At 60.0% G+C, this 46,362-nt stretch carries 44 protein-coding genes and 2 pseudogenes; 28 read left to right on the plus strand and 18 right to left on the minus strand.

Translation table 11 applies throughout. From position 1 onward, the window contains the following. Positions 1-133: 133 nt before the first annotated feature. A complete protein-coding gene (locus VFN25_RS12510) occupies positions 134-1,015 on the minus strand; it encodes a PhzF family phenazine biosynthesis protein (RefSeq protein WP_325142385.1) in 882 nt (293 codons plus the stop codon). 143 nt (positions 1,016-1,158) lie between these two features. On the opposite strand from VFN25_RS12510, the gene VFN25_RS12515 reads away from it, so the two are divergent. Both VFN25_RS12515 and VFN25_RS12520 read left to right on the plus strand, forming a co-directional pair. After that, positions 1,159-1,881, plus strand: a complete 723-nt coding sequence (locus VFN25_RS12515) for a YebC/PmpR family DNA-binding transcriptional regulator (RefSeq protein WP_325142387.1) — start codon at positions 1,159-1,161, stop codon at positions 1,879-1,881. A gap of 50 nt (positions 1,882-1,931) precedes the next feature. After that, the gene (locus VFN25_RS12520) at positions 1,932-2,825 is read left to right on the plus strand and encodes an endonuclease/exonuclease/phosphatase family protein (protein ID WP_325142389.1); all 894 of its coding nucleotides are present in this window, start codon (positions 1,932-1,934) and stop codon (positions 2,823-2,825) included. A gap of 115 nt (positions 2,826-2,940) precedes the next feature. On the opposite strand, the gene VFN25_RS12525 is transcribed toward VFN25_RS12520, so the two are convergent. After that, positions 2,941-3,294 (minus strand): YajD family HNH nuclease, encoded by a 354-nt coding sequence (locus VFN25_RS12525; RefSeq protein WP_325142391.1) that lies wholly within the window; start codon positions 3,292-3,294, stop codon positions 2,941-2,943. Between the two features lie 267 nt (positions 3,295-3,561). Between VFN25_RS12525 and VFN25_RS12530 the strand changes: the two genes are divergently transcribed. Both VFN25_RS12530 and VFN25_RS12535 read left to right on the plus strand, forming a co-directional pair. Continuing rightward, positions 3,562-6,957, plus strand: a complete 3,396-nt coding sequence (locus VFN25_RS12530; RefSeq protein ID WP_325142393.1) for a mechanosensitive ion channel domain-containing protein — start codon at positions 3,562-3,564, stop codon at positions 6,955-6,957. Between the two features lie 42 nt (positions 6,958-6,999). Beyond that, entirely contained in the window at positions 7,000-7,455 is a 456-nt protein-coding gene (locus VFN25_RS12535) for a Rid family detoxifying hydrolase (RefSeq protein ID WP_325142394.1), read from the plus strand. Positions 7,456-7,542: 87 nt separating this feature from the next. On the opposite strand, the gene VFN25_RS12540 is transcribed toward VFN25_RS12535, so the two are convergent. Beyond that, the gene (locus VFN25_RS12540; RefSeq protein WP_325142396.1) at positions 7,543-9,057 is read right to left on the minus strand and encodes a phospholipase; all 1,515 of its coding nucleotides are present in this window, start codon (positions 9,055-9,057) and stop codon (positions 7,543-7,545) included. Between the two features lie 11 nt (positions 9,058-9,068). On the opposite strand from VFN25_RS12540, the gene VFN25_RS12545 reads away from it, so the two are divergent. After that, positions 9,069-9,281, plus strand: coding sequence for a hypothetical protein (locus VFN25_RS12545; protein ID WP_325142398.1), 213 nt, complete (start codon positions 9,069-9,071; stop codon positions 9,279-9,281). Beyond that, positions 9,278-9,760, plus strand: coding sequence for a ribonuclease E activity regulator RraA (rraA, locus tag VFN25_RS12550; protein WP_325142400.1), 483 nt, complete (start codon positions 9,278-9,280; stop codon positions 9,758-9,760). Before VFN25_RS12545 ends, rraA begins: the two co-directional genes overlap by 4 nt. Positions 9,761-9,763: 3 nt before the next feature. Here rraA and VFN25_RS12555 read toward each other — a convergent pair whose 3' ends face one another. From VFN25_RS12555 to asnS, 4 genes are all read right to left on the minus strand, one after another. After that, positions 9,764-10,552, minus strand: coding sequence for an SDR family oxidoreductase (locus VFN25_RS12555; protein ID WP_325142403.1), 789 nt, complete (start codon positions 10,550-10,552; stop codon positions 9,764-9,766). 108 nt (positions 10,553-10,660) lie between these two features. Beyond that, complete coding sequence (locus VFN25_RS12560) at positions 10,661-10,993, minus strand: hypothetical protein (protein ID WP_325142406.1); 333 nt, start codon at positions 10,991-10,993, stop codon at positions 10,661-10,663. Next, entirely contained in the window at positions 10,990-11,301 is a 312-nt protein-coding gene (locus VFN25_RS12565) for a hypothetical protein (RefSeq protein ID WP_325142407.1), read from the minus strand. The genes VFN25_RS12560 and VFN25_RS12565 overlap by 4 nt, the downstream gene beginning before the upstream one ends. Further along, positions 11,301-12,701 (minus strand): asparagine--tRNA ligase, encoded by a 1,401-nt coding sequence (gene asnS, locus VFN25_RS12570; RefSeq protein ID WP_325142409.1) that lies wholly within the window; start codon positions 12,699-12,701, stop codon positions 11,301-11,303. The genes VFN25_RS12565 and asnS overlap by 1 nt, the downstream gene beginning before the upstream one ends. A 412-nt stretch (positions 12,702-13,113) precedes the next feature. On the opposite strand from asnS, the gene VFN25_RS12575 reads away from it, so the two are divergent. The 8 genes from VFN25_RS12575 (at position 13,114) to VFN25_RS12610 (ending at position 20,245) form a co-directional block, all read left to right on the plus strand. Further along, entirely contained in the window at positions 13,114-13,449 is a 336-nt protein-coding gene (locus tag VFN25_RS12575) for an iron-sulfur cluster assembly accessory protein (protein ID WP_325142470.1), read from the plus strand. A 140-nt stretch (positions 13,450-13,589) separates the two neighbouring features. Next, positions 13,590-13,853, plus strand: a complete 264-nt coding sequence (locus VFN25_RS12580) for an RNA-binding protein (protein WP_325142411.1) — start codon at positions 13,590-13,592, stop codon at positions 13,851-13,853. Between the two features lie 29 nt (positions 13,854-13,882). Then, positions 13,883-14,575, plus strand: a complete 693-nt coding sequence (locus VFN25_RS12585) for a hypothetical protein (RefSeq protein WP_325142413.1) — start codon at positions 13,883-13,885, stop codon at positions 14,573-14,575. Between the two features lie 16 nt (positions 14,576-14,591). Then, complete coding sequence (locus VFN25_RS12590; RefSeq protein WP_325142415.1) at positions 14,592-15,515, plus strand: alpha/beta fold hydrolase; 924 nt, start codon at positions 14,592-14,594, stop codon at positions 15,513-15,515. Between the two features lie 14 nt (positions 15,516-15,529). Continuing rightward, complete coding sequence (locus VFN25_RS12595; protein ID WP_325142418.1) at positions 15,530-16,588, plus strand: NADH:flavin oxidoreductase/NADH oxidase; 1,059 nt, start codon at positions 15,530-15,532, stop codon at positions 16,586-16,588. Positions 16,589-16,739: 151 nt separating this feature from the next. Then, entirely contained in the window at positions 16,740-17,072 is a 333-nt protein-coding gene (locus VFN25_RS12600; protein ID WP_325142420.1) for a DUF962 domain-containing protein, read from the plus strand. Between the two features lie 21 nt (positions 17,073-17,093). Further along, on the plus strand, positions 17,094-17,486 hold the full coding sequence (locus VFN25_RS12605) for an RNA-binding S4 domain-containing protein (RefSeq protein ID WP_325142422.1): 393 nt from the start codon (positions 17,094-17,096) through the stop codon (positions 17,484-17,486). Between the two features lie 209 nt (positions 17,487-17,695). Continuing rightward, positions 17,696-20,245 carry a cation-translocating P-type ATPase gene (locus VFN25_RS12610; RefSeq protein WP_325142424.1) on the plus strand — a complete coding sequence of 850 codons (2,550 nt, stop codon included), beginning with the start codon at positions 17,696-17,698 and terminating at the stop codon, positions 20,243-20,245. 4 nt (positions 20,246-20,249) lie between these two features. Here the strand turns inward: VFN25_RS12610 and VFN25_RS12615 are convergent, their stop codons facing one another. Both VFN25_RS12615 and VFN25_RS12620 read right to left on the minus strand, forming a co-directional pair. Continuing rightward, on the minus strand, positions 20,250-20,666 hold the full coding sequence (locus VFN25_RS12615; RefSeq protein WP_325142426.1) for a hypothetical protein: 417 nt from the start codon (positions 20,664-20,666) through the stop codon (positions 20,250-20,252). A gap of 10 nt (positions 20,667-20,676) precedes the next feature. Beyond that, entirely contained in the window at positions 20,677-20,964 is a 288-nt protein-coding gene (locus VFN25_RS12620) for a ferritin-like domain-containing protein (protein WP_325142428.1), read from the minus strand. 300 nt (positions 20,965-21,264) lie between these two features. Between VFN25_RS12620 and VFN25_RS12625 the strand changes: the two genes are divergently transcribed. The 4 genes from VFN25_RS12625 to yjjJ all read left to right on the plus strand — a co-directional run bounded on the left by VFN25_RS12625 (position 21,265) and on the right by yjjJ (position 27,766). Beyond that, positions 21,265-21,525 (plus strand): sterol desaturase family protein, encoded by a 261-nt coding sequence (locus VFN25_RS12625; RefSeq protein WP_325142430.1) that lies wholly within the window; start codon positions 21,265-21,267, stop codon positions 21,523-21,525. 155 nt (positions 21,526-21,680) lie between these two features. Further along, a complete protein-coding gene (locus VFN25_RS12630; protein ID WP_325142432.1) occupies positions 21,681-22,328 on the plus strand; it encodes a putative 2OG-Fe(II) oxygenase in 648 nt (215 codons plus the stop codon). A 248-nt stretch (positions 22,329-22,576) separates the two neighbouring features. Beyond that, the gene (locus VFN25_RS12635; protein WP_325142434.1) at positions 22,577-26,170 is read left to right on the plus strand and encodes an indolepyruvate ferredoxin oxidoreductase family protein; all 3,594 of its coding nucleotides are present in this window, start codon (positions 22,577-22,579) and stop codon (positions 26,168-26,170) included. 216 nt (positions 26,171-26,386) lie between these two features. Next, a complete protein-coding gene (gene yjjJ, locus VFN25_RS12640; RefSeq protein ID WP_325142472.1) occupies positions 26,387-27,766 on the plus strand; it encodes a type II toxin-antitoxin system HipA family toxin YjjJ in 1,380 nt (459 codons plus the stop codon). 102 nt (positions 27,767-27,868) lie between these two features. Here the strand turns inward: yjjJ and VFN25_RS12645 are convergent, their stop codons facing one another. The 4 genes and pseudogenes from VFN25_RS12645 to VFN25_RS16850 form a co-directional block, all read right to left on the minus strand. Then, positions 27,869-28,213 carry a hypothetical protein gene (locus VFN25_RS12645; protein WP_325142436.1) on the minus strand — a complete coding sequence of 115 codons (345 nt, stop codon included), beginning with the start codon at positions 28,211-28,213 and terminating at the stop codon, positions 27,869-27,871. Between the two features lie 31 nt (positions 28,214-28,244). Beyond that, positions 28,245-29,447 carry a putative Ig domain-containing protein gene (locus VFN25_RS16840; RefSeq protein WP_414648951.1) on the minus strand — a complete coding sequence of 401 codons (1,203 nt, stop codon included), beginning with the start codon at positions 29,445-29,447 and terminating at the stop codon, positions 28,245-28,247. Between the two features lie 6 nt (positions 29,448-29,453). Further along, a pseudogene (locus VFN25_RS16845) lies at positions 29,454-31,838 on the minus strand (beta strand repeat-containing protein); the annotation flags it as partial. A gap of 36 nt (positions 31,839-31,874) precedes the next feature. Next, positions 31,875-32,513 (minus strand): annotated as a pseudogene (locus VFN25_RS16850) (Ig domain-containing protein); the annotation flags it as partial. A gap of 268 nt (positions 32,514-32,781) precedes the next feature. On the opposite strand from VFN25_RS16850, the gene VFN25_RS12655 reads away from it, so the two are divergent. The 4 genes from VFN25_RS12655 (at position 32,782) to VFN25_RS12670 (ending at position 35,166) form a co-directional block, all read left to right on the plus strand. After that, entirely contained in the window at positions 32,782-33,327 is a 546-nt protein-coding gene (locus VFN25_RS12655; protein ID WP_325142440.1) for a phage tail protein, read from the plus strand. 90 nt (positions 33,328-33,417) lie between these two features. Continuing rightward, positions 33,418-33,948 carry a phage tail protein gene (locus tag VFN25_RS12660; RefSeq protein WP_325142442.1) on the plus strand — a complete coding sequence of 177 codons (531 nt, stop codon included), beginning with the start codon at positions 33,418-33,420 and terminating at the stop codon, positions 33,946-33,948. 63 nt (positions 33,949-34,011) lie between these two features. Beyond that, positions 34,012-34,551 (plus strand): phage tail protein, encoded by a 540-nt coding sequence (locus tag VFN25_RS12665; protein WP_325142444.1) that lies wholly within the window; start codon positions 34,012-34,014, stop codon positions 34,549-34,551. Between the two features lie 3 nt (positions 34,552-34,554). Then, positions 34,555-35,166 carry an N-acetyltransferase gene (locus VFN25_RS12670; RefSeq protein ID WP_325142447.1) on the plus strand — a complete coding sequence of 204 codons (612 nt, stop codon included), beginning with the start codon at positions 34,555-34,557 and terminating at the stop codon, positions 35,164-35,166. Between the two features lie 137 nt (positions 35,167-35,303). On the opposite strand, the gene VFN25_RS12675 is transcribed toward VFN25_RS12670, so the two are convergent. Next, positions 35,304-35,594, minus strand: a complete 291-nt coding sequence (locus tag VFN25_RS12675) for a DUF6916 family protein (protein ID WP_325142449.1) — start codon at positions 35,592-35,594, stop codon at positions 35,304-35,306. A 224-nt stretch (positions 35,595-35,818) separates the two neighbouring features. Further along, positions 35,819-36,430: a M15 family metallopeptidase gene (locus VFN25_RS12680; protein WP_325142451.1), complete on the minus strand. Its 612-nt coding sequence runs from the start codon at positions 36,428-36,430 to the stop codon at positions 35,819-35,821. A gap of 144 nt (positions 36,431-36,574) precedes the next feature. Here VFN25_RS12680 and VFN25_RS12685 point away from each other — a divergent pair, with 144 nt between their 5' ends. From VFN25_RS12685 to VFN25_RS12705, 5 genes are all read left to right on the plus strand, one after another. Then, complete coding sequence (locus VFN25_RS12685) at positions 36,575-37,585, plus strand: GlxA family transcriptional regulator (protein WP_325142453.1); 1,011 nt, start codon at positions 36,575-36,577, stop codon at positions 37,583-37,585. 35 nt (positions 37,586-37,620) lie between these two features. Beyond that, a complete protein-coding gene (locus VFN25_RS12690; RefSeq protein ID WP_325142456.1) occupies positions 37,621-37,764 on the plus strand; it encodes a hypothetical protein in 144 nt (47 codons plus the stop codon). Positions 37,765-37,963: 199 nt separating this feature from the next. After that, positions 37,964-38,215: a hypothetical protein gene (locus tag VFN25_RS12695; protein WP_325142458.1), complete on the plus strand. Its 252-nt coding sequence runs from the start codon at positions 37,964-37,966 to the stop codon at positions 38,213-38,215. A gap of 102 nt (positions 38,216-38,317) precedes the next feature. After that, entirely contained in the window at positions 38,318-41,380 is a 3,063-nt protein-coding gene (locus tag VFN25_RS12700) for a WD40/YVTN/BNR-like repeat-containing protein (protein WP_325142460.1), read from the plus strand. Positions 41,381-41,614: 234 nt separating this feature from the next. Then, entirely contained in the window at positions 41,615-43,396 is a 1,782-nt protein-coding gene (locus VFN25_RS12705; RefSeq protein ID WP_325142462.1) for a DUF885 domain-containing protein, read from the plus strand. Positions 43,397-43,550: 154 nt separating this feature from the next. Here the strand turns inward: VFN25_RS12705 and VFN25_RS12710 are convergent, their stop codons facing one another. Both VFN25_RS12710 and phhA read right to left on the minus strand, forming a co-directional pair. Next, positions 43,551-44,252, minus strand: a complete 702-nt coding sequence (locus tag VFN25_RS12710) for a hypothetical protein (RefSeq protein ID WP_325142464.1) — start codon at positions 44,250-44,252, stop codon at positions 43,551-43,553. 176 nt (positions 44,253-44,428) lie between these two features. After that, the gene (gene phhA / locus VFN25_RS12715) at positions 44,429-45,319 is read right to left on the minus strand and encodes a phenylalanine 4-monooxygenase (protein ID WP_325142474.1); all 891 of its coding nucleotides are present in this window, start codon (positions 45,317-45,319) and stop codon (positions 44,429-44,431) included. Positions 45,320-45,456: 137 nt separating this feature from the next. Between phhA and VFN25_RS12720 the strand changes: the two genes are divergently transcribed. Then, positions 45,457-45,930 carry an Lrp/AsnC family transcriptional regulator gene (locus tag VFN25_RS12720; RefSeq protein ID WP_325142466.1) on the plus strand — a complete coding sequence of 158 codons (474 nt, stop codon included), beginning with the start codon at positions 45,457-45,459 and terminating at the stop codon, positions 45,928-45,930. Between the two features lie 21 nt (positions 45,931-45,951). On the opposite strand, the gene VFN25_RS12725 is transcribed toward VFN25_RS12720, so the two are convergent. Beyond that, a partial coding sequence (locus VFN25_RS12725) for a rhomboid family intramembrane serine protease (protein ID WP_325142468.1) occupies positions 45,952-46,362 on the minus strand: 411 nt, incomplete at its 5' end.

Raw genomic sequence — 46,362 nt, forward strand, 5'->3', positions numbered from 1 at the left:
GTCAAGGTGATGATCGACGTGGTACCGATTCCCGCGGAACTCATCGAAGGCGACTATGAGAACGATCCGGGCTTCCGGATAAAATTCCAGGCCTGGCTCAATGAACGCTGGGCGCTCAAGGATGCCGCGATGATCAAGGCCAGTTGACCGAGCCTTCGACGACGAGCGTCGTGTCGCCGCCAATCCAGACCCGCGATGACGGGTCGACTTCGATCTCGATCACACCATCCCGGCCAATCTCGCGGCCCTGACTGACGCGGAAAGTCGAACCGATTTCGCCAAGTCTTTGCTGCGAATTCAGCAGGGCGGCGATGGCGGCATTGGCACTGCCGGTAACCGGATCCTCGGGGATTCCATCGGCCGGGCAGAACGCGCGCACGACCAGTCGATAATCTGCTGACTCGCTGCAGGCAAAGATCGCAAGGCCGACCGCCGAACCGGCCATGCAAAGATCCGCGATCAATGAAAGTGGCGGCTGAAAGCGACGTACCGATTCCTCGTCGGGCAGTTCCGCGACCAACCATTCCGGCCCGTTGTTGACGTGTCGACAGGAACCGCTGTCGAAGCGTTCGGTTTGCGCAAAAATCGCCGGAATCCTCGGACGCAGCTTTGCCGCCAGCTCGCGGATCGAGGCTTGCGGCGTGCAGATGCGGGTTTGCATGCGTGCCTGATCCTGGGTGACGACGACATCGAGCAGGCCGGCGGCGCACTCCTGGATCAATCGACCCTGCTTTGCTCGGACGATACCGGCTTCAACCGCGACCCAGGCAGCGCCGACGCTGGGATGCCCGGCAAACGGCAATTCCTGGCGTGGCGTGAAAATGCGTACCCGGTAGTCTGCCTGTGCTTGTGTGGATGGCAGCAGAAAGCTTGTTTCGGAGAGATTGGTCCAGTTTGCGAAGCGCTGCATGGCGGCGCCATCGAGATCGTCGGCATCAAGTACCACGGCCAGAGGGTTGCCGAACCCGGCCCGAGCGGTGAATACATCGACTTGCATGAAGCGTCGCCTGCTCATCGTGACTGATTCCATGGGAAAGACCCGAATCATGCCGGTATCGAGCGGGGAAGCCGAGTCCTGCTAGAATTCGCGCCCGGCCAGGAGGCTCCTGACAGCGTCCGGCCAGACGATTCTCAACCCACATCGTTGCAGGTATCCCCATGGGCAGAGGCCCCAGTATCGAAGGTCGCAAAAACGCGGAAGACGCGAAGCGCGGCAAGATTTTCACCAAACTCATTCGCGAGATCACGGTTGCCGCGCGCAATGGTGGCGATCCGGCGACCAATGCGCGCCTGCGCATCGGGATCGAAAAAGCGTTGTCCGCCAACATGACCAAGGACACGATCGAGCGCGCGGTCAAACGCGGCTCGGGTGCCGACGGTGCCGACAACATGGAGGAATTGCGCTACGAGGGTTACGGCCCAGGCGGTGTGGCCCTGATCATTGATGCGATGACCGACAACTCGGTTCGCACGGTGGCCGATGTGCGTCACGCCCTGTCCAAGCATGGTGGCAACCTCGGTACCACGGGTTCAGTGGCCTTCCAGTTTTCGCGAGTCGGCGAACTCGTGTTCGACACACCATCTCCGGAAGCAGAGGAAAAAATTCTCGAAGCTGCCCTGGAAGCCGGGGCCGATGACGTTGTCAATGGCGCAGGTCAGAGCACGGTTCTGTGCGCGCCGGAGAGTTTTGAAGCGGTCAAGGCGGCAATGCTTGCGGCCGGTTTCGAGCCAATCAGTGATGCCGTGGTCATGCGTCCCGAAAACCGCGTTGCGGTCGACCCTGAGGTAGCAGAGACTTTCGAAGCACTGCTCGATTGGCTCGACGAGCTCGATGACGTTCAGGAGGTCTACCACAACGCCTCGCTGCCTCAATCCACATGACAACTCCTCCCGCAGACAGACGCACGAGCAAACTCTTTCGAGGGCGTTGCATGAAGCAATTTTCCGTTCTGGTGTTGGCGGTGTTGCTCACCGCCCTGGCCGGATGTGCGCCGCCTGCCGTGCGCGATTCGACGGTTGCACAACCGCTCAAGATCGCCAGTTGGAATCTGGAGCATCTGGCGGAAAGCGATGGCCTCGGGTGTCGTCCGCGCAGCGAGGCCGATTACGCGATCCTGCGCCGCTACGCTGATCAGCTCGATGCGGATGTGATTGCGTTTGAGGAAGTCGAGAACGCAGCCGCCGCTGCACGCGTTTTTGTGCCGGATCGCTACACCATTGTCATGTCGCAGCGGCCATCCAGCGGTCGCCATGGGTTCTGCGGCCGGGATGCCACTGATGGACCGACCATCCGCGATCAAAAGGTTGGCTTTGCGGTGCGCAAGGGTGTTCCGTTCACGCGCAATCCCGACTTGAGCGAGCTTGCGATTGGCAATCCGGATCTGCGTTGGGGTGTCGATATCACCGTCAACGGCGTAAAGCCGTTGCGATTGCTTGCCTTGCATCTGAAGAGTGGATGTTCTGCCGGGGATGAGAAAACACCTTGTCCGGTTCTTTTCGATCAGATACCCGCACTGCAAAGCTGGATTGCCGCGCGCCATGCCCAGGGTATGCCGTTTGCAATACTCGGTGACTGGAACCGCCGTCTGGCGCTTGCCGACGACGTCGTATGGAAACGCCTCAACACAAGCGTGGCCTTGTTTGATGCGGCCGAAGGCAGGGGCGCAACCTGCATCAAGCGCTATCCGGACTTCATCGATCACATCGTGCTGGATTCCAGGGCGGCATCACGCCGAGTCCCTGGATCATTCGTCGAGTTTACCTATGGGGTCCCGGAGGATCAGCATCCTTCCGATCATTGCCCGATTACCTTGACGCTTGATTGATTCGGGATTCGGGATTCGGGATTCGGGATTCGGGATTCGGGATTCGGGATTCGGGATTCGGGATTCGGGATTCGGGATTGGCGGGATGCAAGGTGTCCGTTGATCCCGCCTGAGTTCAGCGCTTCAACAGATCCTTGAGGCCGGCAAAGGGATTGCTCGTCGCATCGGCTGTCTTGTCCTCGGCTGAAGTGGCGCTGCCGCCGGTGTGATCGATATAGCGTGAATGCTCGTTGTCGTGGCAGTACACGCAGAGCAGTTCCCAATTGCTGCCGTCCGGCGGATTGAAATCGTGATCGTGATTGCGATGGTGCACGGTCAGCTCCTGCAGGTTGGCGCGGGTAAACTCGCGCGCGCAACGACCACAGACCCATGGGTACATCTTGAGCGCACGCTCACGGTATCCGGCTTCACGTTGGGCCGTATTGCGTCGCGCCTCGGCAACGATTCGATCGAGCTTGTTGATGTCCATTGGCAACCCCGAATTGATGGGCGAATGGTCGCAGAGAAGCGTGCCGCAAGCCATCCCCGCGTTGCCTCGCCGGTGGGCAACGACCAGCGCGAAGATCGATCTCGATTTCGTCGAAGCTGAACCCGATCAGATGACGATTGCCAGCAAATCGGCATGTCACATTCGCTCAAGACCATAGCCTCGCCACGACGCAGCGCCCATAATCGGCGCACTATTCGACGGCTTCGAGGTGTTGTGTTGAATGCAGTTGCTTTGCTGAGCGACAGGATGTGGCGTGCCTTTTTTGCTTTGGCAATCCTGCTTGCCAGTGTTTCCTCACTGGCGGCTGCCCAAGCTGACGCCGGATCAGTCACGCGCATCAGCGCAGACGAGATTCGAGCGCGTATCGATGCCTTGCAGTCGCGGACAGATGTAGTCGCTTCCGACAAACAACTGACGCTTGAGAATCTGCAACTGGCTCTGGCTCGGCTGCAGAGTGCAGAAAGTGCGCGCAAGCTCGCCGCCGAGTATGCGCAATCACTCAAGCAGGCGCCGGAGAAGATCGCGAAACTGCAAGCCAAGCTGGAGCAACCTCACGATCCAGCGGCAGAACAGAATCAGGTCACGCCATTGACGATGAGTCCGGCCGCGGCGCAATTGCAGATGGCAGCCTTGCAGATCCGCCTGGTGTCATTGCGCGGCCAGCGGCGCGAACTGGAGGAGTCGTTGAAGTCGATGGCTTCGCGCAAGATCGAAACGCGACAGGAGCTGGCTGATCTCCGCTCGCAACTGGAAAAGAGCGCAGAGGCCGTTCCTTCTGATGCTTCCCAGATGCTGGTCGACTCGAGTCAGATCAAGGACGATGCGGTACGTCAGGATCTTTCCGCGCGGATCGAAAGAGACGAGCAGGAGATTCTGAGTCTGCCCACACGCTCAGCCATTGCCAGCGCGCAATTGAGCGTGCTCGGCCGCGAGCTGGATCAGGCTCAAGTCGATATCTCGATGCTGGGGCGGCGCATGGACGCACGAGAGCAGGAGGATTTGCATGAAAAGCTTGATCGCGGCAGAAAACTCGTTGCCGACCTGATCGACAAGCCGGAGCCCTTTCAGGCACTGGCCAGACAGACAGAAGCTTTGCGCGAAAAGATGTTCAGCATCGCCAATGAAGTGCGCAAATTGTGGTCGACGAAAGATCGCTTGCACGGCCAGCTCGAAGAAGTTTCCAGCTTGCGCAAAGACACCGAACAAATCCTCGCGTTTGGGCGGGTGGGCGAAGAATATGGCCGGTTGCTGCGCGGTATCGGCAACAAGCTTTCGTCGGAGGCGACGCTCAGCCGTCGGATTTCCAAGCGTCAGGAAACCATTGTTGACGGACGCGTCGCGCGCTTCGGCGTCGAACAGAAACTGGCTGCCGCCGATACCGGGCCCACCGCTGTCAATCGCCTGATCGAGGAGCTCGGAGATACGGCGGGCGCGGATTCGCGCGCATTGGCCGAGTCGCTGCTCAAGGGCCGTCGCGAGGCGCTTAAGGATTTGATCGAGATACGGGGCCGCCAGGTCGAAGCACTTGATGAACTCAATCAACTCGAAACCGAATTGCGTGAGCGCAGCGCACAACTGCGTCTGATGCTCGATCAGCGCTTGCTGTGGTTGCCGAGCGCTGCACCGGTCAACAGCCAGTGGGGAGCGCAGATCCTGACCGGACTGGCACAACTTGGCGCGCCGGAGAATCTCGCCACGATGCTACCCGCCGTGCGTGAATCGCTGGCGGCAAAACCCATTTTCCACGGGGCTATCGCGGCAGTGATTGTGCTCTTGCTGGGAATGCGCAGGCGCATGCTTGGCAAACTCGATCAGCTGGCAAAGCCCATCGGTACGCGGATGGATCGATTCTCACTGACGCTTTCTGCATTGTTCGTGACCATCCTGCTGGCGTTGCCTGTTGCCCTGGTGTTCGAGCTTCTTTCCCGGCTGCTCTTCGTGCCGGCCAGCCCGAGTTCGCTGCCCAGTGCATTCAGCCGGGGATTCTTCAATGTCGGCGTCGTGCTCCTTGTCCTTGGTCTGTTCCGCAACATGTGCCGACAGCGCGGGTTGTTCGCAAGTCATTTTCAGTGGGATGCGCGAGCGGTTCAGCGGCTTGGCCTTGCCTTGTGGCGATTGAGTCTCACTCTGGCACCCGCCGTGTGGCTGATTGGAGTCGCACGCGCCAGCGAAGAGCCGATCTATGCCGAGGGCATCGGCCGGCTCGGCTTGTTGATCAGTTCGGTCGCGCTGGCGATCTTTTCTCATCGCATGTTCAGTCCTCGTCGAGGGACTTTGACGAAAAGTCTTGAGCCACAAGGTTTGCTTTGGCGTACGCGATTCATCTGGCATGCGGTGCTGGTTCTGACGCCCCTGCTTCTGGCTGGCATCGCGATGGCTGGCTACAGCGTCAGTGCCAGTGAGTTGCAGGGACGCATGATCACCTCGGCCTGGGTGTTGTTGTTGGTCATCATCATGTTTCAGATCGCCATGCGTGGCGTGCTGGTGGCCGGGCGTCGTACGGCCTACAAGCAGGCCGCGGCCCGTCGTGCCAGGGAGCGAGAGGAAGAACGCGAGCGCGCGGACGAGGAAAACATCGGTGAAGGTGCGCCGGTTATCCATGAAGAGTCGGAAATCGACGTGGTGACGGTCAGCCAGCAGACGCGCGGCATTCTGCGCGCAGCGAGTCTGGTCCTGTTGGTCATGGTGTTGTGGAAGATTTGGGGCGGACTAGTTCCGGCACTCGGAATTTTCAACGATGTGGTGCTCTGGTCTAGCGTCACAGCGACTTCGGCGGGGCAGGTTGTAACTGCGGTTACGCTGGGACATATCCTGCTCGGTGTGCTCTTGCTGGTCTTGACCATCATCGCGGCGCGCAATCTCCCGGGCTTTCTTGAGGTCGTTGTGCTGCATCGATTCAATATCGACGCCGGTACACGCTATGCGTATGTGACGATTACCCGTTACGTGATTCTCGCCTTCGGCCTGGTGTTTGCCTTCAGTTTCATCGGCGCCGACTGGTCGAAGTTGCAATGGATCGTTGCTGCTCTTGGCGTGGGTCTTGGTTTCGGCTTGCAGGAGGTCGTTGCCAATTTCGTCTCCGGCATCATCATCCTGTTCGAGCGTCCGGTGCGGGTGGGTGACCTGATCACGATCGACGACACCGTCGGCACGGTGACCCGCATCAAGATTCGCGCAATCACGATCACCGATCCGGACAACTTTGAAGTGGTCGTGCCAAACAAGGCGTTTATCACCAAATCGGTCAAAAACTGGTCGCTGACCAATCCGATCACGCGGCTCGTGGTCAAGGTCGGCATCGCCTATTCCAGCGATGTCGCACAAGCGCAGCAGATCATGCTCGATATCGCAAAAGCCAACGAGCAAGTGCTCGAAACACCTTCACCCGTCGTGCTTTTTCTCGGCTTCGGTGAGAGTTCGCTCAATCTTGAGTTGCGCGTGTTTGCAGGCAGCATCGATCATCGCTTGTCGACCCTGCACAATCTCCATGTGGCGATTTTCAATGCCTTCAACGAAGCCGGTATCGAGATTCCTTTCCCGCAACGCGATGTGCACGTTCATGGGTTGCTTGCGCGGAATTCGGGCGATGGAGATGCCGATGATGATTCAAGCTCATCACCCTTGCTTCCGACGACGGGCTAGCGCCCGGCCCATTGCGACGTCATCACTTTTGAGGAGATCCGCATGTACCGATTGTTTGCTAGTGCTCTGATCGCTGCTTTGCTGCTGGTTCCCGCTTTCGCCCAGGCGGAAAAGCCGGAGGTCGAGTTCATCAACTCGGCCAAGGCCGTGACCGCCGGTTATCCGTTCTCGCAGGCGGTCCGAGTCGATCACACCTTGTATCTTTCCGGCCAGATCGGAACGGATTCGAAAACCGGAAAACTGGTCGAAGGCGGAATCGAAACGGAATCCAGACAGGCCATGCAGAACATCAAGGACCTGCTCGGTGGGCATGGTCATTCAATGGCCGATCTCGTCAAATGCACGGTCATGCTCGCCGATATCAAGGACTGGCCGGCATTCAACAAGGTTTATCGCAGCTTCTTTGATGGTCGCTATCCGGCCCGCAGTGCATTTGCCGGGAGCGGACTGGCGCTGGGCGCGCGGGTTGAAGTTGAATGCATCGCGGTAGTCGATTGAATCCATTGCCGACGGCCTGAGCGAAGACCGGGGCTGCCTCACCGTGGGTTGAGCGACGATGTCAATTCAAGGTGGATTGAAAGCCGTTCAAAGCGCGCCGCCCGGTTCCACATTCTTGAAACTGCGCGGAGTCAATGTCCGGGTCAGGCGAAACACGCCTTCGCGCACCACCCGAGTCAGCCGGATGTCGATGATCGTTGTCTCGTTGGGTGGGATCATGGGCAACAAATCCCGTACCGAGGCATGCAACTCGGCAGCCCAGTATTCGACGAAGGCCGCATCATCGCGCGGCTGGATACGCAGGCCGTAGGGCTGGCGTGGAATCAGGGCAGGGCGAGCGACTTTCCCGGGCTTCAAACCGGGAATCTCGGCGCATCCGGCCAATGCCGCATGGTTGAGGAAAAAAGTCAGATTTCCGGATCGTTTGTTGAACTGGCGATCGGTCAGAAAATTTTCCGGCAACTGGTTCGGATCGTTGTTCGGTCCCGCGGTTAGCAGAACCTTCACATCGGGTGTTCCAATCCCCTGTGAATCGATCAGTCGGAAAATCACCATCGAGCGCGGATCGTGGATGTACTCGCGATCGGGCAGCACCGGTACTTTTTCGACTTCGAGACGATTGCCGACATCCTGGCGCGCGGCATTCTCGGTCGCGAAGGCCTGACATAGCGACGCATAGGCATCGGCGTCGCTGATCTTCAGGCAGCGCAGGATGGCATCAACGCTGACATGGGCGATGTCATCGTTGTGCACGCTACGCATGATGCCTTTCGATTCACCGGAATGAGATGCGCCGGCGATGATCTTGAATGCGGTGGTAGCGGAACGTTTCGAAGAAACCTTGAGCAGGCTGCGCAGGCGCTTGCGTGCCGACGGCAAGGCCTCGCCCGGTTCGACAGCGGGTTGTTCGAGCACGATATGGGTTGCGTTGAGATTGGCCGCCGCCAGGCGGACAACGCCATCGGAGCCGATCTCGCCGGTGTACGGATTGACGAAGTCGTAAAGCTTTCGGTCGATCGTGTCGCCACTCAATACAAACTGGAAGAGCGGATTCGTACCACGTGTCAGCTTCAGTTTCGGGTAGTCGTCGATCCAGCGCAAATTCAATGCAGTGGCTTCGGGACTGCCGAGTTCGAGCCAGTCAAGCACGCCTTGTCCCGGCTCGACGCCATCGAACCAGCTCTTGATCGCGGCCAGGCGGGTCTTGCCGAGCTGTGCAAGAGCCGATCCAAAATTGGCCGGAGCAAGCATGATCAGATGGCTCATCGGGCATTCGGCGAGCAGCTTGGTTTGCACGAAATAGCGATCCAGCCAATCTCGAACGACCGGGCCGCCAGTCGAATGGGTAATGCAGACAAAGCGCCGATTCGCGCCGGCGTCTTTCAAGACCGCGCCGAGCGCCGCGTTGAAGGCGCGTGAAATATCCGCGATTCGCACTTCGTCGCGGAAGCTGACGTACTGGCCGAGGTAGATGTGCTGGACGTCGAGCTTTGGTCCGGCAGTCTTCGCAGCCTCTGCAATGAGCCGCGCAGGCAATTCGCCGTAAGTGTCGGTATTGGTGACACTCCAGCCGTGAACAAAAATAACCAGCAATGCAGGCATGATCAGACTCCTTGTCGAAAAATGCCGGCATTCCTGCATTCAAGCCACAAGCGATCCGGCCGCCGCGTGCATTGGAACGCCGCGTTGGTGTCATTGCAAGGTTTTATCAATGTGAGACAAGCTCAAGTGAACGCACGGACCTGATCGGTGCAGATCATCATGCGCTGGCGGCAGCCGCGCGAATCCGGGAACATGGCGTGATGATCCCCAAGGAACAACCATGACCACGACCCCCGATCTCTGCGACACGTTCCCGAACCAGATCAAGACCGCCGACCCGATCTTCCGCAGCTATGGCGGTCGCGATTTCTTCGGCGGCCAGATCGCGACCATCAAGTGTTTCGAGGACAACTCGAAGGTTAGGGAGGTGGTCAAAACGCCGGGGCACGGCAAAGTCCTCGTTGTCGATGGCGGCGGTTCGCTGAGACGCGCGCTTCTCGGTGACCAGCTCGCCCAGCAAGCGGTCAGCAACGGTTGGGAAGGAATTCTCATCAACGGCTGTCTGCGCGACGTGCAGATCATCGCCACCCTCGATATTGGTGTGCAGGCCCTCGCCAGCCATCCAATGAAAACCGAAAAACGCGGCCTTGGCGATATCGATCAACCGGTCACGTTTGCGGGCCTGACATTCGAACCAGGTGCGTGGCTCTACGCCGATGCCAACGGCATCATCATCTCCGAACAAAGGCTTGTAGTCAGCTAGCCTTTACAGCGAAAGCGTGCGCCCACCATCGACCGGCACATTGATGCCGTTGACATAGCCTGCCGCGGGTGATGCCAGGAAGGCGATGACGCCGGCGATTTCGCTGGCTTCGGCGAAGCGGCGCAGGGGGACATTGGCGAGCATGCCTTCGGCGATTTTTTCTTCACTGTTGCCTGAGGCTTTGGCGCGGTCGGTGAGGATCTGCTTGAGGCGTTGGGTGCGTGTATAGCCGGGCAGGACGTTGTTGACCGTGATGCCGTGCGGGCCGAGTTCGCCGGCGAGCGTTTTCGACCAGCTGGCAACGGCACCGCGGATTGAATTGGAGACGCCTAGGTTGCGAATCGGTTCCTTTACTGAGGTCGAGATCACATTGACGATGCGACCATAACCGCTGCCCTGCATGCCCGGAAGAATGGCTTGAAGAATGGTTTGTGCGGCGATCAGGTGCTGGTTGAATGCAGTCAGGAATTCTTCGGCCGATGCCGAGTTGGCTGGGCCCCCGGGTGGGCCACCGGTGTTGTTGATGAAGATGTTGATGGCGCCGTTGTTGGCGACCGCCTCAAGCTTCGCACGGAGTTCGGCGTGATTGCGCATGTCGACCGCGACGTAGCCATGTTTCTGCGCGCTGTTGATGCGCGGCAGTTCGGCGACGACTTTTTCCAGCGATTCGGCCGAACGGGCGAGGACAGTGACATCGGCACCTAGCGTGGCGAGCTCATGTGCAGTCGCACGACCAATGCCCTGGGAGGCGCCACAGACGAGGGCATGTTTGCCGAGGAGTTGGAGATTCATGGGTTTGCCCTTGCTGGTTGATTGTCCGACTTCGTCATTAGCTCCAAATCTCCGCGCTTCGCCTGGAGTTCAACTCACTCGGTCCGGGCAGAAGTGAGCGGCTTTTTGCTACTGAATGCGCGCGAGCTTCTGCACCATCATCGAGAGCAGTTCTTCTTCATCTTCGGCTCGAGGCGGTTCGACGGATTCGAGATCAAATCCCATGATCGCTGCATCCTCTTCGTCGAGGCCGTCAAAAGCGCGGAACTCAGCGTCGAGCAAGGCCATGCGTGCGTGTTGCTCGTCATCGTAGCGAGGGCGTTCACCGCTGCAATCGAAGATTTCGGCGATGCCGGAATCGAGCATGTTCAAGCGCGCCCACACCAGGGTGTCGCCAACGATGGCGACCCACCACTGACCATCGTTCTCGAATTCAACTTCGATGTCGATTTCGTCACTCATATGCCTCTACCACCGATTGCTGCGGAGATGATCGCCGAGATACCACCAATCAGGATCGCCCAGGAGCCAATGAAGCCGAGACGCGCAAGACCGGTCAGGGATTTATCCTTCAGCGACCGGTAACGTCGAGCCAGAAACCAGCCAAACGCGCGCGGCGTAAACATGAAGCCGCCAAGGCGGGCACGCTCTTCAGCATGATGATCGCGCAGATGGACGGTGACCATCACCCAGGTCATCAGGTAGGTGGTCAAGCCGGCGACAAAAGCACCGAGACCGAGCAGCAACAGAAATTCGCGGGCTAGTGACATCAGAATTCCGCGTGGCCGGGAACGCGTGGGTAGGGGATTGCATCACGGATGTTGGACAGCCCGCAGACGTACACAACGAGACGCTCGAAGCCGAGCCCGAAACCGGCATGGGGCACGCTGCCATAGCGTCGGAAATCGCGATACCAGTTGTAGTGGGCAGGATCGAGACCGAACTGCTGCATGCGCGTGTCGAGTACGTCGAGACGTTCCTCACGCTGGGCTCCGCCGATAATCTCGCCGATACCGGGGGCGAGGACGTCCATGGCGGCGACGGTGCGGCCATCATCGTTGAGGCGCATGTAGAACGCCTTGATCTTTTCCGGATAGTTGACCACGACGACCGGTCGGCCGACATGTTCCTCGACCAGGTAGCGTTCGTGCTCGGTTTGCAGATCAATACCCCATTCGACCGGGAACTCGAATTTCTTGCCGGATTTCTTGAGGATCTCGACCGCGTTGGTGTAATCGATCTTCTCGAACGGTGCGTTGATGAAGGCTTCAAGTCGGGACACAGCGGTCTTCTCGACGCGTTCGGCAAAGAACGCCATGTCGTCCGGGCGCTCGTCAAGCACGGCCTTGAAGACGAATTTGAGCAGTTCCTCGGCGACGCGAGCGTGTTCATCGAGATCGGCGAACGCGATCTCGGGTTCGATCATCCAGAATTCGGCGAGATGGCGGGCGGTGTTCGAGTTTTCGGCGCGAAAGGTCGGGCCGAACGTGTAAACCTTGCTCAAGGCCAGGCAGTAACCCTCGACATTGAGCTGGCCGGACACGGTCAGAAACGCATCCTTGCCAAAGAAATCCTTGCGCGTATCGATCGTACCCTTGTCCGTGCGCGGCAGGTTCATCAGATCGAGCGTGGATACGCGGAACATCTGGCCAGCGCCCTCGGCATCGGAGGTGGTGATGATCGGCGTATTCACCCAGCAATAGCCGTTCTGGTCGAAATAGCGATGGATCGCCGATGCGAGCGTATGCCGAACGCGGGAGATCGCGCCAAACAGGTTGGTGCGTGGGCGCAGATGAGCGACTTCGCGCAGAAACTCCAGTGAGTGCGGTTTGGGCTGGATTGGGTAGGTTTCCGGATCCTCGACCCAGCCGACGACTTCGACGGCGCTGGCCTGCAACTCGAAACCTTGTCCCTTGCCCTGTGAAGCGACCAGTTCGCCGGTTGCGATGACCGAGCAGCCCGCGGAAAGGTGCTGCACTTCATCGGCATAGTTGGCCAGCGAATCGGGTGCGACCACCTGGATCGAAGCAAAGCACGAGCCATCACTGACATTGATGAATGACAAGCCGGCCTTGGAATCACGACGGGTTCGCACCCAGCCGCGCACGCTGACACGGGTGCCGGCGGAAAGGGTGCCACTCAAGGCCTGTTTGACGCTGACGACAGACATGCTTTAGATCGCTCCGGAGGATCGTGGTCGGGGATCCGCCGGGCGGATCGCTGGAAGCCGGACATAATAGCTGATAGCCGTGGATTCAGGCGCATGTCGGGTCGACAACTCTTCCGGCTCGTCATCACCGTGAATGCCGGAATCCATTGTTGCGCCGATGCGGCAAGGTCAAGGAATACGATCAGCCCTTCGGCTGTTGAGAAGCGCTTCCGGCATTCGCCGAGATGACGGCCAATCAGTACGCGACTTGTAGGCAGCATGCTGTGCAGGGGAAATGTGGTTACAAGCAAGGTGCCAGCAGAGGGTGCAGCCGGCCAGTACCCTTGAATCCTGATCCACAGCCAAGATGTGAGAGAACACAGCGGTGTTAGACTCCTCCGCACACCAGCTACGAGGCGATATGTCCGAACCGATGACCATCCAGCTTTCCGCCGCCGCTCTCGAGCGCATGCACCGTTTCCTTGCCCAGGATCCTGCGGCGATTGGTGTGCGTTTCGGAATCAAGCGTACCGGCTGCTCGGGCTATGCCTATACCGTCGATCTGGCCCGTGACGTGGCCGAGAACGACAGTGTGTTCGATCACGATGGTATCCGCGTGCTGGTTGATGCGAAGGCGCTGCCATTCGTCGAGGGCACCGAAATCGATTTCAAGCGCCAGGGGCTTAACGCGGCGTTTGTCTTTCGCAACCCGAATGCAACCGGCGAATGTGGTTGTGGCGAAAGCTTTACCGTGGACGTGAAGGCCTGATTGCATCGCGGCCCATTCGACCGGCCTGGTTGGATCTCTCCAGTGTCGATTGAGATGGCTTGCGGCGATGCTCCGACGGCCCCGTTGATTTTTCGGATTTCGCAACCACGTATCCGATCCATCCAAAGCGAGGTACCGAAATGCTTACATTGAACGTGCGTGGATTGCCGCGCGAAACGACTGAAGCTTCCTTGAATGAGATGTTCGAGAAGTTTGGTCGGGTGCACAAGCTGAAGATGGCGATGGACCCGTTCAAGAACGAATGCAAGGGTTTCGCCGAGCTGGCCATGGAAGGGCATGAGGCACGCGCTGCAATCGCCGGCCTTGATGGCAGCTTTCAGGAAGGCGGCACCTTGCGCGTCGGACTCGCCAGCGCGCGCCCGGCACGTGGCGGACGGCGCTGATACTCGTCCTCTGATTCCGGAATCCGTGAATGCGATTTCCCGATCTGCGCATCGGCGTAGTGATCAGCCTGATGACGGCGCTGGCGGCATGTTCGCGAACGCCGGCACCGCCCCCAGTCGCTGCGGATCAGGCTGAGGTCTCTCCAGCGCCAACCTCCAGTGCCAGGGTCTCATCGACTGCCTTCCTGCGCGGCTATTACGAGGCGAGGGAAGGGGGTTTGTTCACTGCCTGCGGCGAAACTTCGCGTCGCCAGGTCACCTCGATTGATGAAGCGACAGCGGCTGCGCTGGCCAAGGCCAACGCAAACCTCGATCGTCCACGATTTCTCATGGCCGAAGGCAATCTTTCCGGCAAGGCAGATGTCGAAATCGGGCGATTCAATCTGATTTCCGGCGATGCCTGGACCTGTGACTCCCGAATCGATGATGTCGTACTTGCGGCGCGGGGTACGGATGTCTTGTGGAGCCTTGAAGCGACGCCCGCGGCCATCTCCTTTGTACCCGCCCCGGGCAGAGCGCCCGAAGTTCATGGGTTTGCAGGCCTTGAAGCCAGTTCAGACGGACTGGCCCTGAGCGCAGCCGATACCGGGTTCAGTGCCAGTTTGCATGCCGGTTCGTGTATCGAAGCGATGACGGACACCACCTACGGTTGGTCAATTCGGGTGTTGGACAAAGGGCAAACCTTCGATGGCTGCGCATGGCGCGGGCTGGCCGCACCTTGAGGCATCCGCACGATTCATGAATGCTGACGACGTTGCCGATCATGATTTCAATTCGATCAGGGTACGCTCCGATGATGGCGCGGAAGCCGATCTCGACCTGATCTGCCCGACGACTGCAGCGCTTGGCGTGCTTTGGCTACCGGCATTGGGCGTCACTTCACGCCATTACCGCGCGTTCGCCCGGGCATTGGCCAGCGAAGGGTTCGCCGTCGCGCTGCTGGAGTGGCGTGGAGCAGGATCAAGCAGCCTGCGCGCCGCGCGTGACTGCAACTGGGGTTACCGGGAATTGCTCGAAGACGATATTCCGGCCAGCCTGGAGGCTGCACGCAAGGCACATCCACAGCTTCGCTGGGTCGTTGGCGGCCATAGTCTGGGCGCGCAACTCGGTGCCCTGTTCGCAGCCATGAGGCCAGATGCGCTTGAAGGGTTCGCCTTTGCCGCAAGCGGGTCCCCTTACTGGAGAACCTTTACCGGCAAGATGCGTTGGCTTCTGCGAAGCGTTCCATGGCTGGTTGCGGTAGCAACGGCGGTGTGCGGCTACTACCCGGGAAAACGTCTCGGTTTCGCCGGTCGTGAAGCCAGCCAACTGATGCGCGACTGGGCACGCAGTTCGAAAGCAGGGTGCTACGAGAGCTATTTCGAAGGCACCGATTCAGAGCGTGCGCTGGCGAAGTTCGGGAAACCTGTTCTTGGTATCCGGCTCAGCGATGATCGCTTGTGTCCGGAAGAGTCCTTCAACTGGCTGCTGAAAAAATTCCACGACGCGCCAGTCGAACGTGTTTTGCTAACACCCGAAAACTTCTCTTCTGCCGTCGCCGATCATTTCTCCTGGTTGAAAGACCCGCAACCTGTTGCCGAATGCTTGGCGAAGTGGTTGCGTGAGCTGCAATCACGCGATGCGAGCACATCCGCTCCAGCGCCAATGAATAGAACGGGATAGATCCAGGAGTCTGCATGCGCTTGTTCGATCCATTTCCCTTGCGCGATGCGACGATGCGCAATCGAATCGCGGTTTCACCGATGTGTGAATACTCGGCCATCGACGGCGTTCCCCAGCCCTGGCATCTGGTCCATCTCGGCAGCCGCGCGGTTGGTGGTGCGGGTCTGGTGCTGGCCGAAGCGACGGCGGTCGAGGCGCGCGGGCGCATTTCGCCGGCGGATACCGGAATCTGGAATGAAGAGCAGGCGCTGGCCTGGATGCCGATGATCGAATTCATGCGATCACAGGGTGCGGTGTCAGGTATCCAGTTGGCTCATGCCGGTCGCAAGGCGAGCACAGCGCCGCCGTGGGCCGAGAACACAAAAGTCGAAGTGGGTGAAGGCGGCTGGACGCCGGTTGCACCGTCTGCATTGGCCTATGCAGATGACTACCCGCAACCCGAAGCGCTGGATGAGGCGGGAATCGACGATGTCGTTGAAGCATTTCGTTTGGCAACGCGGCGATCGGTCGACTGTGGCTTTGGCCTCATCGAAATCCATGCAGCGCATGGCTATCTGCTGCATCAGTTCCTCTCGCCGCTGAGCAATCGTCGCAAAGATCAGTGGGGCGGATGTTTCGAGAACCGGATTCGCCTGACCCGCAAAGTTGTCGCGGCGGTGCGCTCGGTGATGCCGACAGGCATGCCCCTGCTGGTGCGGATATCGGCGACCGACTGGGTCGAGGATGGCTGGGATATCGAACAAAGCGTCGAGTTGTCGCGAATTCTCAAAGGCGAGGGCGTCGATTTGATCGATGTCTCCAGCGGCGGCCTGTCGCCCGAGCAATCAATCACGTTGGGGCCGGGCTATCAGGTGCCGTTCGCTGCGCGGATTCGGAGTGAAGCCGGAATTGCTACCGGCGCAGTCGGGTTGATTACCGAGCCAAAGCAGGCCGAAGCCATTATCGCCGCGGGAGAGGCCGACATGGTTCTGCTTGCGCGTGAGTTGTTGCGTGATCCGTATTGGCCGCGACGCGCAGCAAGGGAACTCGAGGTCGAGATCGAGGCGCCGAGGCAATATGCGCGAGCCTGGTGATCAAAGCGCTCAGGGCAACGCTGATCAAGTGGTGCAATCGTCACGACACCTGTCTGCGTGCAGATCGCGGCGCGCTGACGCAATCGTTCGAGTTTGATTCGGCGCGGGCTCGTCGTATGCTGGGGCTCGCACAATCGGGTTGGAGAACACCATGAATCAACCTGCCACTGAAAGCATCGCGGCAAAACGCTACGCGAGCTTCCGCGAGTTCTATCCGTTCTATCTTTCCGAGCATGCCAATCGCAGCTGCCGACGGATGCATTTCATCGGCACATCGCTGGTCATCGGCGTGGTCGTTGCCGCAATCGTGCAGCGCGATCTACGCTGGCTGCTGCTGGCACCGGTCGCAGGCTACGGATTTGCCTGGGTAGGTCATTTCGTCTTCGAGAAAAACCGCCCCGCGTCGTTCAAGCAGCCGCTTTACAGTTTTATCGGCGACTGGGCCATGTACTGGGACATCCTGCGTGGACGGATCAAGCTCTGACACGTTCGATCAGAATTGCGCATGAGCAATGACTCCGGCGTACGCCTCGACATCTGGCTGTGGGCGGCACGATTCTTCAAGACCCGCAGCCTCGCCAAGCAGGCCATCGAAGGCAGCAAAATCGAAGTCAACGAGGCTGCGGCCAAACCGGCCCGCGTGATCCATGTCGATGACCAGCTTCGCATCACGCGTGGCATTGAACGATTTTCGATTCGCGTCACCGCGATCAGCGCCGTGCGTGGACCGGCAAGCGTCGCCCAAACGCTGTACGAGGAGTCTGCCGAAAGCCTGGCGACGCGCGAAAGCGAGCGCGAAATGCGGCGCCTGACCGGGGCCGGATTCGATCACCCGCAGAAACGACCGGACAAGCACTCGCGCAGATTGTTGCGCGAGTTCAAGGAACGAAACAGCTGACAACTTGCGCTAACGTCGGCGACTTGTAGAGTCGTTGGCGTGATTGAATGCGATCAGCGCCGCACGCCCGGCTAATCGAGAATACCTCTGATTCGGATCAACTCGAGGGAGTGCAGATTGTGCGAGGCTTGGACTGCGCCAAGACGTGCGCGTGTCCGTTGTAGTCAGATTCAGATGGCCAACTCAAGAGAGCACCGGAAGAATCGCGCATGAATGTGACGCGACCTCCATCAATCGGCAATCTTCGTGGTCTCGACGCGGGCGAGGCTGCGCGGCGGCTGGCCGCGAATGGTCCGAACATGCTGCCCGGAAGCAGTCCCAAGTCCCTGCTCAAGATCGTTGCCGGTGTTCTGGTCGAACCGATGTTCCTCATGCTGCTGGTTGCCGGCGGCCTCTATCTGGCTCTTGGCGATACCGCCGAGGCGATTTTTTTGCTGACCTTCGTGTTTGTCGTCATCGGCATCACCCTGGCCCAGGAGCGCAAGACCCAGCGCGCGCTGGAATCGCTGCGCGACCTGTCGGCGCCACGCGCCCTGGTCATGCGCGATGGCGAGGAAGTGCGCATCCCGGGCCGCGATGTGGTGGTCGGTGATCTGCTTGTCCTGCATGAAGGCGATCGCATTGCGGCCGATGCGACGCTGATCGATGGCCAGCTTGATGCCAATGAGTCGCTGCTGACCGGCGAAGCGGTGCCGATGACCAAGTTGCCGGGAACCGGCGAAAACCGGTTGTTTGCGAGCACCCTGGTGACGCGCGGCATCGGCCTGGCGGAAGTCACCGCGACGGCGACAGCGACGGCGGTTGGCAAGATCGGCGAGGCGCTGGCGGCGACCGAGGAGCCGCCTTCGGGCTTGCAGCAGGCTTCGCGCCGGCTGGTGCGCAACCTGACCATCGGCGGCCTGACTCTGGCGACACTCTATTTCCTCATCAACTGGTTGTGGAATGCGCAAGGCCTGCTGGAAAGCCTGCTCGCCAGCATCGCTCTGACCATGGCCATCCTGCCCGAGGAAATTCCGGTCATCCTGACTGTGTTCCTCGCTATCGGTGCGTGGCGGATCTCGCAACGCAAGGTGCTGACACGACGCGTGCCGGCGGTCGAGGCACTCGGTGCAATTTCGGTGCTGGCAGTGGACAAGACCGGCACCCTGACCGAAAACCGCATGCAGGTCGCCGAGTTGCATCTGGAGGACGCGACCTTCGTCCACGAGGGCGCTGACGAGCTCGTCGAGACGTTCCATGAGGTGGTTGAGTTCGCCATGCTGGCGACACCGGCTGATCCCTTCGATCCGATGGAGAAGGCGATCCAGAAGTTCGGCCTGCACTGGCTGACCGGTACCGAGCATGTGCACGCGGAATGGTCGCCCGATTTCGAGTACGGATTGTCGCCCGACATTCTGGCGATGACGCGGGTGTTCCCGATCGGCGCGAGTTCGCAGCACATGCTGGCAACCAAGGGCGCTCCCGAAGCGGTGGTCGATCTGTGTCATCTGGACAGTGCCCGCGCACAAGGCATCCTCGATCAGGCCGAGAGCATGGCCGCGCGCGGCCTGCGCGTGCTCGGTGTCGCGCGTGGACGCTGGCAGGGCAAGACGCCACCGCGCAGCCAGCATGATTTTGATTTCCAGTTTCTCGGCCTGCTTGGCTTTGTCGATCCGCCGCGACCGGATGTGCCGGCAGCGATCGCCGAATGTCGCGCTGCCGGCATCCGCATCATCATGCTGACCGGCGATCATCCGGCGACGGCCATGGCCATCGCCGACGAGGTCGGTCTCAGCGAGCGGCCGGACGTCATCACCGGTGCCGAGATCGATACCCTCGATGATCAAACCCTGCGCGAACGTCTGCGCCATGTCGATGTCTGCGCGCGTTTGCAACCGGTGCAGAAATTGCGCCTCGTGCGCCTGCTGCGCGAGGATGGCGAGGTGGTTGCGATGACCGGTGACGGGGTCAACGATGCGCCGGCGCTGAAGGCCGCCGATGTCGGCATCGCCATGGGCAAGCGCGGCACCGATGTCGCCCGCGAATCGGCGGCGCTGGTCCTGCTTGATGACAGTTTTGCCAGCATTGTCGCGGCGATCCGCCAGGGCCGGCGGATTTACGACAACATCACCAAAGCGACCCGTTTCGTTTTCGCCGTGCACATGCCGATCATCGCGCTGACCCTGATTCCGTCGCTGCTGCACTGGCCAGTCATTCTGATGCCCGTGCATATCGTGCTGCTGGAACTGCTGATCGATCCGGCCTGCTCGATCGTATTCGAGGCCGAGCCGGAAGCCGAGGACATCATGCAGCGCCCGCCTCGTGCGTTGATCTCATCGCCGTTCGCCGCCGGCAATATCGGCATCGCTGTCATCCAGGGCATCGGCGCGGCGATTCTCCTGCTGATCGGCTACGGCGGCATGCTCGGTCTCGGCATTGATGCCTCGCAAAGCCGCACAACGATCTTCATCGCGCTCGTTCTCGGGCTGTTCGCCCTGATCCTGGCCAATCGCCATCCGGATCATTCCCTGCTGGCACACAGCGCATTGCGAAATCGCTGGCTGCGACCGATGTTCATCGGCATCGTGCTGGTGCTGACCCTGGCCATCGGCGTGCCCTATCTGCGTGATGTCATGGGCCTGGCTTTGCCTGCGTGGACCAGTCTGGGCGGTGCGGCGATCCTGCTGGTGGTGACTTTTTTCTGGCTGGAGGGGCTGCGTTTGGCGCTGCGCCTGTTTGGTCGTTCGCCGTTGTCATCCGTTTCCAGAGAGGCTCCATGAGCCGCTAGTTTGCAAGAGCCTGACTTCGCAAAATGCAATGGCTAGCGATGCCGGCGATGGTCAGCCAAACCCCGCTGCGCAAAATCATTGCAAACAAGGTGCGTTGCTCCCAGCTGCCACCCGATCCGATGTGAAAGAGGAAAATGGAAAATATCAGCAAGGTCGCTGCGCAAATGGCGATAGCCAGGCGTGCCGCCCAGCGTTGCCGCCACCAGAGACCTGCGCCGGCGACAACATAGGCGAAGCCGGCGAGGAAGTTGAACCAGAGTACAAACGGCACGTAGTGACCGGCGGCAGCACGCGCTGCATCGCCACCGAACAACACTGTGCCGCCTTCCTTGACCGTAAGCAGACCGAAGGCGATGGCGAGGATGGAGATCGCCATGATCCAGACATCACGGCGGGTTCGTTGCGTGTTCATGCGTGTCGATTCAATCGTGGGTCAGCGGCTTGTCGGTGAACAAATAATCCTTCAACTCTTTCGAGAATGTGGGATCACGTCGACGAATCCATTCGAGCAGCATCGATGCATGCTCTTTCTCCTCATCGCGGTTGTGCTCAAGGATTTTCTTCAGGGTTTCATCACCACAGGCATCGCAGCGCTGGTTGTACCAGTCGACGGCTTCAAGCTCTTCCATCAACGAGACGATGGCCCGGTGCATGTCGCGGGTTTCCTGCGACAGGGTTTCAAAAGGTTCGTGGTAGCCGACGCTGGACATGGGTGTTTCTCCTTTGGAGGGGTGAAGGTTTCGCGACTGTTACCTTAAGGCAACGCTGATCAAGTGGCGCAATCGTCACGACGCCTGTCTGCGTGCAGATCGCGGCGCGCTGGCGCAGATGCACTGGCCGTGCTTCAAGCCAGCGCAACAAGGAGCTGCGCGCAGACAGGTGTCGCCTAACCGATTGTTTTTGTTCAAACAGGTGGCATCCAGAAGGTCCGCCAGCCGCACCGCGCGGCTCGTCAAGGCAACCAGCCTTCACTTCGCCACGCAGCACGACCGGCGAACCTTCTGAATGCCATGACGGTTGGGCCACTTGATCAGCGTTGCCTTGAGTATTTGATCGTGACGCCAGATTTCCACCACTGGCACCACGCCTCCGATGACGAAGCCATCGATCGCAACTACGCCGCACACTTCGCATTCATCGACTATCTGTTTGGCACGGCGGTCAAGGCTGATCGCAAGTTGCCGAATCAGTATGGCGTGGTCGGTGATTACATGCCGGATGGCTTCGTCGCCCAGCAGATGTTTCCGTTCCGGGCCCGAGCGGATCCCTGAGGCCGACCAGGGTTAAGGCAACGCTGAACAAGTGGCGCAATCGTCACGGCACCTGTCTGCGTGCCCTGGACTGCGGCAGAAGGTATCGAGGGGGTCGGCATAGGCCGATGCTTGCGGGTAGAGTTGCATTCTCATCCCAGAAGATGGCGCGGACGATGCAAATCAACGGCTTGTTCCCGGTTCCGTTCGGACACGATCACCATCCCGATGCTGCGCGCCTGAATGCCGCATTGCGCACATTGTTCCTTGCGCGCGAGAGTGAAGGGCGACGCCACGCCAATCCTGGCCCGATCACGCTGCGCAACGAACAGGTCTTCGAAAGTCATTTCCAGCTGTTTTCCTGGCCCGAGCGCGAGATTGTCGAACTGCGCGAATTCTGCCTGTCGCGAGTCGCCCGTATCGCCGGCGAGCTGAATGGCTACGATGTCAATCAACTCGCGCGCCTTGATATCAAGACCGACGCCTGGTTTCACGTCACTCGTCGCGGTGGTTTCTTCGGCGTACACAACCATCCGCTGGCGAGCTGGTCCGGTGTCTATTGCGTAAGTGCCGGCCAGAATGACGCCAATCAGCCCGACAGCGGCCTGCTCAACTTCATCCACCCGCATATCGGCCAATCCATGTATCTCGATGCCGGCAACGAGCGCTTCAAGGAACCCTTCGGCATCCAGAACTTCGGCCTGTCGCTGCAACCTGGCCAACTCGTTCTGTTCCCATCGTGGCTATTGCACCAGGTGCTGCCTTTCTACGGCGAAGGCGAGCGCATCTCGGTCGCGTTCAATTGCTCGATGAGCCTGGGTTGAGGCTAGTTGTGCCGAATACCGAAAGGCCTCGCCCCTGAAGCGGCTCCTACAGGGTAGCGGGAAGTCGCTTTTGCTTGACCCCATTCCCGACTCCCCACTCCCAAATCCCCGTTTCTGGCTTGATCCCGTTCCCGACTCCCCACTCCCGACTCCCTTTGCAAGGGCGCTGCCTGCTAAAATCCCGGGTTTGCCGGAATCCCTGCCGGCCACGTTCTGGCGCGCCGTTTGCCGCCATTGAGGTTCATCGCATGTCCGTCCCCGCCAGCGCGCTTTCGCCAGCCATCGATACCGAGTACACACTCGATCATAAATACACGCGCCGCGAAGGCCGCATCTACCTTTCCGGTGTGCAGGCCCTGGTGCGCCTGCCGCTGATGCAGCAGATGCGCGATCGCGCCGCCAACCTGAATACGGCGGGCTTCATATCCGGCTATCGCGGCTCGCCGCTGGGCGGTTTCGACCTTGAGCTGTGGAAGGCCAAGCAGCACCTGAAATCTTCCAATATCGAGTTCATCCCGGGTCTCAACGAAGACCTTGGCGCGACCATGGTCTGGGGTACCCAGCAGACCAATCTGTTCGAAGGCGCCAAGTACGACGGCGTGTTTTCGATGTGGTACGGCAAGGGTCCCGGTGTTGATCGCTGCGGCGACGTGTTCAAGCACGGCAACGCCGCCGGCACCTCGAAGTTTGGTGGCGTTCTCGCCCTGGCCGCAGATGACCATGCCTGTCGCTCCTCGACCCTGCCGCACGGTTCGGAGCTCGAATTCGTATCGGCGATGATGCCGATCCTGAATCCGGCCGGGGTCCAGGACATTCTCGACATGGGCATGCTCGGCTGGGCCATGTCGCGCTTCACCGGGCGCTGGGTCGGCTTCAAGACCATTGCCGAAACGGTCGAATCCTCGGCCTCGGTCAACGTCAATCCGCACCAGCTCGACATCCTCATGCCCGAGGATTTCATCCTGCCCGAAGGCGGCTTGAATATCCGCTGGCCGGATCCGCCGCTGAATCAGGAAATGCGCCTGCACCAGTACGCCGTGCAGGCGGCGACGGCATTTGCGCGCGTCAATCGCATCGACCGCATCGTGCTCGATTCGCCAAAGGCACGTCTCGGCATCGTCACCACCGGCAAGAGCTACCTCGATGTGCTGCAGGCGCTTGAATACCTCGGCATCGACGCGAAGGACGCGCGCGAGATCGGCATCCGCGTGTACAAGATCGGCATGACCTGGCCGCTCGAACCGATCGGCATCCGCGAATTCGCCGATGGCCTCGAAGATGTCATCGTGGTCGAGGAAAAGCGTTCCTTCATCGAATCGCAGATGAAGGAATACATGTACAACTGGACAACGCGTCCGAGCGTGGTCGGCAAGTACGACGAGGAAGGCAACTGGGTGCTGCCCTCGACCAACGAACTGACCCCGGCGATGATCGCGCTGGTCATCGCCAAGCGCCTGTCGCGCTTTTTCTCCAGCGAGGCGATCCGCTCGCGCGTGGCCTGGATCCAGGCCAAGGAGCAGGAACTGACCCTGCCGCGGGCGAATTTCCCGCGTGCCGCGCACTACTGTTCGGGTTGCCCGCACAACACCTCGACCGCGGTGCCGGAAGGCTCGCGTGCGCACGGCGGCATCGGTTGCCACTACATGGTCACCTGGATGGACCGCAGCACCGACACGTTCTCGCACATGGGTGGCGAAGGCGCGACCTGGTGCGGTCAGGCTCCTTTCACTGAAACGAAACATATTTTCCAGAACCTCGGCGACGGCACCTATTTCCACTCCGGTTCACTGGCGATCCGCCAGGCAATCGCGGCCAAGGTCAACATCACCTACAAGATCCTCTACAACGACGCGGTCGCGATGACCGGCGGCCAGCCGGTCGACGGCACCCTGACCGTGCCCGACATCGCCCATCAGATGCGTGCCGAAGGCGTGCAGGCGATTGTCGTCGTCTCCGATGACATCGAGAAATGGTCGCGCCCGGAAATCTTCCCGGCCGGCGTCGAGTTCGTTCATCGCGACGAACTGGATGCCTTGCAGAAGCGCATGCGCGAGATCCCCGGCACCTCTGTACTGATCTATGACCAGACCTGCGCCACCGAGAAGCGTCGTCGGCGCAAGCGCGGCAAGCTCGAAGATCCGAAGAAGCGCGTGTTTATCAACACCCTGGCCTGCGAAGGTTGCGGTGATTGCGGCGAAAAATCCTTTTGCGTGTCGGTACTGCCGAAGGCGACCGAATACGGACGCAAGCGCGAGATCGATCAATCCGGTTGCAACAAGGATTACTCCTGCGTGAAGGGCTTCTGCCCGAGCTTCGTCACCGTCCACGGCGGTGGCCTGAAAAAGACCAAAAAGGCCGCGTCGGGTGAAGTCGATTTCGGCAGCCTGCCGATGCCGACATTTGCCGCGGACTTCGAGCGTCCGTGGAATATCCTCGTCACCGGCATCGGTGGTACCGGCGTGGTCACCATTGGCGCACTGATCGGCATGGCCGCGCATCTTGAGGGCAAGGGCAGCACCGTGCTCGATCAGACCGGTCTGGCCCAGAAGGGCGGCGCGGTCACCTGCCATCTGCGTATTGCCAAGGATCCGACTGACATTCACGCCGTGCGCATTGCCGCCGGTGAAGCGGATCTCGTGCTCGGTTGCGACATGGTCGTGGTCAACGATTACTGGGCACTGTCGAAGATTCGCGCCAGGCGCTCGAATGTTGTCCTCAATACCTACGAGGCGATGCCGGGCACGTTCACGATGAAGCCGGACCTGCAGTTCCCGGCGCAGAAGATCATCGATGCCGTGCGCACCGCACTCGAAGGCGACGAACCCGAATTGATCGACGCCACCCAGCTCGGTACCGCCCTGCTCGGCGACACCATTGCAGCCAATCTGTTCATGCTCGGCTACGCCTGGCAGAAGGGCTGGGTGCCGGTCAGCCATGAGTCGCTGATGCGCGCGATCGAACTCAATGGCGCGGCGATCGAAATGAACAAGACCGCGTTCAACTGGGGTCGCATGGGTGCGCATGATGTCGCGGTCGTGCGCAAGGCCGCCGGCGTCGGTGCCGCCAAGCTGCCGTCCGGCGCGATACCTCTCAACGTGCCGATGCATCCGGCCAAGCTCGCGCAAAAGGACGATGCAATTTCCACGCCGCAGGGTGCCGAAGCACTCGACGATCTGACCCTCAGCACATCGCTCGACGAACAGATCGCACGTCGCGTCGAATTCCTCACCGGCTACCAGAACGCCGACTACGCGGCGAAGTACAAGGCTCTGGTCGACAAGGTGCGCGGCGTCGAACAACAGAAGACGCCCGCGTTCACCAGCCTGACCCAAGCCGTCGCCCGCTACGCGTTCAAACTGATGGCCTACAAGGATGAGTACGAAGTCGCGCGCCTCTACACCAGCGGCGATTTCGAAAAGAAGATCCGCGAAACCTTTGAAGGCGATTACAAGATCCACTTCCATCTCGCTCCGCCGCTGCTGGCGAAAAAGGATGCCGACGGTCATCTGCGCAAGTCCGAATACGGCCCCTGGGTGTTCAAGGCGTTCCGCGTGCTGGCCAAGCTCAAGGGTCTGCGCGGCGGCGCGCTGGATATCTTCGGCTACACCGCCGAGCGCAAGATGGAGCGTCAGTTGATCGTCGACTACTTCAAGCAAGTCGACGAACTGCTGGCCGGACTCGATGGCGAGAATCATGCGCTCGCGGTCGACATTGCCTCGGTGCCCGAACACATCCGCGGCTACGGTCACATCAAGGAGCGTTTCCACGCCGAGGCGATGAAGCGTCAGGACGATCTGCTCCATGCATGGCGCAATCCATTGCTTGGCCGCAGCGCGGCATAGACACCCGGAATAGGCCGTTTTACCTATTCAGGGCAACCCACACGCACTTTGATGGCCCAAGCGGCCATCTCGCGTAATTCGTTGTGAGAAGAATCATAACTTGTTGTTTATATTGAGTTATGTGACTCCTCATCGAGGGCGCGAGAATCCAACTACTCACTTTCCCGGATGAATAGATGCTTGACTATCTATTCAAATATCTATTCAGTCTGGGCCATGAGTGATGACCGACTGGAGCGACTGGCATCCCTGCTGCGAACACGCGGCCCGCAAGCAGCAGGCGTGATCGCGGATGAACTCGGCATCAGTCAACCCACCGTTTCCCGCCTGATTTCCGAGGCAGGCCCGCACATCGTGCGCATCGGACGGGCACGCGCGACACGCTATGCGCTGGCCCGCGAGATTGCGCGCGCAGGCAGCCATTGGCCGCTGTACCGGATCGATGCCGACGCCAAACCGCACACCCTGGGCGAGCTCCACGCACTACATGGTGATACGTTCTTTTTCGAGCCGAACAGTTCACGCCCTGCTCTCGTGCACGGTGAATTCGCATCCGGACTTTTCCCGGGCCTGCCGTGGTTTCTTGATGATCAACGTCCGCAGGGATTTCTCGGCCGCAGTTTTGCGCGCCGCGTTGCCAGCGAAATCGGTGCCACGGAAGACCTCAAGCTCTGGTCCGCCGATGACATCGTGCTTGCCTTGCTCCGTCACGGCGATGATGCGCCTGGTGATCTGGTTCTCGGCGAAGCTTCGCTGCACAAGGCCTTGAGCGGAATCATCACGCCAGCCGACCGTATTGCCGAGGATCAGCGTTCGAACCGATATCCGCAATTGGCCGATGCCGCGTTGCGAGGCGAGCATGTCGGCTCTGCGGCCGGTGGCGAACGGACCAAGTTTGCGGTGACCTTGCAGTGTGGCGATGAAAGCAAACCGGTCATCGTCAAGTTCAGTGAAAGCACGCAATCGCGGGCAGGACGTCGCTGGGCCGATCTCCTGATCTGCGAGCATCACGCCAGCGAAGTGCTGCTTGAATCCGGGTTACCCGCTGCGCGCAACGAAATTATCGAAGCAGAAGGTCGCGTATTTCTGCAATCGACCCGTTTTGATCGCACACCTTCGCTGGGCCGGCGGGGTTTCGTGAGCCTCGCGGCACTCGATGCAGCTTTCTACGCAACCGGCACGATCGACTGGTGGCGACTCGCGCCCCGACTCGCGCGCGACGGCTGGATCGATGACGCTGACGCACATCGGTTGCGCGTGATCAGCTGGTTCGGCCTGCTCATCGGCAACTCGGACATGCATCTCGGCAACGTCGGACTATATCTCGCAGACAGTCGACCGCTCGAACTCGCTCCGGTCTACGACATGCTGCCGATGCGCTTTCGACCGGCCAACAGCGGCGAGATTGTCGAGCGCCGTTATGAGATTGCCCTGCCTGCACCCGAACAAAGGGCCGACTGGCTCGAAGCAGCACCCATGGCTCGTCAATTCTGGCAGCGAATTGCCGACGAGCCACGCATCCCGGATCAATTCCAGGCTATCGCCAAAGATGCGAACGCGACTCTGGAGCGCGCCGTGCGCCACCTGAGGCCCTGAACCGACTGCCGGAATCCGGCAGAACGCGGCGCATCTTGTCGCAGCCTCTGAAAATTGGCTCCACACCCAAACGGCTGCGCCAATGCGTCAAGGCAACGCTGATCAGATCAGGCGACTGAGAACCGCGCGGGCACCTTCAGCGGATGGCTGCAGAAACAGCTCGGTGGCAGCCGCCGACCCTTGCATGCGATAGGTGCCTTCTTCGAGTTTCGGACCTTCAAGGTGGCGAAATTCGATACCGTATTGCTGGCAAATCGCATCGTTTCGGGTGCTCGACACGCCACTGACCTCGAGCAGCGTGCCCTGATCGCAACGTAAGCGATCGCCGACACGGAAGCCGAAATCAGCCGATTGTCGAGATGTCCTACTCGCTGCTTTGGAAATCACCGGTAACGCACTGGTCGCCGCCAGTGCGCAAGCAGCCATGATGAATCGACGTCGTTGCATGTTGTTGGCCTCGATGAATGACGGGAACAGCTCAGATTCGCTGGCGACGCAACTGCGTGACACCAATCAGCCCGATCAGGGTCAGCAGGAGCAGCAGTGACAAGTTGCTCAAAGTGGGAAGGTCCACGGCTTCCGGATCAATCCGGATCGTGAAATCCGCACTGACACTGGCCGACGGCGTATTGCTGTCGGTGACGGTAACTGTGAATGTGTAAACGCCGCGACTGGCAGGAACGCCGGAAATCAGGCCGGTTGGATCGAGATTCAGGCCTGGCGGCAGCGCGCCGGCCGTCACCGCGAACTGGTATGGCGGCAAGCCATCGCTTGCCGTCAGCATCTGCGAATAGCCGAAGGCCACCGTGCCATCCGCCAATGGCGTCGATACGAAGGTCAATGGTGGCACCTGGACCACGAGCGCATAACTGCGAGTTCCAGTCTGGCCATTGGCATCCGAGGCCTCGACATCAAAGTTGAACGTCCCCGGCCCGGTCGGGATACCCGAAAGCGTTCCGTCCGTTGCGAGGCTCAGGCCACCCGGCAGGCTCCCCGCTGCGACAGCAAACGTGTACGGAGCCACGCCGCCGGTAGCACTGATCGTTGCGTTGTAGGCGACGCTGGTCACGCCATCGGGGAGGCTGGCCGGATCGATCACGATTGTCGGCGCCGAAACGTCAAGGACGTAGTCGACAGCCACCGTGAATGGCGACCCGGTGCCGGTGGATCCGGTGTCGGTCGCCGTGATGGTGAAGTTGAATGTTCCCGGTGCAGTCGGGCTGCCCGAGAGCGTATCGCCCGCGAGGCTTACGCCGGCAGCCACCGATCCGGTCAGCGCATAGGTGTAAGGGCCAACACCACCCGAAGCCGTGAATGCCTGCGAGAACGGTGTGACATAGACGGCATTGAACGTCGTCGCCGCCGGAGTCATCGTCAACGTGGGTCCGGCAACGGTCAGGGCAAATGTCTGGCCTGCCGTGAACGGGCCAATGCCTGTGCTGCTGTCGGTTGCCGATGCATTGAGCGAGAAACTGCCGGCAGCCGTCGGCGTACCGGAAATCGTCGCGCTGTCTGCGCTGGTTGCGGTGATCGACAAACCGGCTGGCAGATTGGTGACCTGATAACCACTGTACGGCGAAGCGCCGCCCGACCAGGTAAAGGTCTGCGTGTAGGCGACGCCCACGGTCGCGGCGAATCCGCCACTGGGCGTGACCGTAATGACCGGGTCGCTGACCGTCACCGTGACGGTCGCGGCTGCGGATGTGCCACCGGAATTGGTCGCCGTATAGGTGAAGCTGTCGCTGCCGGCGAATCCACTGTTCGGCTGATAGGTGATCGACGTGCCGCTGGCGGATGCCGTGCCGTGTGTGGCGGCCGTGGCGACCGCGACCGAGATTGGCGTGCCGCCCGTGATGTTGAGGGCGACTGGATTGGTGGCGCTGTCGTAGGCCACCGAAACCGAAACCGGGTTGGCAACAGGAGGCTGGTCGACCACTGTGATCGAATAGGCCTGCGTGGCGCTGTAAGGTCCCGATCCGGCGCTACTGTCGGTTGCCGTCACCGAGAAGTTGAATGTACCCAGTGCGTTCGGCGTCCCGCTGATCTGGCCCAGAGCCGAGAGGTTCAATCCGCCAGGCAACGCGCCGGACATGAACGCATAGCTGTAAGGCGCGGTACCGCCGGTCGCGGGTCCGACGCTGGCCGTAAACGCAGCACCGAGTGTCGCATTCGGCAATGAGGCTGGAGGTAGCGTGACCACCGCCGGGGCAATGATGATCGAATATGCCTGATCGCCGGCGAACGGACCTGGCGTTGGACTCGAATCGGTTGCCGTGACGGTGAAATTGAAAGTGCCGCCGGCGGTCGGCGTTCCGCTTAGTACGCCCGCCGCTGAAAGTGCCAATCCCGGCGGCAATGCCCCCGCGCTTACCGAGAACGCATAAGGCGCGAGTCCACCGCTGGCTGATAGCGTCTGGCTGTAGGCCACGGCCACGCCACCGTTTGGCAGAGTGGTCGGGCTGATCGTGACCGGCACATCATCATTGGTGATTGTGCCGACGCCCTGATTGTCGCCAATCGTGGCGTTGCTGGCACCACTCAGATTGACGAAAAAGGTTTCGTTCGCTTCGGGAACGGTATCGCCATTGACGAAAACCGAAATTGACCGCGTCGTCGTCCCTGGCGAGAAAATGACTGCGCCGCTGTCGCTCGTGTAGTCGCCCGGAGCGGTCGCGGTGCCATCAGCCGTGGCGTAATTGACCGTGACGGCCTGTCCGCTCGGCGCACTCAGGGTGACGGTGAAATTTGCATTCACGACGCCGGCGTTGCCTTCGACAACCGTGACATCGTTGATCGACAAACTCGGCAATGGATCGTCATTGACGATTGTGCCAACTCCCTGGCCATCGACGACGACCGCACCGGACACATTGATGACATTGGCGAAGAATGTCTCGTTCGGCTCGTTCAAGGTGTCGCCGTTGACCAGCACGGTAAAGGTATAGGTACTGTTGCCGGCCGGGATGGTCTGGCCGGTCAGGCTGTTGGCGACATAGTCGATGCCGGCAGTGGCTGTGCCATTCGCGGTGGCGATGTCGAAGCTCACGCCACCGGGCCCGGCCGGTGCACTCAAGCTTACGGTGAAGGTGAAATTGGTCGTGCCTGCATTACCTTCGTTCGCCGCCACGTCGTTGATGATGAGGTTCGGCAAATCGTCGTTGAGGATCGTGCCGGTGGCGCTGGTGGGCACTCCGACGCTGTAGCCGGAACCCGCGGTGAGAGCAATGATCACCGTCTCATCGGCTTCGATGACTGCATCGGCCGTCGGATTGACCGTGATCGTGCCTGTGGTGCTACCGGCCGGAATGACCAGCGGCGAGGTCACGGCCGCATAGTCGACGCCCGGCGTGGCGGTTCCGCCGGCCGTGAAATTCACCGAGGTTGCGCTGAATGCTGCCTGGTCAAGCGTAACGGTGTAAACCAGGTTGGCTGCACCGTCCTCGGCCACGGCGGCCGGCGCGACCGCAATCGAAGCAGTCGGAAGATCGTCATTGAGAATGGTGCCGGTGGCGCTGGCAGGACTGCCGACGGAGTAGCCGGCGCCTGCAGCGACGCTGAGGATGACGGTTTCATCAGCCTCAACGGTCGTGTCGGCGGTCGGGTTGATCGTGACCGTTGCCGTCGTCGCGCCGCCCGGGATACTGACCGTGGCAATGCCGCCCGTGTAGTCAACACCCGATGTCGCGGTACCGCCGGTGGTGATGTTGACCAGCGTCGGTGACGATATATTCAGGCTGCGGGTCACGGTGAAGATCAGATTGGTCGCACCATCTTCGGACACACTGGCTGGGGCGACGGCGATCGATACGAACGGTGGCGGGCTGACGGTGAGCGTGAAGGGCTCGAGTTCGAAATAGCTGCCCGGACCAGTGCTGGAATCGGTGACGCGCAGGGTGACCGGGTAATTGCCCGGTGCGGCAGCGGTGGTGCCGCTGACCACGCCGGCGCTGGAGATACTGATGCCGGCCGGAAAGGTGCCGGTTTCCAGTAGATAACTGTGCGGGGCGACACCACCGGTGGTGGAGAGCACCTGCGAGAAGGCGATGCCCTGGATAGCGGTCGCGCTGGCCGGAACGAGCGTCAGACTCGGGTTCTGCACCGTGCCGGTATAGCCCTTGTCGACGAACTGGCCGATGTTGTCGGTCGATCGCACCACAAAGCTGTAGCCGCCGCGTTGAGTCGGCCTGCCGGACAGTACGCCGCCACTGGAGAGACTCAGGCCGACCGGCAACATGCCACCCTGCAGGGTATAGACGTAGGGCGCGACGCCACCGCTCGATGTCAGTGTCTGGTTGACCGGCGTTCCTGCACTCAGGGCAGGCAGGCTGGCTGGCGATACGACGATTGCCGACGTTGGAGGGGAAATCGTAACGTTGAAAGTGAGAATATCGCCATTCTCATCCTCTAGCCCGAATGAATCACTGGGTGCCGAATCGCCGTTGTTTACGTAGGTGACGAACTGCGTACCCGATCCAGACTGGGCTCCGAGGGTAATGTTGCCGTGCGCAGGGTCCCGAGCCGGATCGAATGGCAAGGCCATTCCGATATTCGATGGTCCATCGCAAGTGGCCAAGTCCATCGAAACCACGCTGCCGCCGCTGCTGACCGTCAAGCTTTGCGTCGGGCAGAAAGGCGAGACTTGCGCGAAGGCTGTTGACGAGAGGACACATAGAAACAGGCCGAGCACAAGATGCAGCACACCGCCGCGCCCGCGTGCATGGATCAATGGATTCATCAAACGCAGCATTTTTGTGTTCCCCTGATAGTCGGCGTGTCCCAGACCTGATTCTGGTCGACGTTTCGCAATCCCTTGATCGAACAGACGGTTCACCTCGCCTGTTCAACCTGATGCTGCGAGTCCAGCGCGCATTTAATCAGCATCTTCCGTCAAGGGGAAGCGTCTCATTCTGGAAAACGCAATTCACATCGGCTCTTGTTTCCGTGTTGGCAGAAGTGCAAAGTGGTCGCTCAGAGCATCAGAATGACCGTCGTCAACACCCAGAGGAGAGAGTTTCATGAGTGAGGTCTTTATCGGCCAGGTTTTGATGACTGGGTTCGATTTCGCACCAAGGAATTTCGCCCTGTGCAACGGCCAACAGCTGCCGATTAACCAGAATCAGGCGCTTTTTTCCCTGCTCGGAACTCAATACGGCGGCAACGGAATAACCAATTTCGCCCTGCCCGACTTGCGTTCTCGAACCCCCGTTGGCTACGCGAGTTCGGCGGATAGCGGCTGGCAGCCACCCGCCGTGCAAATCGGGCAGTCGGGCGGGACAGAGACCGTCACGCTATTGCAAAGCAATCTTCCTTCACACACTCATGAGATGAACGCGGCCAGTGGCGACGGCGACAGCCGTAATCCTTCCAACCGGGTTTTTGCCACGAATGTCAGCCGGACAACGCCTGCTGCCCTGTATGCCCCGGCGAGTGGTGACCTGGTGCCAATGAGCGGGCAGTCGCTGGCGGCTGCGGGAAGCAGTCAGGCGCACCCGAACATGCAGCCGTACCTGACGATCAATTTTTGCATCGCGTTGACCGGCATCTTCCCTTCACGGAACTGAGAGGCTGTCCATGCATGTACCATTTCGCAATCCGTCGCGAATTCCAACGAATCCAGCGCCCAACGCACCCAATAGCGGAGCCTGCAGCTCATGAGCGAACCTTTTGTCGGTGAAATCCGCATATTCGGATTCAGTCGAGCGCCAAGCGGATGGCTTGCCTGCGACGGCTCCTTGCTTGCGATCTCGCAATACGACGCCCTGTTTTCCCTGCTCGGCACGACCTATGGCGGGAATGGACAGACCACATTCGCACTGCCTGATTTGCGTGGTCGTATCCCTTTGCATCAAGGTCAGGGTCCCGGACTCGGCAGTTATCCAATCGGGAAACAAGCCGGCTCGGAGACGGTCACCCTGACGGCACCACAGATGGCGGCGCATTCCCACCCGGTACAAGCCACATCGGCAGCGGCAACGTCTGTGTCACCGAGCAACACCTTGTTACCAGGCGCAGTCAGTGGCGACGTGTTTTATGCCTCGGATCTTGCCGGCGCCACGACCATCCCGATGTCAGCGCAGTCGACCGATCCCACCGGTGGTTCGCTGCCACACGAAAACACGATGCCGACACTGGCCATGCAGTACTGCATTGCGGTTTTCGGCATTTATCCACCGCGCAATTGACCGTCAACGGTTCAGCAACCTGGTGATTCCAGGGTCGGTACTGCATCTTTCGAGGAACGCAAAGTGAGCTCACCCTTCGTCGGCGAAATCCAGATCTTCGGATTCAGTTTCAATCCTCGCAACTGGGCGTTCTGCGATGGCGCCTTGCTTCCGATATCGCAAAATACGTCGCTCTTTTCACTGCTGGGCACCATTTATGGGGGCAATGGTCAAACCTCGTTCCAGTTGCCCAACCTGAACGGGCGGGCAGCTTGTCGACAAGGTGCCGGCCCTGGATTGAGTACCCGCCAGATTGGCCAGACCTTCGGCAACAATGAAGTCACCCTGACAAGTAGCCAGATACCCGCTCACAGCCATGCTCTGGTCGCCTATTCGCAACCGGACGCCGCGCTCAAGAGCGGTGCGCCTGCTGTCAATAGCAGCTTTTCCACTCTGAACAATTCGGCTGATCGTCCTTTCAAGGCGGTGCCGGTCAATGCCAAACTCGCACCGCAGATGATCGGCCCGAATGCCTCGCCCAATGCTCCGCATGCCAACCAGCAGCCTTACCTCGCCGTCAATTTCTGCATTGCTCTGCAGGGTGTTTACCCGACGTTTCCCTGAGCGATGACACATCCGTCAATCGATGATTCGTCGCTCCGGCCATTTCCCGCAGCGACGAATCAAGCACTGACGACCAGATTCCAGCGTGCGGTACCGGGTTGCACGCTACGCCCACTTCATGCCGCCGATCTGCCGTGGTTGCGCGACCTCTACGCCAGTTCTCGGCAGGAAGAGATGGCGGTGCTGGCATGGCCTGACGAAGCCAAGCGTGCGTTCCTCGATCAGCAGTTCGCGGCCCAACATCAACATTTTCTGAGCCATTATCCGGACGCAGGTTTTTTTGCGATCGAACAACGCGGGCGCGGCCCGGCCGGGCGTCTGTATCTGCAAAGCAAGGCACGCAGCCACTTGCTGATCGACATCTGCCTGGCCCCATCAATGCGAGGGCAAGGCATTGGCAGTGCGCTGATACGCCAATGCCAGATCGACGCCGCTGCACTGAATCGCGACATGCTGCTGCACGTACATTGCAGCAACCGAGGCGCGCAGCAGCTTTACCTGCGACTTGGCTTTGTCAGTGTCGAGAACAACGGAAGTCATATGCAGATGCGCTGGCCAGCCAAGCCGTTGTCGGATCAGGAGGGGGCTGCTTCAACGCTCCACGTGGGCGAATGACCCAAGTTTGGCGCAGTCTACTCGGCGCGTGAAACACGAGAGACTCGTTGCAACGAATCCCCGCAACTTGCCAATGCGTGTTTCAGCAATCCGAACACGAACCAGAACATACAATGCGTTCGATTGCGCTTTACCTCTTAGTTGAATATCGCCTGGTATAAAAAGCCATCGCGCTCCCGCGCTATGGGTACCAGGAAAATGCCGACATCGCCGACCCGGCTGTGGTGCATAGGATAGGTCTGCTGCGGGAACAGGAACGATGAGGTATTGCGAAACAGCAGCGAAAACGGGGCCCGCATCAGGTTCGCCGCAGGAGCTTGTATCGGCCGCGCTTCAACCAGAACGAACTCGATCTCGCCGCCGTTGATTTCGGCGCGAAAGGTTTCGTTCACGCACCCGGAAAAATGTTCCAGCGTCAGAAGGTCCACGCGCGCGACATCCTCATATCGATGATTCCAATGGTGGAGCGAAAGCAGAATGCATTCGCGAATTCCTGCCATCGTCGCCGCTACAAGCAGCTTTCACAAGACCTGAAAGCCTGTCGAGGTTTGTTCGCGGATCTGCCGCGCAGAGCTCAACAAGTCGTTCGAGACTGACGGCGGATCCAGACATGCGAATCTCTCCGCCCGTTCCGGGCCGACGCCCGCTCCAGTCATGCAAAGACACCGATTCCCGCCACTACCCGCTGGCGCAATCCGGCAAGCATCTGCCGTTCCGTGAGTTCTGAAGCCCATCCGGGTCGCAACTGGAAATGCGGCTGGTCGACCAGCGTGCGCCAGTTGCCACCCCACTCCAGACCGAGCGTCTCGCCCAGCGCGCCGACTGCCTTGTACATCGGCGACTCGCCGAGATACTGATTGCGTTCAAACAAGCCGACATCGAAAGCGATGCCGAAGTTATGGCTGGAATAGCCACCGCGCGCGTTGGTGACGACGTTGCCCGGGCGCGTCCGGCCCTGCGCATAGAGGGCGTCCTGTTCGGCATAGGTGCGAAGCCCACTGATGATGTTGACCACGAGATCGTGTTCGCGGGCCTTGAAATAGAGCGCTCGCGCATAGGGTTGTATGCGTGGATGCAGGTTGGCGATTACTTTTTCGCTGCGCTGGTTCGCTCGATCACCCGTTTCAGTCAAGGCAAGATCGGACGGCGATGTGCGGTCGACGATGCGCTTGTAGATCGCACTCCATGTTTGCGGACCGGCACGTCCATCGACATCAATTCCAAGCCTGGCCTGTACCGCTCGCACCATCTCTTCGATCCGCATGATTTCTCTCCGTGAATTCGATCGAATTGAAGTATGCGCTCGCGCTGGAATGGACAACAACCATGTTGCAACTTCTGCCATTCGTGCTCCCATAGGCAGCGCCTCCGGGTTTGCGGTACCGTCAGGGTTTTCGGGACATGCCTCTTGCCAACCATCGGCTTGCTCATCTACGACGACGTCCAGGCCCTCGATGTCATAGGGCCGATAGATGTATTCGCCGCTGCCAACACGCTCAGTCGAGACGAGCGCAAACCCTATCAGTTGCTTGTGATCAGCCTCGGCAAAGAGCCGGTTCGTTGTGAAAACGGGTTGATCTTGGTTCCGGATACATCGATCGACAGCGCACCGCCGCTCGACACGCTGCTGATTGCAGGCGGTTCGGGCGGTCGGCAACTGGAAACCGACCCGCGCCTGCTCGGCTGGATCCGCGTGCGCGCAGTCGAGACACGTCGAATTGTTTCGATTTGCACGGGGCTCTACATTCTGGCCGCCACCGGCCTGGTCCAGGGACGCAGGGTGACCACGCACTGGCGCTACGCCAGCGACCTGCACAAACGCTATCCCGGCATGCACATGGATGCTGATCAGCTATTCGTGCGTGATGGAAAATACTATTCCTCGGGCGGCCTGACCGCGGGCATCGATCTGGCCCTCGCCCTGGTCGAGGAAGACCTCAGCGCCCATGCTGCCCTGGCCGTTGCCCGCGAGTTGGTCATGTACATCAAGCGGCCAGGCAATCAAGCGCAGTTTTCGGCGCCGCTCGACGCGCAGACGCGCGGCGAAGGCCGCATGGGCGAAATGATCGACTGGCTGCTCGAGCATCTGCATGAGGATCTCGGTATCGACCGACTCGCCGAACGTGTCGCCATGAGTCCGCGCAATTTTCGCCGCGTGTTTGCCGATGCGTTCGGCACCACACCAGCCGATCATGTCGAGCGCCTGCGCCTGGAACGCGCCTGCACCCTGCTTGTTTCCGGCCCGCTTTCCATCGATCGAATCGCTACCGCGACCGGTTCATGCGCATGCCATCACCGGAAATTGCCTTCCCCGAAGGAACCGATTTCGACGAAATATCCTCGGTGGGCGACAGGACATACTGGGAGACCGAATACACGGTCAGTGCGTCCCTTTCTTCTGAGGACCTGCTCGCCCTGATCAGGAAGTACGCAAAGGCCGATCCGGCGCTCAGCGTGCTGCCGCTGCCGGACCCGATGCAACTCGCCTGGCAGTACAAGGCCGAACGCGGAGGTCACTGGCGCATGAGTCTGCAGGCGGCAGAAGCACCGCCCGGGCAGCCGTTCCGGCTTGTCCTCAAGGTCGTGCATCTCTATTGAACGACTCAGAATCCGATCTCGTGTCGACGGTCACATATTTGCTGTCGCTTATTCGGCACATTGGCCACCTGCCCCGCGCAATCCTGCGATAACGAACATTCCGTTGGCGCAGGAAAAGCGGAGCTGCGACAGCACGGGCGGCGCAGCAGCCAGCTCCGTTGCCGTCGAACAGAGTATCCGCCCAGCCGAGGATCCACCCATGTCGCTTAAATTCGACGCCAATGAATTCGATAGCGCACTGCGCCAGTTCAAGCAGCACAAACCTGTGGCCTCCTCGACATCGGGATCCGACGCTGTCCGAATTCCCGGCGAACTCGATCAGAGCGAAGCATTCAAGGTGCGCATCATCACCGCGCGCGCGAAGCTGAAGTTGATGCGTGACCGCAGCGACGCTCTGCGTGACTCCTTGCAGCGCTTCCGCATGCAGCAAAACAACGCGAAGCGCGCCTGAGTCAGTAGCCACCCCGCCAGGCTCGCCGCACATGACTTCTGCCTCCCCGAGTTTCGAACTCTAGCCGCTACAATCGGCGTTCCATTGGGTCAGGGGATCGCCATGTTCGGACGCCTTGTTGTCATCGTCGCGCTGGTCGCATCGAGCGCCACGGTCAATGCCCAGGTGGATCCTGGCTCTTTCGATCATCTCGACTGGCGCCTGGTCGGCCCGTTCCGTGGTGGCCGCGTTCTCGCCGCCGCTGGCGTGCCGGGACAGCCGCAGCATTTCTATTTTGGCTCGGTCAATGGCGGCGTCTGGGAATCCAGGGATGCCGGTCGTACCTGGCAGCCGATCTTCGATGACCAGCCGATCGGCTCGATCGGCGCGCTGGCAATCGCCCCGTCTGATCCGAACGTGATCTATGTCGGTAGCGGTGAAGCCGACATGCGCTCGGATATCGCCCAGGGCGATGGCATGTACAAGTCGCTCGATGCCGGAAAGAGCTGGCACAAGATCGGCCTCGAGGATTCGCAGCAGATCGGTCGCATCATCATTGATCCCGTCGACGCGAACCGCGTCTACGTTGCCGCGCTCGGCCACGCCTACGGACCGAACGAGCAGCGCGGCGTGTTTCGCTCCACCGATGGCGGTACCCACTGGAGCAGGATTCTCGGCAATGACGATGCTACCGGTGCGATCGATCTCGCTTTCGAGCCGGGCAATCCGAACATCATCTATGCGGCGATGTGGCAGGCCCGGCGTACGCCGTGGAATGTCTACCCGCCGGCCAGTGGCCCCGGCTCGGGCCTGTACAAATCGGTCGATGGCGGCGATTCGTGGCAGCCGATCCGCGGCAATGGGTTCCCCGAAGGCAAGCTTGGTCGCATCGGTGTTTCGGTCGCGCCGAACATGCCGAATCGCGTGTATGCAATCGTCGATGGTGACGCCGGCGGCCTTTATCGATCCGATGATGCAGGGGTCCACTGGAAGCGCACCAGCAGCGACAACCGGATATGGAATCGTGGCTGGTATTTCGGCCGCATCACGATTGATCCGACCAATGCCGATCGCGTCTACGTGTTGAATACCATCGTGCTGCGCTCCGACGATGGTGGCAGCACGTTCATTCCGCTCAAGGGCGATAACACCGGTGATGATTTCCACGATTTGTGGATCGATCCGAGCGCTCCGCAGCGGCGCATTCTCGCCGTCGACCAGGGTGCCATTGTCAGCGTCAATGGCGGCGAGACCTGGTCAAGCTGGCACAACCAGCCGACTGCGCAGATGTATCACATCATCACCGACGACCGCTTTCCCTATCGCATCTACGGCGCACAACAGGATTCCGGCGCGATCGCCTTGCCGAGTCGCGGCAACTCGCGCAACGGCATCACCATGATGCAGTTTCGCGAGGTCACTGCCGGTGGCGAATCGGGGATGATCGCACCCGATCCGCGCGACCCCGACATCATCTACGGCGGCCGCGTCGACAAGCTGGACCTGCGCACCGAACAGACCCGCTCGATCGATCCGACCCTGGCCGAACCGGATCTCTATCGCAACACCTGGACCCTGCCGCTGGCTTTCGACGCACGCGATCCGGGCACGCTCTATTACGGCAATCAGAAGATCTGGCGGACCCGCGATGGCGGCGAACACTGGCAGGCGATCAGTCCCGACCTGACCCGGGAGAATCCAGCCGTTCCGGCCAATCTCGACAAGGTGACCGCGGCCAACAACCTCGGCAACGGGCCGCGTCGTGGTGTCGTCTATGCGATTGCCTCATCGCCACTCAAGGATCAGCGCATCTGGGCCGGCACCGATGACGGCCTGATCTGGCGCACCGACAATGCTGGAGAACATTGGAACAATGTCACTCCGAAGGCGCTCACTGCGTGGTCGAAGGTCGGCATCATCGAGCCTTCGCATTTCAATGCTGACGGTGCTTACGTCGCGATCGATCGTCATCGCCTCGACGATCGCAAGCCCTACATCTATCGCACTCGCGATGGCGGCAAGAACTGGCAACTGATCGTCAACGGCATTCGCGAGGGCGATTTCGTCAATGCGGTGCGCGAGGATCCGAAGCGCAAGGGCTTGCTCTATGCGGCGACCGAACTCGGCATGTACATCTCGTTCGACGACGGCGACCACTGGCAGACCCTGCAGAAGAACTTGCCGCGCACCTCGGTGCGCGATATCGACGTGCACGGAGATGACCTGGTCATCGGCACCCACGGTCGCGGCATCTGGATCCTCGACAATATCAGCGCCCTGCGTCAGCTCGATACATCAACGGCATCGACCACGCGACTGTTCGAACCGGCCACGGCAATCCGCTACCGTGAAGCGGAATTCACCGGCACGCCGCTGCCAAAGGACGAGCCAATGGCGGCGAATCCAAAGAGTGGTGCCTACATCGATTATCGACTTGCAGTGGATGCAAAGGCACCCGTACGGCTGGTCATCAAGGACGCCGGGGGCAATCCGATCCGTCAGTGGCACAGCACCGATATTCCAGATGCGATCGACCTCTCCAGAATCGGATCGGCACCGGAATGGGTTGAGCAAGCAACACCGCTGGCAACCGCGAAGGGCATGCATCGTTTTATCTGGTCGCTGCACTATCCTTCGGCCACCGACGTTTCAAACCCGTATGCCGACGGCATCTGGGCCCCACCCGGTCGTTACAGCGCCGAACTGACGGTTGATGGCATGACCTACACGCAATCCTTCAACGTGGTTGCCGACCCGCGCATTGATCTGCCGGACAGCGCCTATCAGGCCAGCTTCGAACTCGCCCGCAAAATCGAAGCGTTGCAGGTGCGCATCAGCAATGCCAGCGAGGAGGCTTCCGCACTTCGCAAATCACTGGCAGAAAAGCGTGCTTCGACAGCCGACGCGGCTAGCCGAATGAAGATGGATTCTTTCGAAACCCGACTCAATGCAATTACCGGCAGCACACCTGCACCGAATCCATTCAATGCCTGGTCAGTGCCGCCAAAATCCACGCAAACTCTGACCTGGCTGGAGCGCGCGCTCGGCCAGTTGCTCGCAGCAGTGGATGGCGCCGATGCCATGCCGTCTGCAGATTCCCGAATGGGCTACGAAAAGCTCACGGCACTGGTCGACACCACCATCGAAGAATGGAAGCGCATCAGCAGCGACACCTCTGCGCATTGATTCGGCTGTGCGCAATCGCGGGAGGGTGCGCTGAATTCTCCAAGGATCAAATCAAGTCAGAGGCACTGGGTCCCTGCCTGCGCAGGGGCGACGAGCGGTGGCGGGCGAGGGCAACGCTGATCAAGTGGCACAACGGGCATCGGGCGCGGTCCTTTGGGCCCATGTGCCATTGCACACTTGAAGACTCGACATGGAATGCGATGATGCGCCTTGTTGTCGATTCGGGAATTCAACATGAAGTTTTTTTCTGGCAGCCTGCTCGGCTTCGCTTTTTGCCTCGCACATGTCGGCTCGGTCCATGCCGATCAAACCGTCGCCACTTCGGCCGATCAGCAATTCAAGGCGATTTACGAGCAGGAGTGGAACTGGCGCAAGCTGCAATTCCCAGGCATCGATGATGACAAGGACGAACACACCCGCATTGATCATCTGCCGCACGTGGATGCAGCCACCCAGAGGCAGCGCCTGAAGGTCTGGAATGATGTCTTGAAGCAGCTTGATGGCCTGACGAAGAGCGAGTTGTCGGCTGCCGAACAGATCAATTACGCCGTGTACCGGCCGCAGATCGAGAATATGGCTGCCGACATCCGCTTTGGCAGCTACGAGATGCCATTCAATTCGGATTCCTCGTTCTGGTCGAATCTCGGCTTCATGACACGCGAACCGCTGCGCAGCAGTGAGGATGCCGAAGACTACATCGCGAAACTGAAAGATGTGCCGCGCTACTTCGACGAGCAGATTGTCAACATGCGCGCCGGTCTCAAGCGCGGCTTCAGCGTGCCGCGTGCGGTGCTGCCGGGTCGTGATGCCTCGATCGCAGCCGTTACCGATCTTGAGAACGCCACCGACAGTGAGTTTTACAAGCCACTCAAGGATCTTCCGGCGAGCTTGGCGGACGAACGCCAGCAGCAGTTGCGCGCCGAAGGCCTCGCCGCGATCCGCGAGCAGGTGATTCCGGCATACGCCAAGCTGCTCGAATTCTTTCGCAAGGAGTACATGATCAAGGCACGCAAATCGCTGGCCGCCGAATCGATGCCGAATGGCAAGGCCTGGTATCGCCAGCAGATTCGCGAATACACCACACTCGATCTGAATGCCGAGCAGATCCACCAAATTGGACTCGACGAAGTCGCGCGCATCGAGAAGGAAATGCTGGCGACGATGAAAGAAGCAAAGTTCGACGGAAGCTTCGCCGAATTCCTCGCCTTTTTGCGCAGCGATCCGCAGTTCTATGCCAAGACTCCGGAGGAACTGCTGATGCGCGCGGCGTGGATCGCAAAACGTGTGGACGCCAAACTCTCGCGCTTTTTCGGCCTGTTGCCACGCGGACGCTTCGGTATCGAACCGGTACCGGCCGACATCGCGCCGTTCTGGACCGCGGGGCGCGGCGGCGCGTCGACCTATTGGCTCAACACCTACGACCTGCCCTCGCGACCGCTGTACAACCTGCCCGCACTGACCTTGCACGAATCGGCACCGGGACACTCGTTCCAGATGTCACTGGTCAACGAACAGAAGGCGCAACCGGCATTCCGGAGAAACAGCTATATCTCGGCCTACGGCGAAGGCTGGGGACTGTATTCGGAGAAGCTCGGCATCGAGATGGGCATCTACACCACGCCGTACGAGAACTTCGGCCGCCTGACCTACGAGATGTGGCGCGCCTGCCGTCTGGTCATCGATACCGGCGTGCACCACAAGGGCTGGAGCCGCGACAAGGCGCTGGCCTATTTGCGTGACCACACCGCGCTCAGCGAACATGAAGTCACTACCGAGGTTGATCGCTATATTTCCTGGCCCGCGCAAGCGCTCAGCTACAAACTCGGCGAGATCCGCATTGTTGCTCTGCGCGCCGAAGCCGAGAAAGCCCTCGGTGCCGATTTCGACATCCGTGCCTTCCACGATGCCGTACTCGCCCAGGGTTCAGTACCGCTGAACGTGCTCGATGAGCAGATTCACCAATTTATTGCCGGGAGCAAGGCCGCGGCTGAAAAGAAACGAGCGACGACGCAATAGTTATTTCGATAAACGTCGCACTCTTGCGTGCGCTGATGGCTTCGTGAAACCGCTGGAGCATCTTCAGGCGCGATGCTTCTGACGTTGCTTTTGCCATTCCCCATTCCCGTGCAAGGCATCTCGCCTGAAGGCGCTTCTACGGGTCCTGCGCCGCTCATTCCTTTGCTGGCGGCTCGGGCTTCCTGGCTTTCGGAGCCATTTTTGATTTCGGTTTGGCACTTTTGCCGCCCTTCTGCTCCGCAGCGGCTTGCTTCGACCATTCCTCAATCAGTTTTGCGCGTGCCTCGCGTCGGCTTGGAGGCTCTGACTCTGCAGGCGTTTCGTCGGCTTGCGGATCGCCCGTATCGATATAGCGCAACAACCGATCGATTTGCTCAGCAAGAACGCCATCGACGGCGGGCGCAAACTGGTCGAGATAGCTCATGCTTGAACCGTTGGCGCGATAGCTCACTTCGAGCATCGTTGTATCGTTGTCGCTCGGATCAAGCTTGAAGGTGAGGATGCCGTTCAAGGCAACTTCCTGCAGCGGACCAAGTGCCGTATTAAGCCGCAGCAACCGGTCGTTCAAGGCCAGGATGACCCGACCGTGCTCGACGCTGCCTTCGGCCCAGCGTTCGCAGAAGCAACCGCCGGCTTCGGTTTTCAGACTGAGATTTTCAGCCTTGCCCGACCAGGTGTGCTCGGCACTCCACCAATGCGCAACCTCACTGATCGCGATATAGACTTTTGCCGGCGGTGCCTCGACGTGTGCGGTGAATCCGAGCAGGAAATGATCGGCCGATTGCTCGACCACCTCGGCGCTGGCATTGCCTGCGAGTACCAAGCTCAGCACTAAAGTGAAAAGCGCTGTTTTCATTGAATCCTCGCCGGCCGGGATTGATGACTTTGCAGGGAATGATACCTGCCCGGTGGCGCTCCCCGGATTCCATCATCCGGGTGGTCCCCAGCAACTGACTGGCTGGCCAAACCGGAACGACGCGGCATCAGTGTTGACGCAACCGGGCAATCTCCGGTCAAGCGATCGCGAACGCCTCAGGCATCCGCATCGGTAGCCCAGCCTTCGCCGGTACCGCGATTGAACACGGCATCTGATTCCAGCACGTTGCCGGCAGGAATCGATTCCTGATTTGCCAGTCGTTCGTAGATCGGCACGAAATCCGGGCGCGTCGCATCCATCAACTGCTCGAAGCTGTCGATGACGAAGTAGGTTTTCTGGAAGGTATCAATGCGATAGCGGGTACGCATGATGCGCTCGAGATCGAAGCCGATACGGTTGGGCGCGGCCGATTCAAGACAGTGAATCGACTCGCCTTTTGAAGAGACGATGCCCGAACCGTAAATGCGCAACTCGCCATTTTGCCGGATCAGGCCAAATTCAACGGTGTACCAGTAGAGCCGGGTCAGATTGACCAGGGCTTCGGCGCTGATGCCGTGCGCCTTGACTCCGCCGCGACCATAGGCGGCCATGTAGTCGGCAAACACCGGATTGAGCAGCAGCGGCACATGACCGAACAGGTCGTGGAACATGTCGGGTTCGGCAATGTAGTCGATTTGATCAGGGCGACGGATCCACCAGGTGACCGGAAAGCGCCGATTGGCCAGATGATCAAAGAAATCGAGCTCTGGCAGCAGGCCTTCGACACCGATCAGTTTCCAGCCGGTGGTCTTGCCAAGCACTTCGTTGAGTTCTTCGAAGCGCGGAATCTCATCAGCGGACATGCCGAAGCGCTTCTGGTTCTCGATGAATTCGGCGCAGGCGCGGCCCTTGAGAATCTCGCGCTGACGCTTGAACAAGGTCGACCAGGTGGCGTGATCTTCCTTGGTATAGCTATCCCAGGGCTGATCGACGATGGTCGTTGTGTAGACCGGTACATAGCCCTTGTCGGTCAACTTGTTTTCGACGCGGCGCGGTTCTGCAGACATGATTTCAACCCGTTCGATTCGACCTTCCATGCTAGCCGGTTCATTGCGCAACAGGTTTGCAAACTTGCCTGATTCACGGTGAGTGACGCATATTTATTGCGTTGATCATTTACTCGACGCAATAATCGAGCGAAACCATGGCAAACATCCTCGACCGAACCGATTTGCGCATCCTCGCCCTGCTTCAGGGCAATGGCCGCGCGACCAATGCCGAAATTGCCGAATCGGTGAGTCTTTCGGCGTCAGCCTGTCTGCGCCGCATCCAGAAACTCGAGGCCGATGGCGTGATTGCCGGCTACGCGGCCCTGGTCGACCCAATGGCGGTCGGACTCGGCCTTCAAGCTTTCGTTCGCGTGCAACTGGAGAAGCACGGCAGCGCGGTCGTACAGCATTTCGTAGAAAGCGTGCAGAGCTGGAGTGAGGTGATTGCCTGCCACGCGTTGACCGGCGAGATGGACTATCTGCTGCACATCGTGGTCAGCGATCTTGAACACTTCTCGCGATTTCTGCTCGACAAGCTGCTCAACGAAAGCGGTGTAGCCGACGTCAATTCGAGCTTCGTCCTGCGCACCGTCAAGCAGACCCGCGAACTGCCGATTGCGGTCAGCTGATGCGACTTAGGGCAACGCTGCTTAATGGAGGGTGCGTCGGGTCCCATCCTCGTCGTCATCGTCATCAATGCGGATCGGAAACTTGAGGATGCGCGACGATTCGCTCGATTCGGAATCACGATGCCACAGTACCGGCACGTCATGCGGACGCGGCAGTTCGAGCTCGCTATCGAATGCAGCCTGTTCATCGTCTTCCTCGTCCTCCCAGCTATAGCGTTTGCGTACGGGCTTTGGATCAAGGCGGAAAAACAGAATCGCCGCCAGCGCGCCAACCACGGCACCGGCCAGGTGATATTCGAAAGAGACATGCTCTTCACGCGGCAGCACGGTCAGCAGCATGCCGCCGTAGAAAAAGAACACCACCATCGAGATGGCCACGCCGAGACGATCCCGACGCAACAGGCCGATCAGAAACAGGAAGAACATGAGGCC

Source organism: Dokdonella sp. (assembly GCF_035703485.1).
Lineage (GTDB): Bacteria > Pseudomonadota > Gammaproteobacteria > Xanthomonadales > Rhodanobacteraceae > Dokdonella.

Bases quoted from the DNA above. Each gene is read 5' to 3' on its own strand.
- VFN25_RS12610 (WP_325142424.1), top strand. From the start codon at position 17,696: ATGAATGTGACGCGACCTCCATCAATCGGCAATCTTCGTGGTCTCGAC.
- yjjJ (WP_325142472.1), top strand. From the start codon at position 26,387: ATGAGTGATGACCGACTGGAGCGACTGGCATCCCTGCTGCGAACACGC.
- VFN25_RS12585 (WP_325142413.1), top strand. From the start codon at position 13,883: ATGCGATTTCCCGATCTGCGCATCGGCGTAGTGATCAGCCTGATGACG.
- VFN25_RS12655 (WP_325142440.1), top strand. From the start codon at position 32,782: ATGAGTGAGGTCTTTATCGGCCAGGTTTTGATGACTGGGTTCGATTTC.
- asnS (WP_325142409.1), bottom strand. From the start codon at position 12,701: ATGTCTGTCGTCAGCGTCAAACAGGCCTTGAGTGGCACCCTTTCCGCC.
- VFN25_RS12530 (WP_325142393.1), top strand. From the start codon at position 3,562: ATGTGGCGTGCCTTTTTTGCTTTGGCAATCCTGCTTGCCAGTGTTTCC.
- VFN25_RS12680 (WP_325142451.1), bottom strand. From the start codon at position 36,430: ATGCGGATCGAAGAGATGGTGCGAGCGGTACAGGCCAGGCTTGGAATT.
- VFN25_RS12510 (WP_325142385.1), bottom strand. From the start codon at position 1,015: ATGAGCAGGCGACGCTTCATGCAAGTCGATGTATTCACCGCTCGGGCC.
- VFN25_RS12560 (WP_325142406.1), bottom strand. From the start codon at position 10,993: ATGAGTGACGAAATCGACATCGAAGTTGAATTCGAGAACGATGGTCAG.
- VFN25_RS12590 (WP_325142415.1), top strand. From the start codon at position 14,592: ATGAATGCTGACGACGTTGCCGATCATGATTTCAATTCGATCAGGGTA.
- VFN25_RS12555 (WP_325142403.1), bottom strand. From the start codon at position 10,552: ATGAATCTCCAACTCCTCGGCAAACATGCCCTCGTCTGTGGCGCCTCC.
- VFN25_RS12720 (WP_325142466.1), top strand. From the start codon at position 45,457: ATGGCAAACATCCTCGACCGAACCGATTTGCGCATCCTCGCCCTGCTT.
- VFN25_RS12565 (WP_325142407.1), bottom strand. From the start codon at position 11,301: ATGTCACTAGCCCGCGAATTTCTGTTGCTGCTCGGTCTCGGTGCTTTT.
- VFN25_RS12520 (WP_325142389.1), top strand. From the start codon at position 1,932: ATGAAGCAATTTTCCGTTCTGGTGTTGGCGGTGTTGCTCACCGCCCTG.
- VFN25_RS12630 (WP_325142432.1), top strand. From the start codon at position 21,681: ATGCAAATCAACGGCTTGTTCCCGGTTCCGTTCGGACACGATCACCAT.
- phhA (WP_325142474.1), bottom strand. From the start codon at position 45,319: ATGTCTGCAGAACCGCGCCGCGTCGAAAACAAGTTGACCGACAAGGGC.
- VFN25_RS12695 (WP_325142458.1), top strand. From the start codon at position 37,964: ATGTCGCTTAAATTCGACGCCAATGAATTCGATAGCGCACTGCGCCAG.
- VFN25_RS12515 (WP_325142387.1), top strand. From the start codon at position 1,159: ATGGGCAGAGGCCCCAGTATCGAAGGTCGCAAAAACGCGGAAGACGCG.
- VFN25_RS12525 (WP_325142391.1), bottom strand. From the start codon at position 3,294: ATGGACATCAACAAGCTCGATCGAATCGTTGCCGAGGCGCGACGCAAT.
- VFN25_RS12600 (WP_325142420.1), top strand. From the start codon at position 16,740: ATGAATCAACCTGCCACTGAAAGCATCGCGGCAAAACGCTACGCGAGC.
- VFN25_RS12620 (WP_325142428.1), bottom strand. From the start codon at position 20,964: ATGTCCAGCGTCGGCTACCACGAACCTTTTGAAACCCTGTCGCAGGAA.
- VFN25_RS12615 (WP_325142426.1), bottom strand. From the start codon at position 20,666: ATGAACACGCAACGAACCCGCCGTGATGTCTGGATCATGGCGATCTCC.
- VFN25_RS12645 (WP_325142436.1), bottom strand. From the start codon at position 28,213: ATGCAACGACGTCGATTCATCATGGCTGCTTGCGCACTGGCGGCGACC.
- VFN25_RS12535 (WP_325142394.1), top strand. From the start codon at position 7,000: ATGTACCGATTGTTTGCTAGTGCTCTGATCGCTGCTTTGCTGCTGGTT.
- VFN25_RS12605 (WP_325142422.1), top strand. From the start codon at position 17,094: ATGAGCAATGACTCCGGCGTACGCCTCGACATCTGGCTGTGGGCGGCA.
- VFN25_RS12700 (WP_325142460.1), top strand. From the start codon at position 38,318: ATGTTCGGACGCCTTGTTGTCATCGTCGCGCTGGTCGCATCGAGCGCC.
- VFN25_RS12710 (WP_325142464.1), bottom strand. From the start codon at position 44,252: ATGAAAACAGCGCTTTTCACTTTAGTGCTGAGCTTGGTACTCGCAGGC.
- VFN25_RS12625 (WP_325142430.1), top strand. From the start codon at position 21,265: ATGACGGTTGGGCCACTTGATCAGCGTTGCCTTGAGTATTTGATCGTG.
- VFN25_RS12595 (WP_325142418.1), top strand. From the start codon at position 15,530: ATGCGCTTGTTCGATCCATTTCCCTTGCGCGATGCGACGATGCGCAAT.
- VFN25_RS12635 (WP_325142434.1), top strand. From the start codon at position 22,577: ATGTCCGTCCCCGCCAGCGCGCTTTCGCCAGCCATCGATACCGAGTAC.
- VFN25_RS12575 (WP_325142470.1), top strand. From the start codon at position 13,114: ATGACCATCCAGCTTTCCGCCGCCGCTCTCGAGCGCATGCACCGTTTC.
- rraA (WP_325142400.1), top strand. From the start codon at position 9,278: ATGACCACGACCCCCGATCTCTGCGACACGTTCCCGAACCAGATCAAG.
- VFN25_RS12660 (WP_325142442.1), top strand. From the start codon at position 33,418: ATGAGCGAACCTTTTGTCGGTGAAATCCGCATATTCGGATTCAGTCGA.
- VFN25_RS12540 (WP_325142396.1), bottom strand. From the start codon at position 9,057: ATGCCTGCATTGCTGGTTATTTTTGTTCACGGCTGGAGTGTCACCAAT.
- VFN25_RS12580 (WP_325142411.1), top strand. From the start codon at position 13,590: ATGCTTACATTGAACGTGCGTGGATTGCCGCGCGAAACGACTGAAGCT.
- VFN25_RS12705 (WP_325142462.1), top strand. From the start codon at position 41,615: ATGAAGTTTTTTTCTGGCAGCCTGCTCGGCTTCGCTTTTTGCCTCGCA.
- VFN25_RS12670 (WP_325142447.1), top strand. From the start codon at position 34,555: ATGACACATCCGTCAATCGATGATTCGTCGCTCCGGCCATTTCCCGCA.